The sequence below is a fragment of the Scytonema sp. UIC 10036 genome, from assembly GCF_009725235.1.
Map to the genome: position 1 here is coordinate 1 of NZ_WJFC01000053.1, position 57,671 is coordinate 57,671.

Here is a 57,671-nt window from a genome sequence, read left to right on the forward strand (position 1 = left end):
CACATATTTTAGTTTTATTGTATAATTCTTTATTGTACATTGCTAATTGCTAATTGCTAGTGGCTAATGGCTAATGGCTAATGGCTAATGGCTAATGGCTAATGGCTAATATCCGCATTCTCCACGTTAACTTAATAACATTGTTTGCTAGATAATTATAAGTACAATAAAAGTTATCGGTGGAGCAAGTACTGAATGCGTACCGTCAATTGGATACAAAAGTTACCTCTAGCTGTAGCTGGAGCTACATTGATGTCTTTGGTAAATCCTGGTATTGGTCAAGCCGCCATTTTAGTAACCAATAATGTGATGAAGCCTCCTGTAGATAAGGAGATTCCTGATGTGGGAATTTGTCCTCCTTGGTGCGGAAATGGCGTAACAATCGATTTGTTTACAGATTCTTCTCCTGTAACAGCTATTAACAACACACCATTTAACATAGTGGGTGTTATCGATATTATTCCCGATGATGAGGATGCTATATGGGATAGCGCAATTTCTGATATTTTCAGTAGCCTTGTGATATCCAGCGATCGCAAAAAGTTGTTCCAAAGTGGAGGCGTAATTCGTCCTGGTGAAACAGTTTATCCATTTAGGACAACTAATCCACCTGGTAGTCGGGTTAGGTTTACGGCACAACTCATATTTGCCAGTGTTCCTGAATCAAGTTCCATCTTCGGGTTATTGGTTTTTGCTTTACTGGGGGGTGCGGCAATTTTCAAGTGTAGAAAAAATTGATTCCTGCCACAACGTAAAAAAATTTACAAACTCAGTTAATTTTACCACGCAAATGGGAAAAATAAGTTTGTAAGAGCAAAAAACAATTGACTTTGCTAGAGGCAGCTGTGGTGAACTTGACTGGTTATCTCATTTCTCAACAAATATACTTGGGTCATAAAACTGTAGTCTATCAAGGTATAAGGGAACTAGACCGACAGCCCGTCATGATAAAAATGATGCGGAATGAGTATCCTAGCTTTAAAGAACTGATACAATTCCGCAATCAGTTCACCATCGCCAAAAATCTGCAGTTACAAGGTGTCATTAAAACGTATAGTTTGGAACTCTATGAGAACAGGTATGTTTTGGTGATGGAGGATTTTGGGGGAATATCCTTAAAGGATTATGTTTCTAACAACGTACAGACGAACTGTGCTAACAATGTAAAGACGTGCCATGGCGAGTCTCTACGTGAATTTCTGCAAATTGCTATTCAAATTGTTACTGCTTTAGAAGGCTTGTATCGCTATCGAATCATTCACAAAGATATCAAACCTGCCAACATCCTGATTAACCCTACTACCAAGCAAGTCAAACTTATTGATTTCAGTATCGCCTCTTTACTTCTCAGAGAAACTCAAACCCTGATGTGTCCCGATGTTTTAGAAGGCACTTTAGCATACTTATCTCCCGAACAAACCGGACGCATGAATCGAGGGATTGATTACCGCAGTGATTTTTACTCCTTGGGTGTTACTTTCTTTGAACTCCTGACAGGGCAATTACCTTTCACAAGCAACGATCCCATGGAGTTAATCCACTATCATATTGCTCAACAACCGCCACTTGTTCATTATATCGCTCCGGAAATTCCCCCGACTCTATCTGCTATCGTTAATAAATTGATGGCAAAAAACGCAGAAGATCGATATCAAAGTGCTTTTGGTCTTAGACATGATTTGGAAATATGTCTCCATAGCCTGGAACAAACAGGATATATCCATCCATTTGAATTAGCAAAACGGGATATTTGCGATCGCTTTCTCATTCCCGAAAAACTCTACGGACGGGTAAAGGAAGTCAACACATTGCTTGAGGCATTTGTGCGCGTAGCGTGTCCGGAGAGCCTACAAGTAGCAACAGACAAGCAAACAGATATCTCATCTATAATATCCGCTACCCATTCAATAGCAAAAATCATGATGGTAGCAGGTTTTTCTGGGATTGGGAAAACTGCTGTCGTTAATGAAATCCACAAACCAATTGCCAAACAGCAAGGCTACTTTATCAAAGGTAAATACGATCGGTACAAGCGCGACGTTCCTTTATTAGGATTTGTGCAAGCATTACAGGATTTAATGGCGCAACTCCTCGCAGAAAGTGATGCTCAATTACACCTTTGGAAACACGAAATCAATACAGTATTAGGTGAAAACGGGCAAGTTATTATTGATGTTATTCCAGAACTCGAACAGATTATTGGTAAGCAACCTCCCATATTAGAATTATCAGCAACTGCTGCACAAAACCGCTTTAACTTGCTGTTCCAACAATTTATCCAGGTTTTCGCAACCGTTGAACATCCTTTAGTCATATTTCTTGATGACTTGCAGTGGGCAGACTTAGCATCACTGAAGTTGATAAAGCTATTAATGACAGATACACGTTATCTGTTGATGATTGGAACATATCGAGATAATGAAATTTCTTCAGCACATCCATTGATGCTGACATTACAAGATGTTAATACTATTGTTAATACTATAACCTTAACACCCCTCAGTATAACCGACATCAACGATCTGATTGCCGATACGCTTAGGTGTTCTACTCAACTGGCTCAACCTTTAACAGAACTGGTTTACCAGAAAACTAAAGGCAACCCATTCTTTACCAATCAATTTCTTAAATCCCTATATGATGAAGGTTTAATTAGTTTTGATTTTCAAATAGGTTCTTGGCAATGCGACATTGCTAGGGTAAAGATGTTAGCACTGACTGAGGATATTGTAGAGTTTATGGCACGGCAATTGCAGAAATTGCCAATTACCACTCAATCGGTGTTGAAACTAGCAGCATGTATTGGTAACTCTTTTGATTTAGCAACTCTAGCGATTGTATACGAAAAATTGCAAGTTGAGACTGCAGCCGATTTGTGGAAAGCTTTACAGGAAGGATTGGTTATTCCCACAAGTGAAGTTTATAAGTTCTATCAAAATGGTGCTAATAGTCAATTGCTAATAGCTAATTGCTCTGAACAATTAGCCATGAGCCATGAGCCATTAGCTATTAACTACAAATTCCTTCACGATCGCGTACAGCAAGCAGCATATTCTTTAATTCCTGAGGGCAAAAAACAAGCCACTCACCTGAAAATTGGGCAACTGCTGTTAAGCAATACACCAAAATCTCAACAAGAAGAGAAAATTTTTGAAATTGTCAACCAATTAAATTCTGGTTTAGAATTAATTACTTTGCAATCCGAGCGAGACAATGTAGCGTCATTAAATTTAATAGCTGGGCGGAAAGCGAAAACTGCTACTGCTTACACAACCGCTTTAAAATACTTGACGACTGCAATACAACTTCTAGCAAGCGATCGTTGGGAGAAGAATTACGATCTAACCCTCGTCTTGTATCAAGAAGCAGCAGAGGCAGCATATTTAGCTGGCGACTTTGAACAAATGGCACAATTAGCATATGTTGTGTTTAACAAAGCTTCTTTACTGCTAGATAAAGTCAAAGTATATGAAGTAAAAATACTGGCTTTGGGAGCGCAAAATGAAGCTAGGGAAGCGGTTAACACCGCATTAATTGTTCTCAAAATGTTGGGACAAGAATTGCCATTAAATCCCAAGCAGTCTGACATTCAGCAAGCAATGTCAGAAACAACATTAAATCTTAAGGGAAGGTGTATTGAAGATGTAATTGCTCTACCAGAAATGACAGATGCCAATCTCTTAGCAGCTATGCGAATTTTGTCTCTTGTCATCACATTTTCCTATCAAGCTGCACCTGAACTGTTTCCACTTATTTTGTTTAAACAAGTCAATTTATCACTTCAATATGGCAATGCTCCTTTATCAGCTTTTGCATATGTTGCTTACGGATTAACACTTTGCGGTGTTATGGGAGATATTGAGCAAGGATATCAATTTGGCAAACTTGCTTTAAATTTATTAGTGAAGTTTAATGCAAAAGAGGTAAAAGCCAAGGTTATTCAAACATTTAATGCTCTCGTCAGACATTGGAAAGAGCATACTAAGGAAATAGTATCATCTTTATTAGAAGCCTATTCTGCTGCATTAGAAACAGGTGATTTAGAATTTGCAGCTCTTTCTCTTAAAGTTTATTCTTACGCTTCATACTTCATTGGCAAAGAACTCAGCCTACTAGAAACAGAAATGGCAACGTACAGTCATGCCATTAGTCAACTTAAACAAGAAATGCCATTGGCTTGGACTTCAATCTTTCGACAGATTGTCCTGAATTTACTTGGTAAGGTTGACAATCCATGTGAATTGATTGGTGAATCTTGTGATGAGGAAAAAATGCTGCCGCTTCTCCAAAAAGCTAACGATCGCGTTGGACTTTTATTTTTATTTTTCAGCAAACTTCATCTGTGTTATTTATTTGGAGAGTTCCAGCAAGCCGTAGAATATGCAACGTTAGCAGAAAATTATTTAGATGGCGGCATAGGACAAATAGTCACTGTACTCTTCTATTTTTATGCTTCATTGTCTCGGCTTGCAGTATATCCGCAATCCTCGCAACCAGAACAACAGAGTATTCTCGTAATGGTGCATAGCGATCGGGAAAAATTACAGAAATGGGCTAATCATGCTCCCATGAATTATCTACATAAATTCTATCTGGTTGAAGCAGAACTGCATCGAGTACTCAATCAAAAATCTGAAGCTATAGAAATGTACGATCGCGCTATCTCTTTAGCTAAAGAGAATGAGTACCTCAATGAAGAAGCACTAGCTCGGGAATTAGCTGCTAAGTTTTACCTAGAATGGGGCAAACAAAGAATTGCCCAAGACTATTTTACCAATGCCTACTACTGCTATGCTCGCTGGAGTGCAAAGGCAAAAGTTTATGATTTAGAAAAACGCTATCCTCATTTACTTAACCCCATTCTACAACAGGAAAAAATTCTTCTCAGTCCGGGCGATACAGTAACAGCTTCCGGTGGGGCTACATCACCTAGCACCAGTGTTTCAGAAATACTAGATTTGACAAGTGTTATCAAAGCGTCACAAACTCTTTCTAGCGAAATTGAACTGGACAAGTTACTTGATAAATTAATGCAAGTAGTGATGGAAAATGCAGGGGCAAAAAAATGTGTTCTGTTGTTACCTCAAGGGAACAAGTTGGTAGTAGAGGCGATCGCGACTATCTCAGAAACTCCTGCTATTCTACAATCGATTCCTGTAGAGTCTTCTTTAGAAGTTCCTCTTAACCTCATTTACTATGTCAAAAACACTTTAAAAACTTTAGTCATTGATGATGCTTTAGCTGAAACTTACTATGTTAATGATACCTACCTAAATCAATACAAACCAAAGAGTGTATTGTGTACGCCTATCCTCAATCAAGGGAAGTTAATTGGTATTTTATACTTAGAAAATTCTCTAACCACTGGAGCATTTACCAGTCATAGACTACAGGTGCTTAACCTTCTCATTTCTCAAGTAGCCATATCCTTAGAAAACGCTCGTCTCTATCAAAAATCGCAAGAACTCTACCAACAAACGCAAAGTTATGCCCAACAACTAGAACATTCTCTTACCAACCTCAAGCAGATGCAACTTCAACTTATACAAAACGAAAAAATGTCTGCTTTAGGTAATTTAGTCGCAGGTGTAGCCCATGAAATTAACAACCCTGTAGGATTTATTGTTAATAATTTACAACCAATACAAGAATACATCCGCGATTTATTTCACATAATCGACCTTTATCAGCAAAAATTTACCGAACCAGGTGCTGAGATTTTAGAAGAAATTGAAGCTATTGATTTGGAATATCTGCGAGATGATTTTCCCAAACTCATCAACTCTTTAAAACTAGGGACTGACCGAATTCGCCATATGAGTACTAGCTTGAGAATCTTCTCCCGTGCCGACACGGATGCAAAAGTACTCTTCAATATTCATGAAGGAATTGATTGTACCCTTCTGATTCTCAAGCATCGTTTAAAAGCTAATGAAAATCGCCCTGAAATTAATATAATCAAAGATTATGGTGACCTACCATTAGTCAAATGTTTTCCCGGACAACTCAATCAAGTCTTCATGAATATATTAGCAAATGCTATTGATGCGCTCGAAGAGTCCTTGGTAGGAAAAACAGGATTTATTTGGCTTCATACTAAACACAGTTCTGATAATAAGAGTATTATCATTCGTATTAAAGATAATGGTGTGGGAATACCGGATGACGTGAAATCCAAAATTTTCGACCATTTATTTACTACAAAAGCTGTAGGCAAAGGAACGGGATTGGGATTATCAATTGCCCATCAAATTGTTGTCGAGAAGCACCAGGGAGTTTTGGAAGTCAATTCAGTCCCACGACAAGGTTCGGAATTTATCATTACTCTTCCTAACTAATGTCAAATTCGCTTAATTATTCATCAAAAAATTGTGCGTCTTCCTTTGCGCCTTAGCGCCTTTGCGTGAGGCTCTAATAATAATTTAACCGGACATGACACACCATTATTTGGTATAATATATCGAATCATATTGTAATTTGTGTAAAAATGAAGGATAGGGATCGAGCAGGTCTCTTCCCAGGACCTGGTGAAATGAGAGCACTGATGCGTGCATTTGATTGGGCAAGTACACCTGTCGGTCCCATAGAAACATGGTCGCAGAGCCTAAAAAGTAATGTTAAGACCCTTCTGGCATCACGATATCCAATGGTGCTTATTTGGGGTTCCCATCTTATTCAATTCTACAATGACGCTTATTCCAAACTCATTGGCGACAAGCACCCATCTGCTTTAGGTACTGATATTAGAATTACACTAGCAGAAGCATGGGACACTCTCGGTCCGATGATTGACGAGGTAATGGCAACTGGCGTAGCAAACTGGGTGTCAGCACAAATGCTTGTTCTTGAACGGTCTGGTTACCGTGAAGAATCTTATTTTAGTCTATCTCACGCTCCTGCTGAGGACGATACCGAACAAATCGTTGGGATGTTCTGCGTTTGCAGTGAAGTCACTCAGCAGGTATTGGGTGAGCGGAGGTTACGGTTGCTGCGCGATCTTGCATCCAAAGCAGGGGAGACGCGAAGTGTGGAGACGACTTGTCGAGATGTGGCAGCAGCAATAGCCGAACACCCCCTTGATATACCGTTTGCAGCGATCTACCTTTGTGAAGGAGACGGGAAAACTCTCACTCGCTATGGGGAAGTGCAGTTACCTGAAGAAGGAATTCTTTTCCCAAGCTCTGTATATTTGACAGTATCGGAAGATAATAACACACAAGCTCTCAAAAAAGCAGCAGCTGGTGAAACAGTTCCGATCGAGGGAATAGACAGTTATAGCTTCATACCGGGGGGACCATGGAACGAACCAACCCGTACTGCGCTTGTTATGCCCATCGCTTCCTCAAGTCAAGCAGCACCTCTTGGCGTTTTGGTTGCTGGAGTCAGCCCCAACCGAGCACTTGACGAAGGCTACAGTTCATTCTACGAACTTCTAGCAGCACAGGTATCTATTGCCGTGCGTAACGCGCAGGCATATGAAGAAGAACGGCGCAGGGCTGAAATGCTTGCGGAACTTGACCGGGCAAAGACGACTTTCTTCTCAAATGTGAGTCATGAATTCCGCACTCCTCTCACCCTTATGCTGGGTCCTTTGGAAGATGTCTTGCAAGACCCCCAGCTTTCTACAAGCCAACGAGAAAGGATAACTGTCGCTCAGCGCAACAGTCTTAGGTTGCTGAAACTTGTCAACACGCTTCTTGACTTCTCACGGATTGAAGCGGGACGCATACAAGCGGTTTATGAACGTACAGATTTAGCAACACTTACGGCTAATCTTGCAAGCGTGTTTCGGTCAGCTATTGAGAAGGCAGGGTTACTGTTTGTCGTTGATTGCCCGCCTTTACCTGAGGATATCTATGTAGATCGGGATATGTGGGAGAAGATTGTCCTGAATTTACTCTCAAACGCTTTTAAATTCACGCAACACGGTCAAATCGCTGTTCGTCAGTATGCTCGCGCACAAAATATAGAGCTTTGTATTGAAGACACGGGCATTGGTATTCCTGAGTCCGAACTCTTAAATGTGTTTAAGCGGTTTCATCGGATTGAGGGAACCCAAGGACGAACTTATGAGGGAACTGGAATTGGTCTTGCACTGGTGCAGGAGTTGGTGAAACTTCACGGTGGTAGCGTTCGGGTACACAGTCTTTACGGATCGGGGAGTACTTTCACTGTCTCAATTCCACTTGGCAAGCAACATCTTCCGGCAGATAGGATTGGTAGCGATCGCAACATTACCCCTACAACCATTCAATATGATGCATTTGTTGAAGAAGCACTGAGGTGGTTGCCGGATGAAGAGAAAGGAGACAAAGAAGCTCTGGGGCATAATCTCACCATAACTTCTCCTCCTGCCCGTATTCTTCTGGCAGATGACAACGCTGATATGCGGGAGTATGTGCGAAAGCTTCTCAGTACAAAATACGAAGTGGTTGCTGTGGCTGACGGCGAAGCTGCGCTTGCTGCGGCTCAAGAGCAATTACCAGACTTGGTGCTAAGTGATGTCATGATGCCGAAACTCGATGGGTTCGGTCTTCTGAGGCGGCTGCGTGAAGATGAGCGTACTCGTTCTGTGCCAATTGTGCTTCTTTCAGCAAGAGCAGGTGAGGAATCACGCATTGAGGGACTTGATGCGGGGGCAGACAATTATTTGATAAAACCGTTTAGTGCCAGAGAACTCTTAGCACGGGTCAAGGCAACGTTAGAAATGTCTCGGTTGCGCCAGGAAGTAGCTCGTTCCAGGATTGAGGTGGAAGCAGCGAAGGAAAGAGCGATCGTTATCGAACGAGTCACAGATGCTTTTTATGGTCTCGATCGCCAGTGGCGCTTTACCTACGTGAATCGGCAATGTGAGAAGTACCTCAAGAAAACACGTGAAGAGTTGCTAGGGAAAGTTGTTTGGGATGTTTTTCCTGTAGCAAAAGGTACAGCTTTTGAGGAGCAATACTACAAAGCCATGCGCGAGCAGGTGGCAGTGCATTTTGAAGTCTTTTCCCCCTTTTCCGATTTGTGGGTGGAAGTACATGTTTATCCTTCTAAAGATGGTATTTCAGTAAACTTCCGTGATATTACTGAGCGAAAGGAGTTAGAGAAACGACAAGAAGCACTTTTAGAGAGCGAACGGGTTGCCCGTGCAGAAGCCGAGCGCATTGGACGCCTCAAGGATGAATTTTTGGCAACCCTTTCCCACGAGCTTAGGACACCGCTCAACGCAATTCTTGGTTGGTCACAGCTTTTGCGTAAAAACAATATCGGCTCTGCGGACTTGAAAAAAGGGCTTGAGACTATAGAGAGAAATGCGCGATCGCAAGCACAGATTATCGAAGATCTTCTTGATATGAGCCGAATCATTTCGGGCAAAGTTCGACTTGACATTCAGGAAATGAATCTTACCTCAGTGATTCAATCTGCCATTGAATCTCTCCTTCCCACCGTGCAAGCAAAGGAGATTCGACTGCAAACACTTTTTGATGTCCTTCCCCATCCCATGGCTGGAGATCCAAACAGGTTGCAACAAGTTGTCTGGAATCTCCTCTCCAATGCCATTAAATTTACTCCCAAAGGAGGAAGAGTACGCGTATCACTCGAGCAGGTAAACTCTCATGTCGAGCTAACTATCAGCGATACAGGTCAAGGCATAAAACCCGAGTTTCTACCATACGTTTTTGACCGCTTTCGGCAAGCAGATGGTTCTACCACACGGCAGTTTGGCGGTTTGGGTTTGGGGCTGTCCATTGTCAAGCAACTTGTGGAACTTCATGGAGGAACAGTACAAGCAGCAAGCCCTGGAGAAGGGCAAGGTGCTCAATTTACTGTGGTGCTTCCGCTTCCTCAGCGGAAAAGCGATGTGGATGTATGTATAGAACGATACCAAAGCACATCTCTAGATGATACCGATTTACAAAGTTTCACGACAATAGCAAATCAGCAAACCCATCTTAATAGTACAAGAGTTCTTGTAGTTGATGATGAAGTTGATGCTCAAGAATTGGTCAAAAGAATTTTGGAGGAGTGCGGGGCTGATGTCCTAACTGCATCATCAGCAGATGAAGCGCTTGAGTTTGTACAAACCCATAAACCTCACGTAGTTCTTAGCGATATTAGTATGCCAGGAAAAGATGGGTATGAACTTATACGCCAACTACGAGGGCTACCCTCAGAAATGGGAGGTGATATTCCAGCAGCAGCAGTCACTGCTTTTGCTCGTTTTGAAGATCGAATTCGTGCCCTACGCTTGGGATACCAAACGCACATTGCTAAGCCGATTGAGGCAGCAGAACTGATTGCGGTAGTGGTGTCTCTTGCAGGACGATGCGATCGCGCTTAACTTAAAATATAAAATTAGGAGTTTTGCAGTCTGGTTTGCAAACAACAGAACATCAAGCTTTTGTAGAACGATTGAGTCAATAATTAGTTTGTAGTTGCGATGTATGCGCTGAAGCGCAACTACAAGCCAAATCAGGAAATTCTACCTTTTTTCCCTGGTTAATCTTTCCTTTTTTAAAGCAGCTAGAGGTTCGCTCACAGAAGTTACTGCTTCCGGGCGAAATTGTAGTGCCGGATCTTGTACCACTTTCAAAGCTTTTTCCAAGTTTGAGATAATTGTGTCTAAGTCTTTTGTCGGTAACTGCTCGATATCTTGTTGCCATTTTGAAGTGATGGTACCCAAAGCATAAGCTGCACTATGACGGACTGTGATATCTGTATCTTGCAAGCGAGTTACCAAGATCGGTATTGCAGGTGTAGAAGCTGTGCCAATGCTACCCAAAGTAGAAGCTGCACTGACTCGCATCCAATGATCTTCTTCGTCCTGTAACTTTCTGATTAAGGCAGGTACAGCTGGTGCAGCGTCTTTCCCCATAGCGCGTAAACCATGAGATGCATTGTAGCGTTCCCATGACTTTGTGCTATCTAAACCAGCAATTAAGTGAGGAACATAGGCTTGTTTGCCAATTTTTTGTATGGCTTGAACTGCAGATGAACGAACAGCTGGATCTTTATCGCCTATTGCTTGCAATATGGCAGGTGCGGCTTCACCAGCATTTGGTCCCATTTGACCGAGAATTATGGCTGCACTGGCACGTACTTGAGGATCTCTGTCCTGTAATGCTGTTATTAAAGCGGGAATAGCAGGTTTGCCAACAGTGACTAAATCATCTATTGCCGCAGAACGTTGTTGGGGATTTTTTAACTGTTCGATATAAGAGCTAATTTGTGTATCATTTTGTGACTGTGCCCAAATGATATTAATATTTAATAAAGGTGCTACCAAACAAACTATTGCGATCGCACAGTCTCTAATTGTCAATTGACTCAACATTTGTGGAAAAAGCATATATCACTAGGTCTGCTATTTTTTTAATCTTCTGCTGAATAAGAGAATCTACTAATTTGCTCATGTATCAGAGTTCCACAAACATTTTGTCTTATCAGCCATAAAAGAAATAACTAAATTTATGACTTCCTCTACAGACTTGAACTCTAGCTTACTATATTTTTTCTTCACAAATTTTGAAGTCGCTGCAATAATCCAAGTTGGAATATAAACAGAACATAATCCCTCCGATTCTTCTTCCAAAGCAGTTAGTTTTTGCATATAATCATAAGCTGGAAAGCTATAAATAGATTCTTGCCGAGTTAATTCTGTTAATGCGAGACTATTGAAAGCATTTTCTACAACACGTTGAGTACTTGAAGTCCCAAAAACAAGTTTGAGAACTTCAAGAATTTTAGTATCAAGCTTTTTTTCATCAAAAGAAATTCGGATTTTTTTGCCTAAATCTTTTTGGATATTTTGATTGAATCCATAAATTAATTTTCTAGTTTCCATTAAATTACTTTATACCTATTTCAAATATAGTAGTCCTAAATGATTTACAAACACCTCTCCCTTGTCTCCCTTGTCTCCCTTGTCTTCCTTGTCTTCCTTGTCTCCCTTGTCTTCCTTGTCCTCCTTGTCTCCTCTGTCTTCCTTGTCTCCCTTGTTTGGATCTTAAATAGGATTGCTATAGTACATTAGAAAGTAGCTAAACAAGAAGCGGTGGCTCTAGCCTAATTCCATGCTACGTTAAAACCAAATTATCCCGATGCACTACAGTTTCCGCTCCGACATAACCTAAAATAGTAGGAATTTCACTAGAACGACGCCCGCAAATCTTTTGCAGTTCCCCACTAGTATAGTTAACAAGCCCTCTAGCAATTTCATGACCGTTTTTATCGCATAACAGCACTGCTTCTTGAGCGTCAAACTCTCCTTCTACTGCCAAAATTCCTGCGGCTAATAATGACTTTCCAGAAGCAGAAATTGCGATCGCAGCGCCTTCATCTAGGTACAATTTTCCTACAGGAACCAAACCATATGCTATCCAGCGTTTGCGAGCAGAAGTTGGTTCGGGGTGTGCTTCAAAGTGAGTTCCAAAAGGTTCACCTTGTAAAATTTTTTCTATATTCCGAGGTTGTCGCCCTTCTGTAATCACGGTACGAACACCAGCTGCGGTGGCAATTCTTGCTGCTGATATTTTTGTCACCATACCACCTGTTCCCCATTGAGAACCTTGTCCACCTGTTTGCACTTGTAATTCTGCTAATTCCTTTATATTACTCACTAAAGATATCGGCTGTGCATCTGGTACAGAACGGGGGTCTGCCGAATAAAGCCTATCTACATCAGTCAGCAAAAAGAGCCAATCAGCTTTTACCAAGCTTGCAACTAAAGCGGAAAGCGTATCATTATCACCAAATTTTAGCTCTTCGACTGCGACGGTGTCATTTTCATTAACCACTGGAATGACACCCAGTTCTAGTAATTCTTTAAATGTATTGTAAACGTTAAGATACCGACTGCGCTGCACCAAATCACTCCGGGTAAGCAAAACTTGAGCAATTGGTTGCTGCAAGGTTGTAAATAAATCGTCGTACACCCGTATTAACCTACCTTGTCCTACAGCTGCTACTGCTTGTTTTAGAGCAATTGCTTTGGGACGTTCAGTTAAACCCAACCGCGCACAACCCACTCCTACAGCACCAGAAGATACTAAAATCACGCGATGGTTTTGCCTTCGCAGGTGTGAGAGGGTTTCTGCTAGGGTGGCTATTGTGGAAAGTGCTAGTTGTCCGGTTTCTGGTTGCGTCAGGCTAGAAGTGCCTATTTTAACAACAATTGTTTGGGGCATTGAATTTTGGATTTTGGATTTTGGATTTTGGATTGGTTACTCATCTTTAATTACAAATGACAAATGACAACGGACAAATAACAAATGACAAATGACTAAATTATAAAGCGCCAGTCCTTCTATATGTGAAGGCTGACGCTCTATACTTTATACGTAGGTTATTATACTTGAGGTCTTTGTTTTGCTGACCCCATTGTTATATATACTTATATTCTCCGATCTCTAAATAAAACCAAGAGTTGTTAACTATTTCTTTAGATTTAGTTTCCTGTCTATTTGTCACGATTTTTAAACCTTCTTTTCTTAGGAGTAATTGAGGCTCCTAATATTTCTGATACCCAAACTTCAAAGTTTCGTACCGGATGCGATCGCAAAGCAGCATCTGAATGTATTATGGGATCGACTAATATGGTAAACATTCCCAATCGATTACCTGCTATTACGTCAGTGAATAAGCGATCGCCTACCATTCCTACTTGATTGACTGGTAAGTCCATTGCCTTGAGTGCTTCTCTAATCTTGCGGCGTGAAGGTTTAGCAGCACTTGTAAAGTAAGGTAAATCCAGAGAGCGGGCAATTCCACCTATACGAGCATCACTAATGTTGTTGCTCACCAACCATAATTTTGCACAAGCACGAATTTCCTCTACCCACTGTTGCAATTCTGGGGAAGCTGACGCCACTCTTATCGGTACTAACGTTTCATCTACATCTAACACCAGCCCTTTGAGATCGTATTTCCTAATGATATCTGGTGTGAGGTTTAACACTGACCCCTCTACAATCAAATCGGGCTGCAAGAAATTGTTCCACCGCATAATTTTCCCAAGTCAGCGATTACCCACTCTACCATCTTCTACCTTGCAAAACGCAAAGCCATAGCTTTAAAGGCAGCTGAGTCAAAACAGGTAACCGCTGCCTATCTTTCTATCAATGTTTTCTACGTACCATGATAGTCTAAAATCCTTATTAAAAATTAAAATTTCTTTTAATTTCTAATTTTGGCTTTTTAGATTTCATTCAACTTCATTGAACAAGTGTTCTTCCAACAGGGGCTGGACTTTGCGGAACTCTTCTGGAGACAATAGCTCGGGATTGCCATTTTTGGCTATGCGTGCAAAAAACAGCAAGGGATCTAAGGGAGTATAAATTGCGTACTCTTGCTCTTCATGATAGAAATTAGCAAGAAGTTGTAACTGCTCTGGCTCTAGATCTGTTCCTTCATCTTCAATTTCCAGAGTAAAGAGTTCTGACTCCTCAACGGGTGGCAACTCACCGGAAACTGTTAAAGCATACGCAGTATTTTTCAATGCTAGGTTCTGTTCTGCGAGAACAACTTGGGCAGTTTCAAAAATTTCGTCAATTCTTGCTTCATCTTCAACTAGAACCGCTTCTTCTTCCTCATCGTCACCTTCCCAAGAAAAAATTTCTACTGGTGAGTCAACAGGAAGAAGCAAGACGTATTCTTGCCCATCTACTTCTAAGGAGTGCTCGATATAACAATCGAGGGTTCGTCCTTTTTCGTCGGTTAGAGTGATGGAACCGGCATGAACATTATCTTCTTCAGAAAATGGCGAGGAAAACATAGCCTGATAGGTGATTTATATTGTAAACGGACTTTCTTATCTTTATTCTTTTAACTGATATTATCAATCAAATAATTATTGGGATAAATAATCAGTCTTGTAAAGATGAGCTTACATAATTGTATCAATCAACGGAAACCCCCCGCTCTTTGGAGCTAGATCGCCTTGCATCAAGCCATTGCTGCAGGATAATAGCTGCTGCTTTGCGATCGATGGAGCTTTTATTCCGAGAAGGCGAGCGATTTTCTGAAATCAGCATCTGTTCTGCTTGAAAGGATGTCAGCCTTTCATCTATATATTCCACAGGAAGGTTGAGAGCTTTGGCAAGTCTTTTCGCAAATTTTTGTACTTGACGTGCCTGAAACCCCAAAGATCCATCCATGGAATAAGGCAATCCTACAACCAAAACTTGTACTTCGCGATCGCTTGTAATTTGGCGGAGCTTTTCTACGTCTTTCTCAAAGGAGGTACGCTCAACTGTGACTAACCCAGTGGCAATCAATCCCGTGCGATCGCATCCTGCTACGCCAATTCTCTTACTGCCTACATCTAATCCTAGTGCATATACGTACTTTTGGGGAGCGGGAGAATTGGGGAGACTTCCCTGTGTCCCCAATTCTTCCGCTCCCGGTGTGTGTCGATCCCCAAGTTCTTCCAAACTCACTCCTCTACTCCTGCTGTGAAGAATCTGTAGTTTCTGGCTGACAAGAAGCTTCCACGCTGTTGTTGCATGAAAAAGCGACATTGTCTTGGGGGGGATTGGGTTGTACTCTTTCTGGTGCTGGTTGCCTTTTTTGCTTTGGTGGTGTCCACGACATACCACCCGGTATTGGTTTGTGTGCTGGTTGCAAACCCTGTAGCATTTCCGGTAATTGAATTCCCTCTAAGGACACAAACTTCGATTCTCGTTGCTTGTGCCATACCGAACGAGACATCATGAGGGTATGCTCTGTACGAGTTGCCCCAATTCGTTCGAGATATTCTTCCCTTTCAGGATGGTAGTCTGCCGATGTCAACTGTAAAGATTGGGGGGGAAAATCTTGAGCGATTCGTGCTAATTGAGACAGTAGTTCTGGGTACAACCAGGTGTATGCTGGGTTTACGGTTAAAGTACCTACGTGGGGCTGTTGCCCTTTGCGATCGAGTCTTACTTGAAAGTAACCTATAGCCGCTTTGCGTTGGGGTTCAAATACATACCCACTCACCACTTCTGTTTTTGTCAACCATTGCTTCACTGCTTCTGTCAAAGCACCTGATAGACTGGTTTTAAAATCATCAGCATTGCGATCGAATACCTGCCGGACAATAGGTGGCATAGATGCCGTATCCAATTGATACAGCAGTTGTGCGTCGGCATTGCTTACAGGTAAGAGGTTAGGTAAGTCTGGTTCTGCTTGTGCCAATTCTTGAAGCAATTCCGGTTCAATTTCCCAGTAAGTCATTTCTGCTAACCGTTGAAATCCGTTGCGCCGATAAAGCGCCAAAGCATCTTTGTCATTGACGTTGACTTCTAAAATCCAAGTGCGAGCCTCTAATATTGACTCAAAGCAATGGCGCAGAAGTTGTGAGCCTATTCCTAGCTTGTCGGTAGCACGCTCTAAAACCACGCGTTCGACCCGCCACGTACTGTGTGTACGGTTAAAAGGTGATACTTGGATCATACCCAACAGCGTCCGTCCCTGTTCTGCGACATAAGCACAAAGACCATACTGTAGGGGGTTTGGGAACCAACTCAAGAACTTCAATAACCCATACCAACGGCGAAGCGATTGCATTTGCCGCATAGCATCACAAGATCCTTTAGGAGTTTGAGCGGCAAATGACTCTTGAGTTAGGCGAGCTATACCCTCCAGATCCCGATGCTGGACAGGTCGGATAATAACGCTGAGATTTCGAGGAAGCAATGAAGTCATTTTCATTCGAGCCGCCATTCAGCTTTTAGTCACTGAAGAAAAGGAACTGCTGCAATAATCTTAGCGGCTTTCCACTTATTTCGAGTGAACCAAAAGTGTGATTTTACTACAAAAATACTTAAAAACCAGACTTTGCTCGGAACGATCTAGCTTCACTCCAAGAAAATCTGCTTCTATCTTATTTTATTTTTACTCTCATTTGGTAACCTCTCGTTCCCAGGCTCTGCCTGGGAATGCAAACTGAGAGGCTCTGCCTCGCTTTACAGATTGCTATAGGAGGCAGAGCCTCCCTTCAGGCATTCCCAGCCAGAGCCTGGGAACGAGGTGAGCTTCTGGCTGGGAACGAGGTGAGCTTCTGGCTGGGAACGAGGTGAGGCAGCATCCGCAGGAGTTGTCGGGAATCTAAACCAAATAGTTGAAACTTCGGCTGGTTGTACTAGCTTTGCCGAGAAACAAGCTTTTCAAAATTTGCTTGAGTTTGATGGAGGAATTGCTCCCGGCTATCTTCCATAGTCTGCTTCAGAGATGGAACCAGATTGCGAGCTTGCAGAGTCATATGAAGCTGTAGGTGGGCAACGTATTCACTAAAATCTTCACGTGTACGTGCTGCCTTCGCGCCCTCAAGAAAATTTGATTCCATTGCCACTCTGTTCTCCTTACATTGTTATGTAATCGGTGTGTTTACATTACTAATACCTATCACGTTGCTTTGCCTTAACTTCGTACTTCGCAATGAACTTTAATGAATGACACATTAATTGTGAAGAAATATGAAGATTGAGAAAAGTTTGGCAGCCCTGTATACAAAAGAGCGGAAGATTTCCGAAATGTTCCTGATTTGATAAAAATAATTCGGAAATCCGTGAGTAAGCTCTGATAAAACTCGACTTTTGGCTTTTTGTTAGTTTTGTCTTATGCCTACAGAACTGCCTTCTGTTTTATCAAAAATCGCAGACAAACAGGGTGTGTAAAGTTTTTACAGTATAATTAACTACACTTAAGCTATAACATAGACAAGCAACAGACATTAAGGGGAAAGCCACTTACTCTCTTCCCGTCAAAAATTACTTATGGCATGGGGTGGGCATTGCCTCGCCTACAAAAATCAGTAATTTTAGAGCGGAAAGAAAGTAAAAATTGCCACAAGCAAGTTTTGTGTCGGAAACCAAAGAAAATGTAACAAATGTTGCTGATTTATCTTTAAAAAAATGTCAACTCACAACTTCTCTAAAGAAACCATCAGCCGACAAGTTAAATCAGAAATTGCGGTGCGAGGCGTGAAGTTGCAAGCTAGCTATTCCAAACTAGCTTTAAGCCAGAGAATCGTTATGCCATTTCTTCTGGTATTCTTCAGCATCATGGTGCTCGCGATGATTAACTTTGCTTACTGGTTCAGCAGTAGTCTGGAGCAGCAAATAACCAGCCATCTTGAGACCACTAGTTTAGCAGTTTTGCAATCAATACACAAAGAAAAACAATTTTTACATTCTTGGACAAGGCTGATAGCTGAACGAGAAGATGTACGTACCGCGATTCAGCAAGCGGATACGCAAGCACTTCTGAAGATATTAGTGTCACAAAAAACAACTTTAAAATTAGATTTACTGAAAGTCGTTAACCAAAATGGTGTAGCTCTGTTAAATTTGAAACAGCCTGCATTGGATGAGTCATTCTTGGAAGATCGAAAAAGTATTTCCCTCGCACTGAGCGGCTTATCTCCTTCCGATGTTGTTCGTGTTTCTCAGCAAGAAGGTCAAATAAAATTGGTATTAGTTGGGTTAGCGCCCATTATAGACGGAGAAGAAATTATTGGTGCTATTGAACTCGGTACTGTTATCAAGCCAGAATTATTTCAATATGCCGATCCCATTCAAGGAGAACACGTAGTTGCTTTTAATGCAACAAAATCATCAGTAACCGACAAAGCATCTACGGCGTGTGTCTATGTTTCTACAATACCAGCTGCTTGCAAAACGCTTTGGCAACCACCTCCCGTTACTGATGCACCCCATCGTTCTGCAATCGCAGGAGAACATTACTTAGCAAAAAGTTTTGCGATCGCGGACTTGAGCAATACTTCTTTAACAGTCACAGTATTAAAATCCCTGACTCCCTTAAACAAAACTCTACAGTTTTTATGGTTGAGGCTATGGGGTTTTTTTGTATTGGGTGCATTAATAACAATTTTTGTAGGTAAAAGCATTGCAAGAAAAATTGCCGATCCCTTAGTCGTTGTCACTCAAGTGGCGCAAAAAGTCACAAAAGAATCCAACTTTGAGCTACAAGCCCCCGTTACCAGTCAAGATGAAGTCGGGATACTAGCAGTTTCTCTGAACAGCCTGATTCGTAAAGTAGCAGAATATACTCAACAACTAGAACAAGCAAGATTAACTTTAGAAAGACGAGTGCAAGAACGGACGCAACAACTTTTACACAAAAATCAGGAATTAAATTTAGCTTACGATCAACTGAGTGAAGCGTTAAATGAACTTCAGCAAACTCAAGCACAATTAATTCAAACAGAAAAAATGTCTTCTCTCGGCAATATGGTAGCGGGAGTTGCCCATGAAATCAACAATCCCATCAACTTTATCTATGGCAATATAGCCTATGCTAAAGACTATACAGAAGAATTACTGAGATTACTCTTGCTGTATCAACAAGAATATCCTCAACCAACTCCAGCAATTCAAAATCTTCTAGAAGAAATTGATTTTCATTTTATCACTGAGGATTTAACCAAATTAATGTCCTCAATGAAAATAGGTGCTCAGCGCATTCGCGACATTGTTTTATCCTTGAGAAATTTCTCGCGTTTAGATGAAGCAGAAATGAAAATTGTGGACATTCATGAAGGAATTGAAAGCACTTTATTATTGGTCAATCATCAAGTGAAGGACGAAATTGAAGTTATTAAAAACTATGGAGATCTCCCATCCATTGAATGCTACCCCGCACAACTTAATCAAGTTTTTATAAACATCTTAAGCAATGCCATTGATGCTTTAAAGGAATTATTTGTTATTAAAAATTCATACCTTTTAAAGCAAGAACAGAGGAGAAGCCGTCAAATAGAAATATGCACTGAAAATGTGAGTATTAATAACTCTGTTGAAGGGATTTGTATCAAAATCAAAGATAATGGTTCGGGTATAGAACCAAAGTTACAAGATAAAATTTTCGAGCCTTTTTTTACAACAAAAGAAGTAGGGAAAGGAAGTGGATTGGGATTGTGGATTTCCTATCAAATTATTCAGAAGCACAAAGGGAAAATCGAAGTGAATTCTGCTTGTGGTGAAGGAACAACATTTATTATTACTTTACCGCTTGTACAATCTAAAAATAGGTTAGTGGTTAGTGGTTAGTGGTTGGTGGTTAGTGGTTAGTGGTTGGTGGTTGGTGGTTGGTTGCTCATCTATCGTTGGTATATTTTTAGTAAATAGTTGGTAATCCACTGTTCCACTAACAACTAACAACTAACAACTAACAACTAACAACTAACAACTAACCACTAACAACTCTTGGAAATCTTCGTTAACGTAGGCGCATATCACCCTTGAAACCCTTATGCTAATGGTGGTCGAGTCACTGGACTGTTAGCCGTTAGTCATTGACCTTTTGACAAATGACAAATGACAAATGACAAATGACCAATGACAAATGACAAATGACAAAGGATCGAGAACAAATGTTTGACACTGCCATTGATGCTATATTTGCTCGCGAAATTCTTGATTCTCGCGGCAGACCAACGGTTGAAGCACAGGTGTTTTTGGTAAATGGTGCTACAGGATTGGCGCAGGTTCCGAGTGGTGCGTCTACTGGCACTTTTGAAGCACACGAACTGCGGGATAACGACAAAAGCCGTTATGGGGGTAAAGGTGTACTTAAGGCGGTGCAAAATGTGAATGAGGTGCTGGCTCCCAAGCTAGTAGAAATGAATGTCCTCAACCAGGAACTGATTGACCGCACCATGCTTGAACTGGATGGTTCCCCCAACAAATCCCATCTGGGTGCTAATGCGATTCTAGCGGTTTCTCTGGCAGCAGCTAAGGCGGGTGCTGAATCTTCGGGCATGCCTCTCTATCGATATTTAGGTGGTCCTTTAGCAAATCTGTTACCCGTACCGTTAATGAACGTGATTAACGGTGGTGCTCATGCAGCTAACAACGTGGATTTTCAAGAGTTTATGATTGTTCCCGTTGGCGCACCTTCTTTCCGAGAAGCGCTGCGTTGGGGTGCAGAAGTGTTTGCGACTCTCAGCAAAGTGTTAGATGACAAAGGTTTGCTGACTGGTGTGGGCGATGAAGGTGGTTTTGCCCCCAACTTGGAGTCAAACCAAGTGGCGTTGGAATTGCTTGTTGCAGCTATTGAGAAAGCTGGCTACAAACCAGGAGAACAAGTGGCGTTAGCACTGGATGTTGCTGCTAGTGAGTTTTACAAAAACGGGCAGTATGTCTATGATGGCAAACCTCATTCTGGTGCTGAGTTTATTGATTACCTCGGCAAACTTGTTGACCAATATCCGATCGTGTCCATTGAGGATGGCTTGCACGAGGAAGATTGGCAAAATTGGCAGTTACTGACTCAAAAGTTAGGTTCTCGCGTGCAGTTGGTGGGTGATGATTTGTTTGTCACCAACACCCAGCGCTTGCAAAAAGGTATTGAACTCAAAGCAGGGAATGCCATTTTGATTAAACTCAATCAAATTGGTTCCCTCACAGAAACTTTGGAAACAATTGACTTGGCAACCCGTAATGGTTTCCGATCCGTTATCAGCCATCGTTCTGGAGAAACCGAAGACACCACCATTGCTGATTTAGCCGTTGCAACCCGTGCCGGTCAAATTAAAACTGGTTCTTTATGTCGTAGCGAACGAGTTGCAAAATATAACCGCTTGCTGCGAATCGAAGATGAACTGAGCGATCGCGCCGTGTATGCTGGTGCTGTTGGATTAGGACCAAAATAGAAAATTGTTAGTTGTTAGTAGTTAGTTGTTAGTTGTTAGTTGGAAAAGTAACCACTAACCATCAACCACTAACTACTAACTACTAACCACTAACTACTAACCACTAACAATTATGGATAAAACCCCAACTTTGGTAACCCCAGTGTTTCATCCCAGTCCATCATGATATTGAGACACTGAATTGCTTGCCCTGCTTGTCCTTTGATTAAATTATCAATGACTGACATGACAATAGCGCGACCAGTTCGCGTGTCAACTTCTATACCAATATAGCAAAGATTGCTACCGCAAGCCCACTTAGTTTGCGGATAAATGCCCGGATCGCAAATTTTTATCCAAGGGGAGTTACGGTAAAAAGCTCGATATATTGTAATGAGATCGTCTCGCACTAAACCGGGGTCGCGGAGTGTGGCGTAAACTGTTGCCAGGATGCCGCGTACCATGGGAATTAAGTGTGGTGTAAATTGAATTGTGACTTCATGCCCTGCTAAATCGCTGCAAATTTGCTCAATTTCTGGGGTGTGATGGTGACGGGAAACACTATAGGCGGCTAAGGAATTGTCTGCTTCTGCCAACAACATATTGATTTTTGCTTGACGCCCACCACCAGATGTACCTGACTTGGCATCGATAATAGCAGTTTCAGGGACGATTAACCCTTGCTTGAGGAGTGGGGAAAGTGCGAGCAAACTGGCTGTGGGATAGCAACCGGGACAACCAACAATCTGTGCTTCAGAGATGCGATCGCGATAAAGTTCTGGTAAGCCGTATACAGCAACAGCAGCAGTCGAGCGATCGGTTCGCTCCTTACTATACCAAGCGGTGTAAGTTGCTAAATGACTAAATCGATAATCTGCACTTAAATCGAGTATTCTACACCCTTTCTCTAAAAGTTGCGGTGCAATTTCGCAAGCCTGACCGTTGGGTAGACAGAGAAACACTGCTTCACATCGCTGAGCAATAACTTCAGGATCGACAGCCTCGATTTTTTGGTTAACAATGTGAGCCAATTGAGGATAAAGATCTGCAAATGGTTTTCCGACACTGCTCTGGTTGCCTAAATAAACGAGTTCGACTTGTGGATGATCCATTAAGAGCCGCACTAACTGCACTCCGCCGTAGTCTGACGCGCCAACAACTCCCACCGGAACGCGCCCAAAATTGCCCATAGAGGTTAAATCCTTATCTGCTCTTAGTTAATTTGCCATTCAACTATCGGCAACACAGCCTGAGTTGACTGCCAATAGCTAACGGTTTATTGCTACTTTGCTTATTGCTGCACTGAAGCACCATCAAGAACCAATTTTAAGGCAGTCCTTGATATGTTAACTAATCTTACTGGCAGTACTTCCGAAGTAATCCAAAAGAGCTACAATCAAAGACAAGCATTTGTTAAAAAAATTTACGTTTGCTAGCTGGGGATCGCCTGTGTCGCAGCATATCACCTCTTCAACTCAAAGTTTTAAATTTGATTCGATTGATACCGCCCTGGCAGATTTAAAAGCCGGTCGCCCAATCGTCGTAGTAGATGACGAGAACAGAGAAAATGAGGGCGACTTGATTTGCGCTGCTCAATTTGCCACCCCGGATATCATTAATTTTATGGCAGTGGAAGCACGGGGTCTTATTTGTTTGGCAATGATGGGCGATCGCTTGGACGAGCTCGACCTCCCATTGATGGTAACAAATATTACAGATACCAACCAAACTGCCTTCACCGTCAGTATTGATGCCGGACCGGAGTTAGGAGTTTCTACTGGTATTTCAGCAGAAGATCGTGCTCGTACCATCCAAGTGGCTATCAATCCAGCCACAAAACCCACAGATTTACGCCGTCCCGGTCATATTTTCCCCATTCGTGCAAGAGTTGGAGGTGTGCTCAAACGGGCAGGGCATACGGAAGCAGCGGTTGACCTATCCCGATTAGCTGGATTATATCCTGCAGGGGTTATTTGTGAAATTCAAAACCCCGATGGTTCCATGGCACGTTTGCCTGAGTTATTTGAGTATGCCACTCAGCACCGTCTAAAAATCATTAGCATAGCCGATTTAATCAGTTACCGCCTCGAACACGATCGCTTAATCAAGCGGGAAACCGTTGCCGATTTACCAACCCAATTCGGTCACTTCAAAATTTACGCATACCGACACACTTTAGACAATACAGAACACGTTGCTATTGTCAAGGGTAATCCTGCGGAATTTGATGACAATCCAGTCATGGTGCGGATGCACTCAGAATGTTTGACTGGAGATGCTTTGGGTTCCTTACGCTGTGACTGTAGGATGCAATTGCAAGCAGCCCTAAAAATGCTGGAAAATGCAGGTCAAGGCGTTGTCGTTTACCTGCGACAAGAAGGGCGGGGAATAGGATTGGTTAACAAATTAAAAGCATACTCCTTGCAGGACATGGGATTAGATACCGTAGAAGCAAATCAACGGTTGGGATTCGCCGCCGATTTGCGAGACTACGGAATGGGAGCACAAATGCTCATGGACTTAGGCGTACATAAGATACGCTTAATTACAAACAATCCCCGTAAAATAGCAGGGTTAAAAGGCTATGGTTTAGAAGTTGTCGATCGCGTGCCTCTGTTAATTGAAGCAAACGACTACAATACCTACTACTTAACTACAAAAGCGAAAAAGCTAGGTCATATGCTGTTACAAACTTATTTAGTAACAGTAGCGATTCACTGGCAAGACGATCCAAAAGCCATCACGGAACGTTACGAACGCTTAGAAAAATTGCGGCATCTGGCAAAAAGTTACGACTTATTGTTACAAGAAGAAGCACGTCCCGTAGCCCTAGCGCTGTTTGACGAACCATCCCTAATTGTACATTTAGGTTTTGACCAAGCCAACATTGCAACCAGCGATTGGTACAAGCAGAAAGGACATCCTTACGCACAAGCAATTTCTCAAATTTTAGACAATTTGGTAAATTTACCTTACATCCAAAAGCTAGAATTTCTGATTTCTCCGGGCATTGACCCCATGAGTAATTTGCAAGTGCAATTGGATCGGCAAACATTCCCCATCGGTACACTGCCTTCCTCAATTTGTTGCGAACAGCTAGGAACTCAGAAGATTTACAGTTTTAGTCTGTGTTGAAGTTCAAAATTCCCGACTTTTTTAAAAAGTCGGGAATTTGACTAAATATGTAAAAATACTTAATGTGAAAACATGGAAATTATAGCGATTATTATGTATTAATCAATCTTTCATGTATTCTAATATCCATGCACGTTATTTCTCGAAAAAAACTGCTGGAATTTTCTCAGATTCATGCAGATGCTTCTGTTCCTCTTGATAACTGGTATAGAATTACTAAGGCAGCAAAATGGAAAAATTTAGACGAAGTTAGACAAGATTTTTCCAGTGCTGAAGCCGTTGGTAATTTTACAGTTTTTAATATTAAAGGTAATAATTATAGATTAATTGTTGATATTTCCTATTCCACTCAAAGAATTTATGTCAAATACGTTCTGACTCACGCTGAATATGACAAGGACAGATGGAAAAATGACCCGTATTATTGATAGAACCACTTATGGCGCTCTACTAGCAGAATATCAGCCTAAGGTAATTGAAACTGAAGAAGAAAACGAGGCAGCGATCGTGCTAGCTGAAGCCTTAGAACATCGGGAACGAACACCAGAAGAGGACTTGTTTTTACAACTACTGATAATGTTGATTGAAAAATTCGAGGATGAACACTATCAGATTGGAGAGGCAACTCCTCAATCTATTCTCTTACACTTAATGGAAGCAAGGGGTATCAAACAGGAAGATTTAGTTGGGATAATTGGTTCTCTAGAAGTTGTTTCGGAAGTGGTAAATGGCAAGAGGAATATTAGTAAATCTCAAGCTAAAGCCCTAGCAGAGTTTTTTCATGTTTCGTTAGAATTGTTTCTGTAAAGGTAGCGAGATCGTCTTCAAACCATCTTTGTTTTAAGAAAATAATTCCAAGGTGAGGTTTGATGATTATTGTAGCCTTTTTTCCAACGTAGCAGCAAGTACAAAAGACAGATCGTAGGTTGGGTTGAGGAACGAAACCCAACCTACATCTTTGTTCTAAATATAGTAAGTTTTATCCGAAGGAAGAGAGAAGAGGGAAGAAGATCGATGTGAATTCCCTCAAACCTCTGACAATAGGGGTTCAAAACCCCAACGCCTATGCGGGGCTTCTGTTTTCAGGTGGGTTGCTACTCCGATCTGAAAACCAAACTTCAACATCTCTTTCTTCTTCCTTCATTAAATTCCAGTATTATTACCAATTTACTTGTAATAAAAAAACTTGATAATCTTTAAATCATTTACAATTGTTGATTGAGTATTTCCATAAGCATAAAAAAATAGTGCTGGCTCAAGATAACAATACGACTTGGATTAAAGTCAGGGGAAATTTACCATTCATATCAAGTTCGGGTGATGACTGATAATAAAATTTATCAACGCTCGTTGGGTTGAGGCGATAGCGTTACCCAATCTATTGGGCAAAAATGTTGGGTTGAGGAACGAAACCCAACCTACAAATATGATAAGCGATCGCTCATTGTAGGAATCGATCCGATTACTGGAAAAATGTTGGGTTGAGGAACGAAACCCAACCTACAAATATGATAAGCGATCGCACTCATTGCAGGAATCGATCCGATTACTGGAAAAATGAATAGCGGGCATCATAGAACTCGTACATGAAAACCCAACACTCATGACAACATCAAAATTAAAACACAACTCCAACACAAAAAATGCAATACTGTAGAGTCAAAGTAGACGGAGGGACATACTTTTTTACTGTAGTGACTAACAACCGACGCCAGTTTTTATGTGAACCAAATAATCTCTCCCTGTTAAGAAATGCTTTTCGATACGTGCTACAGCAACATCCTTTTAAAATTGAAGCGATCGTTGTATTACCCGAGCACATACACTCTATTTGGACACTACCTGAAGGAGATTGTAACTTTTCTACACGTTGGCGTTTAATCAAAAGTTATTTTAGTCATCGCTGTGAAAGTATTGATCGCGGTGAAATATCCACATCTAGAAAAAAGAAACGGGAGCAGGCGATTTGGCAACGTCGCTTTTGGGAACATCAAATACGTGATGAAAAAGACTTTATTTATCACCTAGAGTACATTCATTATAATCCTGTGAAGCATGGATTAGTGGTAGCACCCAAGGATTGGGAATATTCTAGTTTTCACCGTTATGTTCAGCAGGGAATTTATACTATGGACTGGGGAGCAAACAGAAGTGGAGGCGATGAGCGCTTGTACTCCCAATACGACTCGGATAAGCCATAAATTCCAAACCATGTATGTTGGGTTCCGTTCCTCAACCCAACTTTTCTAAGGCTGTGTTGGGTTTCGTTCCTCAACCCAACCTACATGCAATTTGTTTATCAATTTTTATACCTCGCAATCGGTTGTGGTGCTTCCTGCCCTTTAAGCAAAGGCTCATTCACTAACTCTGGATCTAAACCGACACCCTCTGCTGTTAACAATGTTTCCCAATCGGCTTTTAATTGTGCATCGTGGGGACGGGAGAAACGCAACTGAGCCAAAGTCGCAAGGCTATCTTGCCAAATTCCAGCTTGTGCATAAAGAGCTACACGCTCTTGCGAAGTTGCATTCTTTATCTTTGCCATCAATTGAGGTTCGGGTTGAATGCGTTTGATTGCTCCTCTGACAACCTTATCAGAAGAACGTTTTTCGCGATCGCAAATGACTGATAAGAACCAACGATATTCCTTGCCTACCTCTAGAGAGGTTGCAGTCAGGGGAAGATCTACGAATCCTGCTTTGCCACTTGGTTTGTAAGTTTGCTTGAAGAATCTTTTATTTTCATCCTGCACCACTAGCTCTAATGTGGCATTAGAAGTTTGAGGTGGAATATAGAAAAAGAATACAGGTTTCGCTACTGTTGTCAACCCTATGTTGGATTGGGGAACTATAGCTGTCAATTTCTTGTTTCCTGATAAACAACTGTTATTCTCTCGCGAGCCGGCTGGTACGCGTCTGCCGGGTACTCCTATATTAGTCGGTGCATTGAATCTTATCCGAGCTTCTGCAGCTGTAAAAGGAATCAGGAATGACAAGCCGAAAACAGCAGCCAAGGATTTTGTTAGAAGTCTGCGTTGTAAAAACGTATTCATGATAACACCCATATGGCAAAAATCCGGTTCAATCAATACTGGTTGAAAGAAAGCTTACCCAGCATATTTTGCTAACTATATTCATTCACTTTATATTATATGGGAAAAATCTTGGACTGTGTGTGCAAATTTTTTACTTTTATGCACCTTGGGTTTACACTACCATTACCCTCTTGGTCTGTATATTACAGTCTTTAACAAAAATTCACAATATTTTTCAGTAACTATGAGGAAAATCTATATTTAAACGTGAATCATAACTAGATACTTGAGATCCATTTCAGTTTTGACTAGTAATATCAACTTTTTATACCTTCCGGTCTGATAAATTTGGAGTGCTCTACCAAAACAATGATTAGTCAAGTTTCCGAAAAAAAAATGCATTTGGTCAGGTGGCTACTGGCAGTCGGCTGGCTAACGTTAATCTTCTCCTTATTTTACGATCCAATTTCACCTTGGTTTACAGACCCCAGTAATTCCATCAGCCCTTTTCGTCTCGCTCGTTTGGAGTCCCTTGACTCAATAAATTGCGTCAAGCTACAAGGAGTGTGTCTCACGCAACAGCCATATAGTCTTGGCAATCGCATTTTTTGGGCAATGTTTGTCCCCATCGCGATCGCAATTTTACTGGTGTTCGGTCATGAATTTTGGCGGCGGATTTGTCCATTGTATTTCTTCTCCCAAATCCCTCGGGCTTTGGGAATCCAACGCAAACGCAAAATAGTTAACCCAGATACAAATAGCATTCGTTACGAATTGACAGGTGTAGAGAAAGAGTCTTGGCTGGGACGCAATTATCTATTTCTGCAATTTGGTTTGTTTTACTTGGGCTTGAATATCCGCATTTTGTTTGTTAATAGCGATCGCACCGCATTAGGGTTGTTCCTGCTATTAACTATCGCCTCAGCCATTACTGTAGGTTTTCTTTTCAATGGAAGAAGTTGGTGTCAGTACTTTTGCCCAATGGCACCCGTCCAAATGTTTTACACAGGTCCACGGGGCTTGCTAGGGAGTGATGCTCACCTCAAGCCGCCACAAAGTATCACCCAATCTACCTGTAGAACGGTTGATAGTTCTGGTCAAGAAAAAAGTGCTTGTGTGAGTTGTCAATCTCCTTGTATCGACATCGACGCGGAACGTTCTTACTGGGAGGGAATTACCAGATCCGACCAAAAGCTAGTCTTCTATGGTTATTTTGGTTTGATGCTGGGGTTCTATGTCTTCTACTTCTTGTACTCTGGCAACTGGGAATACTATTATTCTGGAGTGTGGACTCATGAAGAAGGGCAGTTACGCACACTCTTAGCCCCAGGATTTTACATCTTCGATCGCCCAATTGCCATCCCCAAGCTCATTGCAGCTCCGCTCACTCTCGCTGTTTTTTGCGCGGCTAGCTATTTTACCTGTCTATCTTTAGAAAAAGCCTATAAAGCTTATCTGAAACGGAAAAACAAATACCATAATGAGGAACAATTACTGCACGTCTGTTTTGTCTTGTGTACCTTTGTTTCCTTCAACGTCTTCTTTATATTCGGCGGTCGCCCCAATTTGAACTTACTACCAGATTGGGCAATTATAGCATTCAACATGTTTATCGTGCTAGTCAGCAGTCTATGGCTGCAGCGCAGCTTGGGGCGTAGCAAAGAGCGTTATTCCCGTGAAAGTTTAGCTAATAGATTGCGCCGACAGTTGGACAAGCTAGCTGTGGACTGGTCAAAGTTGCTGGAAGGACGTTCATTGCAAGACCTGATTCCAGAAGAAGTCTATGTTCTTGCCAAGGTGCTGCCCAGTTTCAATCGTGCAGAACGAGGGCGAGTTTATAAAGAAGTTTTGCGTGAAGCTTTAGAAGATGGAAACGTTAGTTCGGCGGAAAGTTCGGCAGCCCTTAAAGAGCTACGCAAACAATTGAATGTAACTGATGAAGAGCACTATAATACTATAGCAGAACTTGGGGTAGAAAATCCAAGCTTACTCGATCCTCAAAAGCGACTCAGTCGCGAAAACAAATTGCGGATCGAAAGCTATAGGTATGCATTAGATTTGCTGATTCAGGATCTGATGGCAAGCGGCACACCATTGCAAGAGGCGATCGAGCGCCAGCAAAAGCAAATCCTTGCCTTGAGACAAGAGTATGCTATCACGGCAGATGAACAGGAACAAGTCTTGGCTGAGATGTTTAATCAAGATGGTTTACTTCTGGGAACAGCCGAAACCCTGTTGGCTGGGCTGCAAGAACTGGCTGTACGCGATCAAATACTGTGCAACTCAGTCCCAAATCCGCAAGCGTCTGTTTATGTTTTGTTGCGAAAAGCCGTGCAGGAGAGGAAAAAACTGATGACAACTCAGTTACTCTGCATTTTAGAATTGTTGGGAGACTCTCCTGAAGCTTTCAACATTGCTCGTTCAACAGGCATATTGGCGGCTAATGTCATAGCAGAAATTCTGCAGTCTAACGATGAGCAGTTAAGCTGGCAAAAGCGTTTAACCCCAAGGGTTATGAGTTCATTAAAACAACAAGACAAGCTCAGTCAGCCTCTCCCATTATCAACACAACTCGGCATTGCTGCCACCAACACTCAAAAACTGCAAACAAAACCTTATCTGTTAGAAGTTACCACGCCATTCACCAAGCAGCAAACATTTCGTCCAGAAGCAATTCATAATGTCTTGCTCGAACTCTTACAAGACTTAGACCCCCTAGTGCAAGCAGCCAGTCTTTATGCCGTTACATAAGACTTACCCAAAGTTACCCAAGGCTAGACATTCTTCGTCAGGTTGTCGTAGCTGAACTTTGATGCTCACTTCCTGCTTCACTCTGGCGGTGTCGGCACCAACCAGTCCACAGGCTCACTCCACCTAACTGGCGGTGATGGACGAATAGTTTTTCAGGTTGATGGCAGCATTCAGGTCTCGGTTAACGCTGAGACCACACTCACAATTAAAAGTTCTTTCTTTCAATGAAAGTTCTTTCTTAAGTGTTCCGCAATTGGAACAAGTTTTAGAACTAGGAAACCACCTATCAGCAATGACAAGTTTAGTACCATAGAACTCGCACTTGTAGGTTAATTGTCTCCGGAATTCAAAGAATCCCATGTCAGCAATAGAAGCGGCTAGTTTGTGATTAGCCATCATGCCAGATACATTTAAGTCTTCTATAGCTACTACGCCGTGGTTTTTGGCTAATAGTGTAGTCAACTTGTGCAATGTATCTTTTCGGATGTTGGCAATCTTTTTGTGCAACTTAGCTATCTGCATCTGGGCTGAGTTCCAATTAGCTGAACCTATGACTTTATGACGATTCAACCATTGCATTCTCGAAAGCTTATCCTTGAACTTTTTGTAGGATTTAGCACCTTCTATTATTTCTCCGGTAGACAATGTTGCCAGATTTAAAATACCTAAATCAACACCTACAGTCGGAAAAAACCAAGTTTCTTCTAATTTCAAATCTTCTGGAGATTGGTCAAATCTAAAACTAATAAACCATCTATCAGCCTCCCGACTAATTGTGCAAGTTTTGATTTCATCTTCTTGGGGGAGTTTTTCATAAGTTTTCAATACACCGATAACAGGAACTTGAATTTTTTTAACTCCTTTGATTTTGATTGAGCCTTCTAAAGTGAAAGAATCCTGTCTTCCTTTTTTCTGAAATTTGGGGACTCCTTTTTTCTTTTCAAAAAAATCTTTCCAAGCTACTCGTAATGCTCTTAATGCCATTTGAGGAGTAGATTTAGAACACTCGTAATACCATGGACATTCAGGCTTTACCAATGCTACCAACCATTTATGCAAATCAATTGCTGTCGGGAACTTTATCTTTTCAGTGGGGTTTGCTTTGTTCCAATCTAGAATCTGTTTGGTAAGTCCCAATCCCCAATTCCAAGCATGACGTGCTACACCACAATGTTTCGCTAGGTTGGTACGTTGCTGATTATTTAGTTTTAGTTCTGTTTTAAATCCGAGTAGCATGGTAATCCTTTAATCCATTCTCTAAATGCTTGAGACATATTCCAACCTTGGTGTTCAGCATAAGCTTGTAATTTATCCAACTCTTGTTGAGTTAGTAAAACTTTGAACCATCTATCTCGTTGCGGCATAAACTTTATTGGACTGTATGGTCTAAATATAACCAAAATAAGACCAATCACTAAGTAGAGAAAACCGTACATAAACCGAACAAATATATAATAGTTACCCAAAAATGACTATTAATGGGTAACTATGTCCAACAATTAAGTTACAGTTACAATCCCTACATCAGATTCATCCTGCGGTTGGTATCCAGCAGGCTCATCAAATACTGAATGCCAAGCAAAATAAAGATTGGCTTCTACAGGAAACAGCCCAAAGCATTCTCTCTCACGAGCAGTCCCAGAATGAACCTGCCAATGTAGCGACTCTCATTGCTCAGGTTAGAGCAATGGGACGCACAGAAACCCGGATTTTCCAACAGCCGACGATTCGAGTCGGACGGGGACACGAGAACGATATCGTTATTTTAGATAAACGTGTTTCCCGACAGCACGCTATATTTTATCTAAGTGACAAAGGAGTCAGTGTTAAAGATTTGGGAAGCGGCAATGGTCTACGCATTGGAAAGGAACATATTTACAACCAGCAAAAGCAACTGAACCAGGGAGATTTTGTTCGCTTTAGCAGCACAGATGAGTTAGTCCTCCTTCTACAATGGGAAATGCGAGCTCCCCAAGAAGATCCCATCGCTCAATCAAAAGGAACCTTAGAAAAGCTGTTATGGCTTTATGACAGTAGTTTCTTCCAAGGGCTGAAGGCAAATACTTTGATTGAATTGGCTCGCAATGCAAGCGTGCGAGTTTACCATCCGCAACAAGAAATCTGCAAAATAGGAGCACCTGCTGTTGAACTTATAGTCCTGATTGATGGCGAAGCAATGGTACTTGCAAACGATACACAGAGCAATCTAACTATCTTGCCGGGGCAAACTATTGGTGAACTAGAAGTATTAACCCACAGCTATTACACGGCAACAGTAGTGACAGAAGGAGTACAGTGTCGGGCTTTAGCTGTCAAGGCAAAAGACTTTGAGGCAGCGCTTTCACATAATCCAGTATTGGCAATGAATGTCTTAGAGATGGTAAGTGCTCGCCTCCAACAAAGTTTAGGGCAGGTAGCAGCTATGACTCAAGTATAGACAGCATTATATCATGAAAGGGGTATGATTAAAATCAAAGTCATCGATCCAAAGAAGCCAGACCAGCTGCAATTGGTAGACTTAAAACCAGAAACAAAGCCCAATCAGGAGTGCTTTATTGGTCGCTTTTTGAACTGCGATTTATTTCTAGACAGTGCTGAAGTCAGCAGGTTGCACGGTAAAGTTTTTCAGAAACATGGAAACTATTATTTTGCTGACTTGGGTAGCAGGGGTGGTTCCCGGATTAATGGCGAAAGTACTTTAATCAATCAGGATTATCTTCTGCATCCTGGTGACACCATTCAAATCGGTAGATTTATTCTGATGATTTCACAAATTAGGTCAGAGGAAGACAAAACGCTTATAGAATCACAAAAAAACTTACAAGAAATCGTCGTTACTCAGCCCAACGAGCGCGTAATATCAACAGTCCCCCCTGTCTCTCCTCTTGAAGATATGCCAGTGGCGATGGTAGAATCGTCTGGGTTGCAACGCTCGGTGAAGGAATTAACGGTTCGCTGCATAGGTGTTATTGATGAAACACATGATGTGAAAACCTTTCGCTTTGTGGCAGATCCTCCAGTGTTGTTCGCTTATAAACCAGGTCAGTCTGTTGTGCTCGAACTGGAAATTAATAACGAACTGATTTGGCATTCTTACTCCATTTCATCAAGTCCCTCGCGTCCCCATACCTTAGAAATCACCGTCAAACGTTTCCCCTCTGTCCCTGGTTCTGAAGTTGAGGAACAGCAGGCATTGGTTTCTAACTGGTTGCACAAAAATGTGACAACTGGAAGTATACTTAAGCTGAATGAACCGTCGGGGAATTTTACCTGCTTCGCCAACCCCAAGCAAAAACTGTTGCTGATATCGGCAGGCAGTGGTATCACGCCTATGATGTCTATGTCTCGTTGGCTGTGTGACACTGGCGCTAGTTGCGATATAGTTTTATTCCACTGCGCCCGCACTCCTCGTGACATCATTTTTCGTCAGGAACTAGAGATGATGTCAGCGCGGTATCCGAATTTTCATCTGGCAATTTCTACCACTCGCAGAGAACCCGGACAGAGTTGGTTTGGTCTTACAGGCAGGCTTGATGCAGCCATGCTACAAGTTATTGCACCTGATTTTCGCGATCGCACTGTATACGTTTGTGGACCTCATGACTTCATGGAATGCGTCAACCAGATGCTAAAAAGCCTTGACTTCCCCATGCAGAACTACTATGAAGAAAGGTTTGAAACCCCACGGAAAAAGTCTACGGCGGTGTCCGAACAACAAGCTGTTGCTGGCAGCCCAGCTTTGGGATTAAAACAGACGGTTGTGACTGTGCCCACAGAAACTTTTTGGGAGTCAAGAGGGGGTAACAATACTGGTAAGGGGACACCAACTGTCATACAGACTTCTACCTTGCCAGAGACAACGTCCTCCAGTCAAAATGCTGTAGTTTTCTTGAAATCGGGGAAAGAAGTCAAGAGTGATGGCGAACAACCTATCCTTAACTTAGCTGAACAGGAAGGGGTAAAAATTCTTAGTAGTTGTCGTTCTGGAATTTGCGGTAGATGCAAGAAGCGGAAGTTACAAGGAGAAGTCTGGACTGAAGGCGAACCAAAAGCTTTGGACGAAAGCCAATGTCAGGAGGGCTACATTCTGACCTGCATCTCTTACCCGATTGGGCTGGTTTTGATCGATGCATAAAATATATATACCGTACTTATTAGCTATTTATATTAAAATTATGTTAAGATAGCCGGGGTTTTATGTTTAATAAGTTACAAAATATACTAACCCAGCCTGTGGTTGTTGCTAGTGTCATGGCGGGTCTGTTGGTGGTTGGATTTCAACGGTTGGGAGTGCTAGAGTCTATAGAACTCAAGGCTTTTGACTACATGATGCAAAGGCGTGCTGCTCAGAGTCCAGACCCCCGACTCTTAATTGTGGCATTTACCGAAAATGACATTCAAAAATTAAAACAGTCTTCACCCAATGGTAATGTTTTAGACACAGTTTTGAGCAAACTAGAGCGCTATCAAGCAAAAGTCATTGGTTTAGACTTCTTTCGCGATCAGCCAGTGGAACCCGGTCATCAAAAGCTACTGGCAAGCCTAAAACAAAGTTCGCGCATTGTTCCGATCTGCAAACTAGGAGATGTTCGGGAGCCTGCAGTACCACCACCATCAGGTATAGAATCTGAAATCGCAGGATTTGCGGATGTCGTGGAAGACAGAGATGGGGTGATTCGGCGAAATTTAGTAGTCGCCGCCCCTGACCCCAAGTCAAGTTGTGCAGCCCAAGCTTCCTTAGGATTGCAACTGGCGCTCCAATATCTAAATATTCAACCACAATTTACGCCAAAAGGAATGGAACTGGGTAATACCGTTTTTAAACCCATAGAAGCTGATTCGGGAGGTTATCAGAATATTGATGCTCAAGGTTTTCAAATACTGCTGAACTACCGTTCTGAAAGTAAAGTTGCTCAACAAGTCAGTTTTACGGATGTACTGGGCGATCGCTTCAATCCAAGTTGGGTGAAAAACCGCATTGTCTTGATTGGCTCAACGGCACCCAGTTCTCAGGACATTCGCGATACACCCTATAGCGATGGCAAACAGGACAATTCTGGCAAAATGCCTGGAATTGTGATTCACGCTCATATAGTGAGTCAGATTCTGGATGCAGTTTCCAACGAACGATCTTTGTTTTGGTTTTGGTCCGAGTCGGAAGAAATTCTTTGGACATGGGGCTGGACTTTGGTAGGTGGAGTTTTGGCGTGGCGCATTCAGCACCCACTTCGTTTGGGGCTTTTAACCTGCACCGCCTTAGGAATACTACTTCTAAGCTGTTTTGTCATCTTTATTCATGCTGGGTGGGTACCGCTAGCACCTCCAGCTTTAGGGTTTCTTATAGCAGAAGCAGGTGTTGTCACGTATACAGCATTCCAGAACAAGCAACATAAAGAAAAGATAGCACTCCAGATTCAAGAGCAAAAAGAAACCATTTCGCTATTACAAGCGCTGTTAAGAGAAAGTGGAAGTCAGGCAACACAGGCACCTACGGGAATTTACTATAACCCAATACACACCAAACTACTCAACAACCGCTACAAAATCACTCAAGTGCTTGGTTCTGGAGGATTTAGTTATACTTATGTAGCAGAAGATACTCATCGTCCTGGAAACCCTGTGTGTGTAGTTAAGCACTTACAACCAGCTCGAAAAGATGATGTCTTTTTAGAAGTTTCCAGACGTTTATTTAAAAGTGAAGCAGAATTTTTAGAGGTTTTGGGTAAGCACGATCGCATCCCGCAATTGATGGCTTATTTTGAAGACAATCAGCAATTTTACCTCGTGCAAGAGTATATCGAAGGGCATTCTCTACACGAAGAACTGACCCCAGGGAAGCGCTTTCATGATGCTCAAGTGGTCAATTTTCTTAAAGATACTTTGTCGGTACTGACATTTGTTCACGCTCACGGTGTCATTCATCGAGATATAAAACCCAGCAACTTAATGCGGCGGCGAAAAGATGAACGAATCGTTTTAATTGACTTTGGCGCTGTTAAACAAATTCAGCCCCACCAGGAACAGGAGAACCACACAGTAGCCGTGGGTACCGTGGGTTATGCACCTCCAGAACAGTTCATGGGACAGCCAAGGCTAAACAGCGATATTTACGCTCTGGGAATGATTGCTATCCAAGCCTTAACCGGGACACCAGCCAAACACCTCGAACGGGATTCAACAACAGCACTGGTTTGGCGACATCTTGCACAAACCACAGAAGAATTGGCTGCAATCTTAGACAAAATGGTGTCCTTTGACTTCCACAAGCGACAACAGTCTACTGAGGAAGTTTTATACAGTCTGCAAAAGTTGTAAGCATCATGAGTAGGTTGGGTTGAGGCTTTGCGAAACCCAACACTTATTGTCCTTGTGTAACCACTTTGGGTGTGAAGTTGGAGATTTGTTTGTAATGAGGGAAGGAGTGCGATAAGCTTCAAGCCCTCGGCTCTGAACTGTTACGAAGACGCTCAAGAAACTCAGGATAATTTTCCAAATCCTCTAGGGATTGCAAAGGTGGCATCTCAACCCAGTGAGCTTCAGCGTGTAGCTTATCAATGTAGGCATAAAACGCTTCTTGATCATCTCGGTGAGTCAGGAAGTAGGCTTGTAGCTCTTTCCGGCTCATTGCCTCAAAGTTAGGTTGGCTCATTCCACATACCTCCATCTACCATTAGGATATATCTCAATAATATTCTCCTCACCTGCCAAGAAGAATACATTTCCCGTGCGCTTATCTATGCGAACTACATTTATGGGCAAGTAGAGTTTAGTAAACCAATAGCACAAATTGAAGCATTGCGTCTTCTGTTCTGATGTAGGAATAGACTTTACTCCTCAGTGTAGTTAGTTGAAGAAAGTATAAAATTAGTCACACCAATTCTATAATCTCCTCTCCTAATGCGATAATAGTGAGACTTCCACCTCGTCTTGACACCCAAGAGCTTCTAATTTTTGAGCTACCTCAAGATACTTCATCGGGCTATTACCACAGTTGCGCGATCGGTGTCATCTACTGTCATATTTGCTGGTAAAGCTCGTCCCAAATCCTCATAAATCTCAATTAGAGCAGCTAGAGCATCTCGAACATTTGCTAAAGCCTGCTCAACCGTATTTCCTTCAGTGACTAGTTCTGGTAGTAGCGGTGATGTCACAGTAAATCCGCCTTCAGGTTGTGGTGAGAGTAGTAATGGAACTTTATAGAGCATTACGTGCTTGTCCTTTGTTCACACTTAGAGTTCTTCCAAGATAACTAATAAATTTGCGCTTATTTCCTTGCATTACCAATACAATAAATACTTATCCTCAAACAGACATTGGGTCTGGTCTACCAATTCCTAGTTCTTGGAGCTTGACTTTGACATCCTCCCACTCTCGTCCACAGTAGTAGTATTTTTGGTCTTTGATATCCGCAATGTAAAAACCTTGTTTGCCACCATTAATTCGTCTAAGCTCATTAGCAGCTTGTTTCATAGATATGCCAAAAGCAGCAAATAAATCTTCTTGAGAAAGCCAAGGTGCGTTAAACAAGTTGACAAAAGGCTCTCCTTTTGTAAAATACCAAGTGTTGTCGCGACGTTCAATGATTCGATAATAAACTGGGTAAACAATTGTGTCTAACTTTGACATAATGTTTTATCCTATATTTAGGGCGAAAAGCCCCTAGGGCGATTCTAGGGGCTATAGGGTTAGTTAGTTACGGTCATGTTCGGGTTGTTCCAAGTCCTCATCACTCATGTCATCCAAGTTGTCTTTGACAGCATCGGAGTTTATGAGGTACGTTTCATCTTTGACCAGATCGCGTTTTTCCCACTGCTCTAGCAACAGACGGAGAAAAACTCTCACAGGGTTGAAGAACCTTCGATGACCGTTACCATTTTTACTCAGTTAGTTCACCTCCTTGAATTATCTGAGTTCAACATGGGGGTTTTACATCCCCCATCTTTTACATTATCACTTCCGCTATTAGTATTAATAATACGGCTAATAAATACTTTACTTCCGCTTTAGCCTTGCAAATGGTGCAAGCGGTAGTGCAATTGTGATACGCATCAGCGTAAAATGAAATGTCGGTTAGCATCATTAATTGATGAATGGAATTTAAAGCTCAGTTTAATTACCGCTTTACAATAAATTAACTAGCAATAATAAATTAACAACTATAGCAATCCTATCTGATTTGTGAAAAAATCTCAGTACTGTAGGTAGGGCTAAAGCCCGCCAGTACTATCATGTGTACGGCATAGCCCTACCTATATGTATTTCAAAAATCAAATAGGAGTCCTATATATATCGGTATTGATAACGTAGAAGTTAATATCGATCGCGTAGCTCAAAGAGTATTAGAAGGCGGACATAACGTTCCAATTGAAGATATCAAACGCAGGTACGAACGCAGTCTAGAAAATCTACCAATAGCATTGCGACTAGCAGATAATACTTCAATCTATGACAATTCAAGCCCCGAAGGTCCTCAAAATCTACTAACAATTGAAAATGGAAGAATCAACCAACAAGTGTCAGAACTTCCTCAATGGTTAACAAAAGTACTACCTCAGAATTTATGACATTTTAGAATGCTCAAGGAATGCGTGAGGAGAGTTTACTGATTAAGATGCGATCGCGGAGCGTGCGCCGAAGCGCAATTGCATAATTTGACGCACAACACAAGATAGGAGAATGGGACAACAAGTAAAAGATGACAAAGCTAACAACTGTAAGTTAGCAAACATCTAGGCTGTAATGCCTATTGTGAGCGTTGATATTCTTAGATAGATGCGCCTCAGTGACAACGATAATTTGTCTACAAGTACCAATGACAACCATAAGTTGTTCACATTCACCAGCTAAAAATTACTGTGGTACATAACAGATACATGACAATCATATGTTGACAATCAGCACTCAATACTGCAAGGGCTGAGAATTTCAGCTTTGTTGGGTTGAGCACGAGCGTTACCCAACAAATGCTTCTAGATGTTGGGTTTCGTTCCTCAACCCAACCTACGTGTTTTCGTACTTTTTAGGCTTAACCGACAAGTATTGAATCAGCACTGACAACGATAAGTTGACAATTTTGCCAACTTATCGTTGTTGTCCCAGAAGCGGTTAGAGCCAGTTACCTACTAGAATAAAAGGTGCCCAGTAGTACGGATGCTCGTAGAAACGATCCCGATTCTTTAACAACTTCAATTGAGCATTCTTAAAGGCTTCTGCTTTAGAAATATTCGGTTGGTTTAACTGCTGGTAAAACTCACCCATAATGAGAGCAGTCGCCTCATCTTCTACAACCCAAAGCGATGCTAATGTACTGCGTGCTCCAGCTTGGACAGCGACTCCAGCAATTCCTAATGCTGCTCGTTTGTCTCCTGCCGCTGTTGAGCAAGCACTAAGGACAAGTAGCTCGATCGCACCCTGTTGGTTGGTTTCTCTGGTTTTGAGTAAGTTACTCAGCTCGTTGATATTGACTTTACCATCATAAGTTAAAAAGAAGGTATCTTCTGCCCTAGAACTAAACTGACCGTGAGTTGCTAGGTGAACCACAGGTGCATCCAAGGACTTAACAGCGTTTTCAATAGCATTTCTAGTAAATTCCTCATTCAGCAGGACTTGACTTTGGCGAACTGTTGACTTGATTTCATCCAGTTCGTCTTTGACAGCAGGTAATGGCGGAAAGTCTCCACTACCTTCAGAAAGTCCACCAGCAATAGTTCGTAGTTGGGTGCGTGCTAAAGGTTGAGGGTTCAATAATTGTAAACCCGGTGTAGTAGCAACGTTATATTTCTCAATAAGATACTTCTGTTTGTCGTGCAGAGCCGCCATTGGGATACTTCGCAGTACACCATCTAAAACAAAGACTAAGTTTTTGACTTGGCGTTTTTCCAATTCAGGCGCGAGCGGTTGAATTATCCATTCATACACTTGTTGAGATAGAGGCTTAAACTCTTCAGTTGTACGGATTTCTAATGTTTGCCGCAATTGATCGATAGTGTCTTCAATTTGCGCTTGGCGTAGAGGAACTGTGTAACGGCGTAGAATTTGCTGCGATTTCTGGTTGGTTGAGGAGGAAGGAAGGGAAAGGATAACTTCTAAGCGATCGCTCAAAATGACTGGATAAATTACTGCCGCTGTCCGATCTACTTCGTCAATTTGAACGGGTTTTGCATCTATACAGGCCCTGCGGAAGAAGTTGTCCAATTCTGCAAGTTGTAATGACTCTAGCACATTTCTAGCCGTGGCGAGAGCGTCTTGACTGGGGTTATTGTCTTGTGACTGCAATAGCAAACTGACGAGTTCGCGAAAGACTGGCTCGACTTGCTCTTGAAATGAAAATTGCACATCGCGATTCATGGCAGCTAAATCGCTGCGTAAAGACTTGAGGTTAGCAACAGCTTTGGTATATGCTGCGATCGCACCTTTCTCATTTTTTCTAGCTTTCAGTATACGACCCAACTGCCATTGCCAACGATAACCAATATCCTGTGCTGAAATACCTTCAGCTAGCACCACAGCTTGCTGAGTCAGAGTTTGTGCGTTGCTCCACTGCTGAGTTTGCTCGTATAACCCTCCTAGAGTACCTAAAGCATAAGCTTCGGCACGAGTATCTTTCAAACTCCTGGCTTGCTCAACAGCCGTTACCAATATCTGAGCGATCGCAGCCCATTCCGGAGTTCCGTTAGTTGTTGTAGCTTGTACCTTTGTTTGTTGCTGGGGGCAAAACAAATTGACTGCCGTTCCTCTAGCCTCAGTTCCTTGTTTGAGACAAGCCAAACTTTGGGCAAGATGAATTTTAGCATAAACCGTCTTCCGACTGGGCGGTAATGTGTCAAGCTGAGATTGAATTTCAGGTAATATTTGTGCTATTTTAGTATACTGAGCTTCTTGTACAGACAGACGTAGTTGATTCATTTGCGCGCTCAGCCGAGTCATGGGCGAGACAGAAGATGCAGCAGCTTGTTGGTAATACTGCATTGCTTCATCCGTTTTTTGCAATGCTTGAGCCGTGTTTCCCAAACTCAGGTAGATTTCAGCAACCAGTTCCGGAGAATTGAGTTGAGAAGCCACTGCCAAACTTTGCTGTAGTGCCTGCAGGGAACCAAGGTTTTCTATGGAATTGGCTTGTGAGTTTTTTTGGTCTAAAACTCCCACGACTCGTAGAGCATTACCCAAGCTTAACAATCCATTCGCCTTCAGCAGAGAGTTAGGTTGCTGTTGCAGCAGTTGATTTACGTCTTTTAAGGTTATAAGAGCGCGACGGTAAAGCCCCAATACTTGTAGTGCTTGAGCTTGGTTAAGCTGACTACCAATCTCGCCCTCCGAGTCCCGGTTTTTTACGTAGAGGGCTGTCGCCTCTTCCCAACTCGCAAGAGCTCCTTCAGGTTTTCCTTGGGCTATTTGTATTTGACCTTGAGTGTTAAGAGCCTGGGCGCGAACTGATATGTATTCTTTGGAATTTATACCATTTTTTAGTAGTAGATTTAAACTATTTGTGATGGTTGTGCTTGCTTGGGGTAACTGTCCGAGCTTTTGATATGCCAATGCGACATAATTTAATGCTAAAGCTTGATTCAGAATATCACCTTGAGATTGAAATTGAAGAGCAGCTTGTTCTAAAACCTGCACAGCTTGAGAGAACTGTTCTTGTTGGTAGAGTTGCAAACCTTGCTGCAATTGTCCCGTATTCCCCTGCACAACCTGAGTCCGCTGACTTTGTTCGGTTTTTGGATAATTTGCTGCATCAGCTACGACAGCAAATGAGCTTGTGACGGTGGCAACGGCTACACCTAGAAGATAGAATTTTAACATATTATAATCTACTAATTAACTAACGACTACTCCCTTCGCGCTGTCAGATTACCTATATTCTCTGCGTTTCTCTACTCTGCGTCCTCTGCGCCTCTGCGGTTTTTTAATTAAAAATACTTAAAACGGTTGGGTATAAACGATAGAAAAATACAGACCCTTTTCTTGTAAACTGTCTTCATCAAGTGAATCCACAGAAACTAAAGGAATACCATAGTCAAACCTGGCACTTAACCTATTGCTTTGCCACAGCAACCCCAATCCTATAGAGGCAAGATTGCTAGGATCGGGATCGGCATTACCAGAGCTATTCCAAACAGTCCCATAGTCAACAAACGGAGTTATTTGTAACACACCTCCTACCTGAGGTACGCGCAAAATTGGATACCTCAACTCAGCAGAAGCCGAAAAGGCATTATCAGTTAACAGTAAGTCTTGGCGGTAACCCCGTACTGTACGTTGTCCCCCTAAACCAAACTGCTCTAATGGTACCAACGCCCTGTCAGCTAATTGAGCATCTGCACTGATTAACAGTAGGGTATCTGGAGCGAGACGCCGCACCCACTGCGCCTGTCCTCGCCAGGAAAAAAAGCGAGCATCCGGTGCATCCTCGTTAGTGGTAGCATTGAACACATCTAAACCAAAACTAAACTGCGATCGCACGGCAAATACTTGTCGGCTACTACGCTTGGTCCAATCTTGAAAAAACCGCAGTATGGATAGGCGAGTATTTCCGTCATCAGACCCTGGTACGGGAAATCCCACCCGTCTCGCAGTCAAAGGGGGACCCAAAAAGTCAACTTCACTTTCCCGACGTGATGCTGTGAGTCCCAGAGCAAATTCTTCGTTGGGGGTTTGCACGATTGGTTGACGGAGTGTCAAAGAAAAGTCTTGTGAGGTTCCCTCAATATCAAATCTGTCAAAAGGGTCTTCAATAACATTACTATTTGTGTAACTATAGCCAAATTCCAGCGTCCCATTATAGGGATTGATGGGTAAGGTATAGCGAGCATCGACATCGTTACTACCTTCGGTGTTGGTGTAGGAGACACTTAAACCATCTCCCAATCCCAGTAAGTTAGCTTGGTTGAGTTGGATTCGCCTTTGAAAGCTACCAACACTAGGGGAACGATTGTTGTCTAAGGAAATTTGGGCTGAGAGTGTCTTTGCTTCTGTCACCCTGACATCTAGGACGTTAGTACCAGAGGTTGACCCCGCTGCAAGTTCCGCAGAAATATTTCTAATGAGCGGATTCAGTTGGAGCAGTTGCAGTGCTCTGAGCAATCGATTGACGTTGAGGGGTTTGTCAGTGGCGATTTGTATCCGACTGCGGATATAGTTGGGGTTTAACCGCCTCAAACCTCGCACTTGTATATTTTCTAACTGACCTTCCAAAACCTGAATTGTGACAACACCTCCTTTCTTTTTGAAAGTTTGATTGGCTGGGATGACAGCTCCGGAAGTAATGTAACCTTCATCGCGGTAGAGTTGGCTAATTGCTTCAGCAGCTAGTTGTAGTTCAGCAACGGAGGTAATCGGTCTATTAGTAAATTCTTTAACTGTAGCAGCTAAGCGATCGCTACTGAATACAGTACTGCCAATCACCTCAAAGCGTTCTACTATGATGGTTTCGGGAAAGACGTTGGGAACTGTTTCAGGAGTGTCTGGTGTTGGGCTGGGAGTTGGAAATAACTTTTCTGGGGGTGGGATGACAGGGGGTGTTTCCGGTGCGATGGGAGGATTTTCTTCTTCAGGACGGCGGAATATATCTGCAGGAGGTTGGGTTTGGGTAATTCTGTTCTCTGGCTGGAGGAGTTGAGGTGTCTGTGCAAACAACGGCTTTTGGTGCAAGCTACTGAATAGCAGGAGGGTGGGTGTGAGTAAGCTGGGTAAACCTCTTTGGTAATAGAAACTCAAAAACCTTTTATACAGCATAATCAGTAGATGCAGCAGAGTTGGGATAAGGATGCCTAACCAATCTCTCTGGGAACCGAGAATAATAACACTTAGAGTATACTATGAACTTTATTTGTAGAAATTGAAAAAACCTTATGTAAGGATTTTTCTCTGTGTAGAGACGCGATCGCCCTTACAAATGTTCTTTTTTATACAGAAGCGAATTTTCGTCTTTCTACAAAGTCTGTATTCTCAAGGTCATTTTTCATATATAAACCTTATCACTCTTTCAATAAATCTTAAAAAATTATAATCATTATTGCATTTTATGAGTTTTTATTGTAAACAATACAGTATAATTTATTACTTGTTGTGCAGAAATATAGTTAAGTATGTAAAAAACATACAAAAAAATATAATTTTTTCATGAAGTGAATCAGCTCGTTGTTGGAATCTCCGTAGTAAACCACGTAGTATTTTTCGGAGAAGTAAGTGTGTAGGTATTAACCTCACATAAGCAAAATGTCTACCGCAAAAATTGTTACAGCAACAGGCTTGTACCAAGCTGTCGCTCAAGAATGCAATGTAAGGAAAACTTCAATGAGTTTAAATAAATTGAGAAACAACCTCACAAAGACTACAGCCGTTGCTGCAGTTATCGGGATTGCAACTTGTCTATTTCCTGCGATCGCTCAAGCTCAACTAGGATCGCGGCTCCCCCAAACACCGCCAACCCCAGTTTCTGCGAATCCGAATGAAGAGGCAAATGTTCGTCTTATTCAGTTTTCTTTGGATACGTCTGTCGAGGATATCAACTTAGCTCCAGACTTAGGAGAGTTCCCTGGAGCTATTCAAAACTTTAGAGTTGATAGTGAAGTGGACGACGTTCCCGACCTGTTTATTCCGTCTGGAACTTTGAGGACATTTAGATTGACGTTTAATGCTAATAATGAAGTAGATCCCATAATAGTAGACTACTCGAACCCGGACAACATTGACAACATTACGCTTTTCGACCTCTCCCGAGATGGTACTTCTAATGAGTGGTTGAGGTACGATGTTACATTTCCCGACAGCCCTGCAACATTAACTTTGTTCCTTCCATCCAATGATCCTGATGATACTAATCTGATTGATTCGCTATCCGGTTTCAATAATTTTTCAAGCTCAAATCCAATACAAGCAGTGGTAAGTCGTCCCGATGTTGGTAGAGTACAAAGTAGAACAGCAAAAATTGTGGAAAGCAACCCTGACCTTGAGAGACAAAGCTTAACCTTTGCCACTGTCCCCGAACCTACTGCTACAGCTAGTCTGCTTGGCGTAGGAGCTTTGGGTGCAGTAACACTGCTGAAGCGCAATAAGCGTTTGCAGAAGCCTCTTTAACTAGGTATGAGTTGATAGCAAAAGCGGGAAACCTGAAAAGCTTTACCCAAACCTCATCCCCCAGCTTCTAGCTAGAGGATGAGGTTTTGCAAAAGAATTAATATTAATAAAACTCAATAAAAAATGATTTCAAAACCTGATAAATTTTGGGATATGTTTCAAATATTAAATTTTAATTACTCATCGTACATTGGTTTCCCAAAGTTGTTAAAGAGATAACGTCTAAAGCGCCCACCCAAAAATGATTATTTTATCTTGCCGTTGGTGATGGCAGGTATAAAAAATTACGCAAGAACACCAAGAAATTCTTCGCGCCTTTGAGTCTTTGCGCGAGATAGAAAATGGCAAGCGACTGACTCAAAATGCTCTGCCCAAAGATTGCAAGTTTTGCGCTTACAATTCAAAGGAGAGTGACTCTTGTTAAAACAAGTTGAGTCGTGTTTCCTCCACCAAATAGGATTTGGTGGAGGAAACACTCCCAGGAGATTTTAGATGAGGAATTTGTTCAAGTAACTGAACAATATTAGGTTTTGAGAATGGTGAAAATCCAACTTATGAGAATCTGCCCATCCCGGTTCTGGACGTTTAGTGGAAATGTCTTGTTTTGGCTGTTAGCCTCATACCCCGTAACAGCACAAATTACCCCAGATACAACGCTTCCTGTCAATTCCACCGTTACACCTGAGGGGAACATTAGAGTCATTGAGGGAGGTACTCAACGGGGTGGCAATTTGTTCCATAGTTTTCGGGAGTTTTCGTTTTCCGTTCAAACTAGTGGTACTACTGGAGACACTGCCTTTTTCAATAATGACTCGGCAGTGACAAATATCATTACGCGGGTAACAGGTGAGTCAACTTCTAACATAGATGGCATTATCCGAGCTAACGGCAGCACTACCAATTTGTTTTTTATCAACCCCAATGGCATCATTTTTGGACCAAATGCCCGTTTAGATATTAGGGGTTCGTTTGTAGCTAGTACAGCCGATAGTCTGAGGTTTGCTGATGGCACGGAATTTAGCGCGACCAATCCTCAAGCTACCCCGGTGTTAACAGTCAGTGTTCCTCTAGGGCTGCAATTTGGTTCAAATAGTGGAGAGATTGTTAATCGATCAACTCCTCCTGGTCTGGAAGTTGCTAGCGGAAAAACCTTGGCGCTGGTAGGTGGTAATGTGTCTTTACAGGGCGGCAATTTAACAGCAAGTGGAAGAATTGAGTTAGGTAGCGTTGGGACGGGTTTGGTTAATCTGACTGAGGTTCCACAAGGTTACGATTTGGGATATTCGGGCGAGCAGAACTTTCTGGATATCGATCTCTCTGGTGGCGCACAGGTTAATGCTAACGGTGCGAGCGGCGGCAGTATTCAAGTACGGGGTAGGAACATTAATCTTACGGGAGGTTCCGCAATTTTTTCTGGCACCTTAGGTGCAGGCACAGGAGGAACTCTGACAGTAAACGCGGCTGAGTTTGTCAACTTGAGAGATGGCACTGAATTATCTACTTACACTGAAGGTACTGGGTCTGCTGGCAACTTAACACTCACAACTGAGAAGCTAACAGTTGAAAGTGGTGCTAGAATTGCTTCTGCCACCTTAGGTGCAGGCACAGGAGGAACTCTGACAGTAAACGCGGCTGCTGAGTCTGTCAACTTGAGTGGAGACGGCACTCTATTAACTACTTACACTGAAGGTACTGGGTCTGCTGGCGACTTGACAATCAAAACTCGGACGCTAACAGTTAAAGATGGTGCATCTATACAAACTTTTACTCAGGGTTTGGGTCAAGCAGGAGATTTGCTGGTAACAGCAACCGATGCTGTAGAACTGTCAGGAACAACAACCGATGGTAGACCCAGCGGCTTGTTTGCTCAGGTCAGACCACAAGCAACAGGCAATGGTGGAAACCTAACGGTTGAAACTGGACGACTAACAATCCGAGATGGAGCAAATATAAATGCTTCAACTTTTGGGGCGGGTCGAGCCGGGGATGTACTAGTGAAAGCAAGTGATATAGAACTACAGGAGGTGGGGACAACACCTTCTAACGGACGATTTTCTAGTAGTGGCATTTATACTCAAGTCGAACCGCAAGCCACAGGCAATGCAGGCACAGGAAATCTAACCATTGAAACCCAACGGCTAACTGTCGAGGGCGGAGCAAAGATATCCACGGCTACCTTTTCAAGGGGAAATGGCGGGGAATTGACCATAAACGCCACAGCTTCGATTATATTAAGCGGCGCTTCAGAACGTGCTACAGCCTCCCCTTTGGATACTAATCGCAGTGGCATTTTTGTTTCTGCTGAAGAAGGCGCTACGGGTAATGTGGGAAAATTGACTATAAACACTGGACAGTTGACTGTTGAAAATGGAGCCAAAATATCAGCGGATAATATAGGTTCAAGTCAAGAAACTACCCAGTCCGCTATAAATGTTAGGCAGTTATTTATTCGCGACGGAGGGCAGATCAGGTCAGGCTCATTTGCTTCTGGTGCAGGCGGAACGTTAAGTGTAAACGCTACCGAGTCTGTTTCTGTTATCGGTACAACAACCATTGATTCCACACAAGTTCCTAGTACCTTGTCTGCCGCAGCTACAGCTTCTGGAAAAGCTGGCAACTTAAATATTACAACCAGAAGATTGAATGTCCAAAATAGAGCAGAAGTGAGTGTGAGCGGCACAGGAACGGGATCGTCGGCTGGCAACTTGACTATTACGGCTAACGACATTCGCCTTAACGGAGGAAGACTCAGTGCGACAACCAACACCGGAGAAGAGGCGGCAAATATCAGGCTACAAAACGTAGATCTATTGTTGTTGCAAAATGGAAGTCTGATTTCTGCTACAGCTTCTGATGATGCCAACGGGGGGAACATCAATATTAATGCTGCCAACGGTGTTGTTGTTGCCGTTCCTGGGGAAAACAATGATATCATTGCTCGTGCCTCTCAAGGTCGGGGTGGCGAAATTAACATCACCGCCTCTGGTATCTTCGGCATTGAGGAGCGAGAGCCAACATCACCCCGTACCAATGACATTAATGCTAGCTCAGATTTTGGCTTACCAGGTACAGTGATTATCAACAGACCGGAGGTGGAACCAAACGAAGGGTTGCTGGAACTGCCCACAACCGTAGTAGATGCCTCCGGGCTAGTAGACACTGGCTGTGCTGCCTTGGCTGGTGCAGAGGGTAGTACCTTTTTCGTCACCGGACGCGGTGGATTGCCACCCAGCCCTGACGAACCCCTAAGTACTGATGTTCTGTGGTCAGATACTCGCATGGACAAGACTACAGCACAGCGATCGCAAACTGTCACCACTGCGCCTGCTGCTAAGACTAATACACGTGCGATCGTACCTGCGACTGGTTGGGTATTTAACGGTAAAGGAGAAGTTACTCTCATTTCCCATGCCTCAGGTACCACTAGTTCGGCGTCTACTTCTGCTACCTGTTATCAACAGTAAAAAACAAGCTTACGGACAGTGTTTATGCAAATCATTCGAGCGATCGTTGTTTCGCGCAACTAACAGAAGCCATTCCTACACTATTAGATGCATCAGAAATGAGAGTGACATTTCCTTGATTATCAAATACCCAACCCGTCGCGGGATTGATTTTGATAACATCTGATTGAGGCTGTAGTTGAGTCACTGGTTTTTTCAGACTCTGCTGTTGTGATGTCACGGCAGCTAAGCGAGTATCAGACCAGACAACATCAGTACTGAGGGGTTCGTCAGGACTCATTGGTAAACCACCGCGTCCGGTAATAGTAAACTCACTCACGTTTTCATTAGCAAAGGCAGCACAGCCAGTGTCTACTAGCCCTGAGACATCAACTACAGCTGTAGGCAGTTCCAGCAAGCCTTGGGCTGGTTCAACCTCTGGTCTGTTGATAATTACTGTACCAGGGAAGCCAAATTCTGAACTGGCATTGATTTCACTGATATATTGATATTGATTTCTCCAGCATTCCCTGTATTACTTGTACCACTAATTATGCCCGCGCCTTCAATCTGAAAAGAATTTGCGGAAATATTGATTGTGCCAGCGTTCCCCATGCCAAATGTTTGAAAATTTAGCAAAGCTCCATTTTGGAATTTAAAAGAGTCTGAAACATTGATATTAATTGTGCCAGCATTCCCTGTATTAGTCGTGAAGCTATTGACTTGAGAACTATCAATCAGCAAAGAGTTTGCACGAATGCTGATGTTTCCACCATTGCTGGCTCCAAATGTATTAGTGTTTATACCTGATTCATTTAAAAGTTCCAAAGAACCTTCAACGTTAATTTTGATTTCCCCTGGTGAATTGTCGTTAAAAATACGACTCAGTATACCACCTTTGCTTTCCATCCTTAGAGAATTTGCACGAATGTCTATTGTCCCGGCCTTCCCTTTTTCACTCTTTGCGTCAGTTTGTATACCAAAAGACTTCATTATCATTGGGCCTGCAACGTTAATATCGATCTCTCCAGCATCTCCTGTGCTTCCAAAGTCTGCTTGACTACCCATCCCTCCATTTTCTAACTGCAAAGAATTTGCTACTATGTTGATTCTACCTGCGTTCCCTTGACTATAAGTATTCGTATTCAGACCCGCTCTGAATGTCAAAGAGTCTGCATTAATTTGGATAACTCCTGCATTCCCCGTGCTCTGTTCGTTTGCAGTGCTTACCCCACTGTTATTCTCAACCGTCATATTTTTGGCGTTTAGTCTAATGATTCCGCCATTCCCTGCACCATAGGTATTAGAGCTGATATTAGATTGATTGATAACTAAAGAGTCGCCTTTTATACTGATTCCTCCCCCATCTCTGTTGCCCTGGTTATCAGCTAGCACAAGCGATCGCTCAGCCAGACTGATGTTCCTACCTGCGATCGCAATCTCCCCACCACCATCTCCTGTCGTACTTACAAACGATTTTCCTGAAACCTGAATGTCGCCAAAACTAGTGATATTTTCATCACTCAACTTCCAAGGTTGTTGAAAGTTTACAGACCGATCGCTGCTAAACTTTGCCCGGATTTGACAAACAATCCCTCTCTGAGGGTGTCAACTCTGCCACGGGGTAGCTTAGTAATCTCTTCAATATCATGTCCCACTCCCTTGAGTGTAATGGTTCCTGGATTGGAACCAAATTGCAACCCGGTTGGAACGCTGACTGTTAACAGGGGAGTTGCAACAGAAGACGTTGCACTAAATACCGTGCCATCTTCAAATCTGAGACTGTTAGCAGTGCTTGCAATAACCGAACCACCTATATTTAATCGGGCATTATTACCAAAAACAATTCCATTGGGATTGATTAAAAATAAGTTCGCTGTGCCGTTGGCTCGAATCAATCCATCTATATTAGAGAGCGATCCACCTGTGACCCTGCTAATAATGTTTTGAATGTCAACAGTATTATTAAATCTTGCTTCGTTACCAATAGGAACGGAAAACTCTTGGAAACTGTGGAAGAGATTATTGCCTGCTTGTGTTCCGCCTGTAATATTGATAGTGCTCCCATCTGGTGTGACGATAGAATTATTAGGCAAAGTACTATCAGGAGTGATTTGAGCAACAGCGCTCGTTGCCCATAAAGCACCGCTTACCACCATCCTCAATACACAACCAAAACGCACGCTCGCCATAGCAACCCCCAACGCCTGCTCGCAGTACAGCCACTATTCAGTAAACCATAACTGACGGCGGTTGCTTATGTCCTATGTGTTTCTTAGTTTTGGTTGACACTCAGCGTCTTCCCGATGTTGCCTGCGATTGAAAAGAGTGATACATAGTATCTTCTGGAGCAAGACGAATAGCTGTGTTATAATCTGCCATTGCTTTTAATCTCTCCCCGACTTCGTAGTAAAGTTGACTGCGCCAAAGGTAGAAAAGGGCGTTGTCAGGAAGGAGATTAATCGCTTGGGTATAATCCTCAAGCGCTCCATATTTATCTCCTAAATGGCTGCGACGAAAGTTAGCCCGTTTAGTGTAAAGGTAAGCATCTTGGGGATGAATGCGAATAGCATTATTCAATTGAGCCAGCGTTTGGTCATCTTTTTGTTTAATTTCAAGGTATGTAGCAGAACCAATCTGTGCATTACCCGATATGGTGGAGTCTTCCCTAGCCTTGGGCAAATCTTCTTTTCTATACTGAGAACCTGTAGTGCTTGAAGAAGGTTTGCCTGAGTTGAGAGCTTTACACACTACACAAACAGTTGAGCTAAGGGCGAAGATAACTCCAGCGGCAACAAGTATTCCCGCGAGATCGTACCCGATACTTTTATCAGAGTGGTAAAAGTAATTTGCACCTTTACCGAGAGAATTTTCTACAACTTGAGTGGATTGTGCAGACTGGAGAGCACTTGTAGCTGCTAGCCCTGGTACATTCAGCACTAGTCCTGTAGCAAGGATTGTTTTCTTCATGATTTGGTTGACTCCACTCCAATGCACAGATTTTTCTTATGGTAAATTATTGGTAACATAAATAAAAGTAATAATTTTGATGGAAAAATTGTTTAACTATACTACCTAAGTATACTGACTTCTCCTTGGCGGCGAAGCACTTTGTGTACTTTTAGATTGCGTTCATATTTCCTTATACATTCCCACCTTGGAGAATTACAGAATCGGGCATTTCCTGCGTCTGACGCTGCTGATAACCCCATTTCATCCAGTCAGTAAAAGCTTTGATTGCAGCAGCTAAAGCATCTCGAACGTTTGCTAGAGCCTAATAAACCGTATTTCCCTCAATAACTAGTTCTGGTAGTAGGGGATCGCCGCAGGCGGGAGCATTGCAAGACTTGGGTGGAAAAATGTTATCCGAGCAGTATTTTCACGAGACTCATAACATTCTGCTATATTATACAGAAAGTATAAATTTAGTATATTATCTATATAATGTCAATCTACTTCGAGTTTGACATTTTAGCTAATAGGTGAATATTGGAATAAATCGGAATAATCGCTATATAATAGATAAAGAACGATTATTCGGAAATTATGCCATATATTACACCTCAAGAGGCATCAAGAATTACTGGGTTTCATACAAAAACTTTAGCTAATTGGGCAGAAGAAGGTAAGATAACTTATATTAAATCTGCATCTGGACATAGACGTTACGATCTAACTACTCTCAAGAAAATGATTGGGGAAGATGAGAGAGCAGTTGTCCTGTATGCTAGAGTCTCTACTCATTCTCAAAAAGCTGATTTACAGACTCAAATTGACTTTCTCAGAATGAATTGCGGCGAGAGCGAAGTCATTTCAGAAATTGGTTCAGGATGAAATTTTAAACGACGTAAATTACTCTCCATCCTAGAGCGAGTAATCAAAGGGGAAGTTAAGGAAATAGTAGTAGCTTATCATGACAGACTTAGCCGTTTTGGATTTGATTTGATTGTTTGGCTATGCGCTCAATTTGATTGTAAAGTTACCGTACTGAATGAGTCTAAATTATCTCCACAGCAGGAATTAGTCCAAGATATCTTGACAATCCTACACTCATTCAGTGCTAAGCTGTATTTTCTCCGTAAATACGAGAAAAGCATTCGTAAGACTGCTGTCAAGGAGTCTACTCAAGATGAAGATTCTGTAAAGCTGGCTGATATTTCTGAAAAGGACAACTAGAGATGGTATACTATTGATAGTTGCTAATAAAAGGAGGTGATGACGAGAATGGCAAATAAGAAAACTCGGAGAAAAAAGGGACATATTGAGTCTCAAAAAACAATTAAGCTATGGGTAGTAGATGATGTGTCATACAAAGACAATATTGCCAATTACATTATCTCTACTCACAAGAAGTACGCAGAAGTTACTAATTTTTATGCAGACATTCTGCTCGCCGATCTCTCCTTACTCGAAACCAGATCCGATGACTTATATGTCGTTCTAGAAGGACTAACAATTAGAAACAAGAATCGAGCAGAAGTTCAATTTCCCATGCTTGATGATGTTCCATCTGATATGCGTCGGGCTTGCATAAAGAAAGCATTTGGAGTTGTTAAGTCTTGGTATTCTAATTACAAAAAGTGGGAAATTAAGAAAGAGAAGAAACTAGCGCTAGGCAAGAAGTTTACCGATAGACCCCCAGTTCCGCCTAGAGATTATAGTCAAATGCATCCTGTCCTTTATTCTGGGATGTACAAAGACTTCGATGGCACATCCATTGTTCTAAAGTTATGGACTGGTACATCGTGGGCATGGATTAAGCAACCTATTAACTTGAGCGGACAATCTTTACCTAATGGTTGGAATTGGGGTTCACCAACTTTAGTTTTAAAAGATAAACTTCACTTGCACTTTCCCATTATCAAACAAATACCAAGTCCAGGAAAGATTAAAGAGCAAGCACAAAACCCAGATGGAATCACTATTTGTTCAGTTGATTTAAATCTTGATGGTACTGTAGCAGTAGCAAGCATTCTAAGTTCCGACGGTACGGGCAACGTTGAAGAGTTAGCCACTCTGTTTGTGAATGGAAACGACGCCATCCAACATCGTAGGAAGCGCGAACTCGGACGTATTGCTAAAGCTTACTCACGTACTAACAAAGGTTTTGGTAGTACTAAAGAAGGTGATTGTTCTCAACGGTTCAAAAAAATAAAGAATCGAGATAATTACGAATCACATCGTATTAGTAAACGGTTAGTGCAGTTTGCACATAAGCATGGAGCGACAGTTATAGTATTTGAATGCTTGACAAATTTAAAACCAAGCAAAGCAAAATATAGCCGTCGTAGCAACCAAAAACGTGCTTATTGGCTCAAGTCAAAAATCGTTAGCAGAACTAAATACAAAGCTTTCCAAATGTATGGAATTCTTACCTCTTTAGTTAGTCCTAAAAATACCAGTAGAGAGTGTGCATACTGTCAGAGTAAAGTTTCTAGGCATCAGTTGCAGTTAACTAACTCCTCTGCCTTTCTGCTTAATCAAGTCATACTTCAAGTAAATCTTGGGGAAGTTATTTATTTGAATGGTGCGCCGCATTACCTATGTCTTAAAAATGCCAATCATCAAGGGAATGCCGACTTGAATGCATCCAGAAATGTTGGGTTAAAGTTCCTACGCAGGTACTTGAAAAACCCAAAGATAATGACGAAAAGCCCCGTGAATGGTGCATTCCATAAGGGAACCATTCCATTGGTCGTCTGAAAAGGCGGGGTTAGGTTAAAATCCATCGTTGCTCGGCGGCTCCTTGCTTTGATTTTAACTTAGGGTCAGTGGCGCTACCCATCTGGTTCTAAAGACTTGAAACTTTTATAAGGGCTGAGAGCAAGCCTCTCAAATGCTGAGTTTAAGCGGATTCAAAGAGCCAGAGAAAGAGTTGGAAATTTTGATTTAAGCCGTTATTTCGGAATTATCCCAATTTCCCGTGTCACGATAGCAAAAGTCAGTCAAACAAAGAAAAGCACGGCATTGATTTCATTGAAGCGCAGGTGTTATGGAACGATACGAACAGAATCGAGATTCCTGCCAGAACGCAAGACGAACCAAGGTTCTTGGTCATAGGCATAATCGAAGAAAAGACATGGTCAGCGGTGATTACCTACCGTGAAGAACGAATACGAATCATTTCGGTAAGGCGTGCTCGAAAAGAAGAGGCGGAGATTTATGAAGGCAGAAGAATTTGATGAGAAGTTCGATAGGAATGAAGACGTGACCGAGTTTCTAAATCTGTCCGAAGCAAGGCGTCCGGGACACGAGCAGAAACGGGTTAATGTCGATTTTCCGCTATGGATGATCGAGGCATTGGATCGCGAAGCCAGCAGACTCGGCGTTACTCGTCAATCCATCATAAAGGTGTGGCTCGCAGAGCGGCTTGAGCGTAGTGTACACTACCTTTCTTAATTTATTGCAAATAGTTGGGAACGCAGAAAATTTATAGTTTTAGTCGGTCATGAAGTTCAAGATTCCCGTCTTTCTAAAAAGACGGGAATCTGACCAAAGAAGTAAAAAAAAGTTAATGTAAAAGCCTCCAAACCATAGTACTTATTATGTATTAATCAATATTTTATGTATTTTAATATCCATGCATGTTATTAGGACTTACGCACTGTACAAATTGACCATCATATGCGTCTATGAATAATGGTCGTTTCAGACTTGTAGGGGCGCAAGGCATTGCGCCCCTACGCTAGGTGATGATGGTTCGCGTTCGTTTTACGATTTGTACCATCCTGGGCGTGTTTGGCCACAACAAACTCTCTTAGAGTGGTTAACGCAAACTGGGTTTACGAGTATTCGCACACACAAGGATGGTTGAACAGTGTTTGTATCCGCTCAAAAACTGTAATTTAATATGAATAAATTCAATTATTACGATCGCATTGCACAAATTTACGACCAAACACGTTGGTTAACAGAATCAGTGGCGGAAGAAGTAGCAGACTTTATTCTCGATCTGACTTGTGCAACACTTGAGGCATCTTTTCTAGAACCGGGAGTTGGTACAGGTTTAAATGTTCTTCCTCTTGTCAAACGTGGTTATTCAGTAACAGGAATAGATATCTCTGAAGAAATGCTGGAGCAGTTCCGTCAAAAAATCAATGGCACTCCTTCCAATTTAAAATTGCTCCAGAAAGATGCCTCACAATTACCTTTTCCAGACAACAGTTTTGATGTTATATTAACTGTTCACATGATTCATACTGTCTCCGATTCGAGAGCATTTTTAGATGATATCGATCGCGTGCTGAAACGTGAAGGCTTTTATCTCAACTGTCAATGGATAACTCCACCAAAGCGGAAAGAGTTTGAAGGTTATTTTCGAGCAATATTGTCCAAGTATGAAGGTGACAAGCAAGAATCAAAATATGTAAATCCAATCATCCAAGAAATAGACGTGGATAACTATCTCAACAGCAAAGGATATATATCAAATTATTTTATTGCAAAGCAATGGGCTGTTAATAACACTGTTGAGGAGCTATTAAATTTCTTCAAATTACGGGCATATGGCTTTTGTTGGCAAGTATCAGATGAGATATTTCACCGGAGTCTAAATGAGTTTGAAGAGTTTTGTGTTGAACATTATGGTTCTCTGGAAACGGTTCTCTCTTCTGATGCTAAATTTGAAATCTGGGCTTATAAAATGAGGTGAAATTAGCAAAAAGACAAGGGACTTTGTATCACCTCGTTCCTGGGCTGCTGCCTGGGAATGCCTCACCAGGAGGCGGAGCCTCCTTCGTGTATGGCGAGGCAGTTGAGGCGCAAGCGAAAGCCAACAAAGCGGACAAAATGTTGGGTTTCGTTCCTCAACCCAACCTACACATTACAGAAGTCGAATTTACCCCCCTTAATCCCCCCTTAGAAAGGGGGGAAGCCAGATTTCCTGTTCCCTCCCCTTTCCAAGGGGAGGGCTAGGGTGGGGTAAAACATCAGCTCAAACCTTCATACTTTATATTTCATCATTTACACTTGTATCTAATCAGGAATGGGTAGGAAAGGCGACATGGCAGTAGAACAATTACGCCGATACAAAGAATATGGGGAATCTGTACTTCAGAGTTTAGATTTAGTATCGCAAAACCCACCTCCCAGGGATAACTGGGTACCAACAACCATTCACGAGAGCATTCAGCGCCTTCAGCAATCGGCTAAGAGGGTAGTAGAACTTGCTTCTTCTCCCGTTAAAATCGGTATTATGGGAGAATTCAGCAGTGGAAAAACATTGCTTTTGGGCAGTCTCATTGGTTATGCTGATGCTTTACCCGTAAGTGAAACCCCCACAACGGGGAATGTCACTGCAATCCACCTCGTTCAACAACCAGACTTACAAACTACGAAAATCAGTCAGTTTGCAGTTGAATATCTTTCTCACGAAGGTGTGAGAGAGTGCCTGTGTTATATGCTAGAAGAAGCAGAACAACGGTCAAAAGCTGCCAATTTACCAGCATCAGAACTTGCTCTTTTAAAAGGTTTGTACCCCACATCTCAGGTTGACAGTCACGGGATTTTAAGATGGTGCGAGCAAGCGTGGAGAATTCAAAGTTTGGAATTAAGATCTCTCTTACGAGAACTCGTGCTTTTCGCTCGTACCTATAGCGTACTTGGAGAAGAT

44 protein-coding genes and 2 pseudogenes (1 of these 46 running past the window's edge) are annotated in these 57,671 nt (G+C 42.1%); 23 read left to right on the top strand and 23 right to left on the bottom strand.

Features of this window, described 5'->3' with window-relative positions; translation table 11 throughout:
• Nucleotides 1–195 precede the first annotated feature (195 nt).
• From F7734_RS24145 to F7734_RS24155, 3 genes are all read left to right on the top strand, one after another.
• Nucleotides 196–738: a PEP-CTERM sorting domain-containing protein gene (locus F7734_RS24145; RefSeq protein ID WP_155747029.1), complete on the top strand. Its 543-nt coding sequence runs from the start codon at nucleotides 196–198 to the stop codon at nucleotides 736–738.
• A gap of 86 nt (nucleotides 739–824) precedes the next feature.
• The gene (locus F7734_RS24150) at nucleotides 825–6,338 is read left to right on the top strand and encodes an ATP-binding sensor histidine kinase (RefSeq protein WP_207714193.1); all 5,514 of its coding nucleotides are present in this window, start codon (nucleotides 825–827) and stop codon (nucleotides 6,336–6,338) included.
• A gap of 194 nt (nucleotides 6,339–6,532) precedes the next feature.
• On the top strand, nucleotides 6,533–10,327 hold the full coding sequence (locus tag F7734_RS24155) for an ATP-binding protein (protein WP_243147048.1): 3,795 nt from the start codon (nucleotides 6,533–6,535) through the stop codon (nucleotides 10,325–10,327).
• A gap of 141 nt (nucleotides 10,328–10,468) precedes the next feature.
• On the opposite strand, the gene F7734_RS24160 is transcribed toward F7734_RS24155, so the two are convergent.
• The 8 genes from F7734_RS24160 to F7734_RS24195 form a co-directional block, all read right to left on the bottom strand.
• The gene (locus F7734_RS24160) at nucleotides 10,469–11,335 is read right to left on the bottom strand and encodes a HEAT repeat domain-containing protein (protein ID WP_243147049.1); all 867 of its coding nucleotides are present in this window, start codon (nucleotides 11,333–11,335) and stop codon (nucleotides 10,469–10,471) included.
• Between the two features lie 60 nt (nucleotides 11,336–11,395).
• The gene (locus tag F7734_RS24165) at nucleotides 11,396–11,830 is read right to left on the bottom strand and encodes a hypothetical protein (protein WP_155747031.1); all 435 of its coding nucleotides are present in this window, start codon (nucleotides 11,828–11,830) and stop codon (nucleotides 11,396–11,398) included.
• 232 nt (nucleotides 11,831–12,062) lie between these two features.
• The gene (gene proB, locus F7734_RS24170) at nucleotides 12,063–13,172 is read right to left on the bottom strand and encodes a glutamate 5-kinase (RefSeq protein ID WP_155747032.1); all 1,110 of its coding nucleotides are present in this window, start codon (nucleotides 13,170–13,172) and stop codon (nucleotides 12,063–12,065) included.
• A 272-nt stretch (nucleotides 13,173–13,444) separates the two neighbouring features.
• Nucleotides 13,445–13,990 carry a YqeG family HAD IIIA-type phosphatase gene (locus F7734_RS24175; protein ID WP_155747033.1) on the bottom strand — a complete coding sequence of 182 codons (546 nt, stop codon included), beginning with the start codon at nucleotides 13,988–13,990 and terminating at the stop codon, nucleotides 13,445–13,447.
• Nucleotides 13,991–14,188: 198 nt separating this feature from the next.
• Nucleotides 14,189–14,758, bottom strand: coding sequence for a DUF3727 domain-containing protein (locus F7734_RS24180; protein WP_155747034.1), 570 nt, complete (start codon nucleotides 14,756–14,758; stop codon nucleotides 14,189–14,191).
• Nucleotides 14,759–14,882: 124 nt separating this feature from the next.
• The gene (gene ruvX / locus F7734_RS24185; RefSeq protein WP_347566272.1) at nucleotides 14,883–15,422 is read right to left on the bottom strand and encodes a Holliday junction resolvase RuvX; all 540 of its coding nucleotides are present in this window, start codon (nucleotides 15,420–15,422) and stop codon (nucleotides 14,883–14,885) included.
• 4 nt (nucleotides 15,423–15,426) lie between these two features.
• Nucleotides 15,427–16,689 carry a GNAT family N-acetyltransferase gene (locus F7734_RS24190; protein WP_155747036.1) on the bottom strand — a complete coding sequence of 421 codons (1,263 nt, stop codon included), beginning with the start codon at nucleotides 16,687–16,689 and terminating at the stop codon, nucleotides 15,427–15,429.
• Nucleotides 16,690–17,107: 418 nt separating this feature from the next.
• Nucleotides 17,108–17,311 (bottom strand): hypothetical protein, encoded by a 204-nt coding sequence (locus tag F7734_RS24195; protein WP_155747108.1) that lies wholly within the window; start codon nucleotides 17,309–17,311, stop codon nucleotides 17,108–17,110.
• A 568-nt stretch (nucleotides 17,312–17,879) separates the two neighbouring features.
• On the opposite strand from F7734_RS24195, the gene F7734_RS24200 reads away from it, so the two are divergent.
• Nucleotides 17,880–20,036, top strand: a complete 2,157-nt coding sequence (locus tag F7734_RS24200) for an ATP-binding protein (RefSeq protein ID WP_155747038.1) — start codon at nucleotides 17,880–17,882, stop codon at nucleotides 20,034–20,036.
• Nucleotides 20,037–20,359: 323 nt separating this feature from the next.
• On the top strand, nucleotides 20,360–21,640 hold the full coding sequence (gene eno / locus F7734_RS24205; RefSeq protein WP_155747110.1) for a phosphopyruvate hydratase: 1,281 nt from the start codon (nucleotides 20,360–20,362) through the stop codon (nucleotides 21,638–21,640).
• Between the two features lie 110 nt (nucleotides 21,641–21,750).
• Here the strand turns inward: eno and argC are convergent, their stop codons facing one another.
• Nucleotides 21,751–22,809: an N-acetyl-gamma-glutamyl-phosphate reductase gene (gene argC / locus F7734_RS24210; RefSeq protein WP_155747040.1), complete on the bottom strand. Its 1,059-nt coding sequence runs from the start codon at nucleotides 22,807–22,809 to the stop codon at nucleotides 21,751–21,753.
• 259 nt (nucleotides 22,810–23,068) lie between these two features.
• Here argC and ribBA point away from each other — a divergent pair, with 259 nt between their 5' ends.
• From ribBA to F7734_RS24230, 4 genes are all read left to right on the top strand, one after another.
• A complete protein-coding gene (ribBA, locus tag F7734_RS24215; protein ID WP_166482116.1) occupies nucleotides 23,069–24,754 on the top strand; it encodes a bifunctional 3,4-dihydroxy-2-butanone-4-phosphate synthase/GTP cyclohydrolase II in 1,686 nt (561 codons plus the stop codon).
• 128 nt (nucleotides 24,755–24,882) lie between these two features.
• The gene (locus F7734_RS24220) at nucleotides 24,883–25,182 is read left to right on the top strand and encodes a type II toxin-antitoxin system HigB family toxin (RefSeq protein ID WP_155747044.1); all 300 of its coding nucleotides are present in this window, start codon (nucleotides 24,883–24,885) and stop codon (nucleotides 25,180–25,182) included.
• Nucleotides 25,166–25,561, top strand: coding sequence for a helix-turn-helix domain-containing protein (locus tag F7734_RS24225; protein WP_155747046.1), 396 nt, complete (start codon nucleotides 25,166–25,168; stop codon nucleotides 25,559–25,561). Before F7734_RS24220 ends, F7734_RS24225 begins: the two co-directional genes overlap by 17 nt.
• An 836-nt stretch (nucleotides 25,562–26,397) precedes the next feature.
• Nucleotides 26,398–26,955, top strand: a complete 558-nt coding sequence (locus F7734_RS24230) for a transposase (RefSeq protein ID WP_155747048.1) — start codon at nucleotides 26,398–26,400, stop codon at nucleotides 26,953–26,955.
• A gap of 98 nt (nucleotides 26,956–27,053) precedes the next feature.
• Here the strand turns inward: F7734_RS24230 and F7734_RS24235 are convergent, their stop codons facing one another.
• The gene (locus tag F7734_RS24235; protein ID WP_155747049.1) at nucleotides 27,054–27,806 is read right to left on the bottom strand and encodes a DUF928 domain-containing protein; all 753 of its coding nucleotides are present in this window, start codon (nucleotides 27,804–27,806) and stop codon (nucleotides 27,054–27,056) included.
• Nucleotides 27,807–28,157: 351 nt separating this feature from the next.
• Here F7734_RS24235 and F7734_RS24240 point away from each other — a divergent pair, with 351 nt between their 5' ends.
• On the top strand, nucleotides 28,158–30,539 hold the full coding sequence (locus tag F7734_RS24240; protein ID WP_155747051.1) for a hypothetical protein: 2,382 nt from the start codon (nucleotides 28,158–28,160) through the stop codon (nucleotides 30,537–30,539).
• Nucleotides 30,540–30,662: 123 nt separating this feature from the next.
• Here F7734_RS24240 and F7734_RS24245 read toward each other — a convergent pair whose 3' ends face one another.
• Both F7734_RS24245 and F7734_RS24250 read right to left on the bottom strand, forming a co-directional pair.
• Nucleotides 30,663–31,775 (bottom strand): RNA-guided endonuclease TnpB family protein, encoded by a 1,113-nt coding sequence (locus tag F7734_RS24245; protein WP_155747052.1) that lies wholly within the window; start codon nucleotides 31,773–31,775, stop codon nucleotides 30,663–30,665.
• Complete coding sequence (locus F7734_RS24250; RefSeq protein WP_155747054.1) at nucleotides 31,748–31,903, bottom strand: DNA-binding protein; 156 nt, start codon at nucleotides 31,901–31,903, stop codon at nucleotides 31,748–31,750. The genes F7734_RS24245 and F7734_RS24250 overlap by 28 nt, the downstream gene beginning before the upstream one ends.
• 323 nt (nucleotides 31,904–32,226) lie before the next feature.
• On the opposite strand from F7734_RS24250, the gene F7734_RS24255 reads away from it, so the two are divergent.
• From F7734_RS24255 to F7734_RS24265, 3 genes are all read left to right on the top strand, one after another.
• Nucleotides 32,227–32,976 carry an FHA domain-containing protein gene (locus tag F7734_RS24255; protein ID WP_155747056.1) on the top strand — a complete coding sequence of 250 codons (750 nt, stop codon included), beginning with the start codon at nucleotides 32,227–32,229 and terminating at the stop codon, nucleotides 32,974–32,976.
• Between the two features lie 24 nt (nucleotides 32,977–33,000).
• The gene (locus tag F7734_RS24260) at nucleotides 33,001–34,674 is read left to right on the top strand and encodes an FHA domain-containing protein (RefSeq protein WP_155747058.1); all 1,674 of its coding nucleotides are present in this window, start codon (nucleotides 33,001–33,003) and stop codon (nucleotides 34,672–34,674) included.
• Between the two features lie 62 nt (nucleotides 34,675–34,736).
• Complete coding sequence (locus F7734_RS24265) at nucleotides 34,737–36,854, top strand: CHASE2 domain-containing serine/threonine-protein kinase (RefSeq protein WP_155747060.1); 2,118 nt, start codon at nucleotides 34,737–34,739, stop codon at nucleotides 36,852–36,854.
• A 118-nt stretch (nucleotides 36,855–36,972) separates the two neighbouring features.
• Here the strand turns inward: F7734_RS24265 and F7734_RS24270 are convergent, their stop codons facing one another.
• The 7 genes from F7734_RS24270 to F7734_RS24295 form a co-directional block, all read right to left on the bottom strand.
• The gene (locus tag F7734_RS24270; RefSeq protein ID WP_155747062.1) at nucleotides 36,973–37,188 is read right to left on the bottom strand and encodes a hypothetical protein; all 216 of its coding nucleotides are present in this window, start codon (nucleotides 37,186–37,188) and stop codon (nucleotides 36,973–36,975) included.
• A gap of 322 nt (nucleotides 37,189–37,510) precedes the next feature.
• Entirely contained in the window at nucleotides 37,511–37,744 is a 234-nt protein-coding gene (locus tag F7734_RS24275) for a type II toxin-antitoxin system HicB family antitoxin (RefSeq protein WP_155747064.1), read from the bottom strand.
• 97 nt (nucleotides 37,745–37,841) lie between these two features.
• Nucleotides 37,842–38,165 (bottom strand): hypothetical protein, encoded by a 324-nt coding sequence (locus tag F7734_RS24280; RefSeq protein WP_155747066.1) that lies wholly within the window; start codon nucleotides 38,163–38,165, stop codon nucleotides 37,842–37,844.
• A 63-nt stretch (nucleotides 38,166–38,228) separates the two neighbouring features.
• Nucleotides 38,229–38,381 carry a hypothetical protein gene (locus tag F7734_RS24285; protein ID WP_347566273.1) on the bottom strand — a complete coding sequence of 51 codons (153 nt, stop codon included), beginning with the start codon at nucleotides 38,379–38,381 and terminating at the stop codon, nucleotides 38,229–38,231.
• Between the two features lie 764 nt (nucleotides 38,382–39,145).
• A complete protein-coding gene (locus F7734_RS65480) occupies nucleotides 39,146–39,268 on the bottom strand; it encodes a hypothetical protein (RefSeq protein ID WP_279239755.1) in 123 nt (40 codons plus the stop codon).
• Between the two features lie 376 nt (nucleotides 39,269–39,644).
• Nucleotides 39,645–42,341 carry a CHAT domain-containing protein gene (locus F7734_RS24290; RefSeq protein ID WP_155747070.1) on the bottom strand — a complete coding sequence of 899 codons (2,697 nt, stop codon included), beginning with the start codon at nucleotides 42,339–42,341 and terminating at the stop codon, nucleotides 39,645–39,647.
• A gap of 117 nt (nucleotides 42,342–42,458) precedes the next feature.
• Nucleotides 42,459–44,273: a ShlB/FhaC/HecB family hemolysin secretion/activation protein gene (locus F7734_RS24295; protein ID WP_155747071.1), complete on the bottom strand. Its 1,815-nt coding sequence runs from the start codon at nucleotides 44,271–44,273 to the stop codon at nucleotides 42,459–42,461.
• Between the two features lie 483 nt (nucleotides 44,274–44,756).
• Here F7734_RS24295 and F7734_RS24300 point away from each other — a divergent pair, with 483 nt between their 5' ends.
• Nucleotides 44,757–45,617, top strand: a complete 861-nt coding sequence (locus F7734_RS24300) for a PEP-CTERM sorting domain-containing protein (protein ID WP_155747073.1) — start codon at nucleotides 44,757–44,759, stop codon at nucleotides 45,615–45,617.
• Nucleotides 45,618–46,153: 536 nt separating this feature from the next.
• Complete coding sequence (locus F7734_RS24305) at nucleotides 46,154–49,081, top strand: filamentous hemagglutinin N-terminal domain-containing protein (protein ID WP_155747075.1); 2,928 nt, start codon at nucleotides 46,154–46,156, stop codon at nucleotides 49,079–49,081.
• A gap of 31 nt (nucleotides 49,082–49,112) precedes the next feature.
• On the opposite strand, the gene F7734_RS24310 is transcribed toward F7734_RS24305, so the two are convergent.
• From F7734_RS24310 to F7734_RS24325, 4 genes are all read right to left on the bottom strand, one after another.
• On the bottom strand, nucleotides 49,113–49,478 hold the full coding sequence (locus F7734_RS24310) for an S-layer family protein (protein WP_155747077.1): 366 nt from the start codon (nucleotides 49,476–49,478) through the stop codon (nucleotides 49,113–49,115).
• 35 nt (nucleotides 49,479–49,513) lie between these two features.
• The gene (locus tag F7734_RS24315; protein WP_155747079.1) at nucleotides 49,514–50,587 is read right to left on the bottom strand and encodes a hypothetical protein; all 1,074 of its coding nucleotides are present in this window, start codon (nucleotides 50,585–50,587) and stop codon (nucleotides 49,514–49,516) included.
• Between the two features lie 20 nt (nucleotides 50,588–50,607).
• Complete coding sequence (locus F7734_RS24320; RefSeq protein ID WP_155747081.1) at nucleotides 50,608–51,252, bottom strand: filamentous hemagglutinin N-terminal domain-containing protein; 645 nt, start codon at nucleotides 51,250–51,252, stop codon at nucleotides 50,608–50,610.
• A gap of 100 nt (nucleotides 51,253–51,352) precedes the next feature.
• Entirely contained in the window at nucleotides 51,353–52,030 is a 678-nt protein-coding gene (locus tag F7734_RS24325) for a hypothetical protein (RefSeq protein ID WP_155747083.1), read from the bottom strand.
• Nucleotides 52,031–52,606: 576 nt separating this feature from the next.
• On the opposite strand from F7734_RS24325, the gene F7734_RS62200 reads away from it, so the two are divergent.
• From F7734_RS62200 to F7734_RS24360, 8 genes and pseudogenes are all read left to right on the top strand, one after another.
• Nucleotides 52,607–52,894, top strand: a complete 288-nt coding sequence (locus F7734_RS62200) for a MerR family DNA-binding transcriptional regulator (RefSeq protein WP_207714194.1) — start codon at nucleotides 52,607–52,609, stop codon at nucleotides 52,892–52,894.
• 18 nt (nucleotides 52,895–52,912) lie between these two features.
• Nucleotides 52,913–53,236 (top strand): annotated as a pseudogene (locus F7734_RS62205) (recombinase family protein); the annotation flags it as partial.
• Between the two features lie 48 nt (nucleotides 53,237–53,284).
• Nucleotides 53,285–54,763, top strand: coding sequence for an IS200/IS605 family accessory protein TnpB-related protein (locus F7734_RS24335; RefSeq protein WP_166482114.1), 1,479 nt, complete (start codon nucleotides 53,285–53,287; stop codon nucleotides 54,761–54,763).
• Nucleotides 54,764–55,002: 239 nt separating this feature from the next.
• Nucleotides 55,003–55,242 (top strand): annotated as a pseudogene (locus F7734_RS24340) (BrnT family toxin); the annotation flags it as partial.
• Entirely contained in the window at nucleotides 55,223–55,459 is a 237-nt protein-coding gene (locus tag F7734_RS24345) for a CopG family antitoxin (RefSeq protein ID WP_155747086.1), read from the top strand. The pseudogene F7734_RS24340 and the gene F7734_RS24345, both read left to right, overlap by 20 nt.
• Before the next feature lie 451 nt (nucleotides 55,460–55,910).
• Nucleotides 55,911–56,711: a class I SAM-dependent methyltransferase gene (locus F7734_RS24350; RefSeq protein ID WP_155747088.1), complete on the top strand. Its 801-nt coding sequence runs from the start codon at nucleotides 55,911–55,913 to the stop codon at nucleotides 56,709–56,711.
• Entirely contained in the window at nucleotides 56,708–56,974 is a 267-nt protein-coding gene (locus F7734_RS24355; protein ID WP_155747090.1) for a hypothetical protein, read from the top strand. Before F7734_RS24350 ends, F7734_RS24355 begins: the two co-directional genes overlap by 4 nt.
• A gap of 88 nt (nucleotides 56,975–57,062) precedes the next feature.
• Nucleotides 57,063–57,671 carry the beginning of a dynamin family protein gene (locus F7734_RS24360; protein ID WP_207714195.1) on the top strand. The gene runs 1,944 nt beyond the window's last position, so 609 of the gene's 2,553 nt are visible here — the first part of the coding sequence; its start codon is at nucleotides 57,063–57,065; its stop codon lies off the right edge, out of view.

Bases quoted from the DNA above. Each gene is read 5' to 3' on its own strand.
- F7734_RS24335 (WP_166482114.1), top strand. From the start codon at position 53,285: ATGGCAAATAAGAAAACTCGGAGAAAAAAGGGACATATTGAGTCTCAA.
- F7734_RS24190 (WP_155747036.1), bottom strand. From the start codon at position 16,689: ATGGCGGCTCGAATGAAAATGACTTCATTGCTTCCTCGAAATCTCAGC.
- F7734_RS24270 (WP_155747062.1), bottom strand. From the start codon at position 37,188: ATGAGCCAACCTAACTTTGAGGCAATGAGCCGGAAAGAGCTACAAGCC.
- F7734_RS24295 (WP_155747071.1), bottom strand. From the start codon at position 44,273: ATGCTGTATAAAAGGTTTTTGAGTTTCTATTACCAAAGAGGTTTACCC.
- F7734_RS24245 (WP_155747052.1), bottom strand. From the start codon at position 31,775: ATGCTACTCGGATTTAAAACAGAACTAAAACTAAATAATCAGCAACGT.
- F7734_RS24200 (WP_155747038.1), top strand. From the start codon at position 17,880: ATGTCAACTCACAACTTCTCTAAAGAAACCATCAGCCGACAAGTTAAA.
- F7734_RS24180 (WP_155747034.1), bottom strand. From the start codon at position 14,758: ATGTTTTCCTCGCCATTTTCTGAAGAAGATAATGTTCATGCCGGTTCC.
- argC (WP_155747040.1), bottom strand. From the start codon at position 22,809: ATGGGCAATTTTGGGCGCGTTCCGGTGGGAGTTGTTGGCGCGTCAGAC.
- F7734_RS24225 (WP_155747046.1), top strand. From the start codon at position 25,166: ATGACCCGTATTATTGATAGAACCACTTATGGCGCTCTACTAGCAGAA.
- F7734_RS24260 (WP_155747058.1), top strand. From the start codon at position 33,001: ATGATTAAAATCAAAGTCATCGATCCAAAGAAGCCAGACCAGCTGCAA.
- F7734_RS24345 (WP_155747086.1), top strand. From the start codon at position 55,223: ATGAAGGCAGAAGAATTTGATGAGAAGTTCGATAGGAATGAAGACGTG.
- F7734_RS24160 (WP_243147049.1), bottom strand. From the start codon at position 11,335: ATGCTTTTTCCACAAATGTTGAGTCAATTGACAATTAGAGACTGTGCG.
- F7734_RS24265 (WP_155747060.1), top strand. From the start codon at position 34,737: ATGTTTAATAAGTTACAAAATATACTAACCCAGCCTGTGGTTGTTGCT.
- F7734_RS24290 (WP_155747070.1), bottom strand. From the start codon at position 42,341: ATGTTAAAATTCTATCTTCTAGGTGTAGCCGTTGCCACCGTCACAAGC.
- F7734_RS24325 (WP_155747083.1), bottom strand. From the start codon at position 52,030: ATGAAGAAAACAATCCTTGCTACAGGACTAGTGCTGAATGTACCAGGG.
- F7734_RS24230 (WP_155747048.1), top strand. From the start codon at position 26,398: ATGCAATACTGTAGAGTCAAAGTAGACGGAGGGACATACTTTTTTACT.
- F7734_RS24145 (WP_155747029.1), top strand. From the start codon at position 196: ATGCGTACCGTCAATTGGATACAAAAGTTACCTCTAGCTGTAGCTGGA.
- eno (WP_155747110.1), top strand. From the start codon at position 20,360: ATGTTTGACACTGCCATTGATGCTATATTTGCTCGCGAAATTCTTGAT.
- F7734_RS24305 (WP_155747075.1), top strand. From the start codon at position 46,154: ATGGTGAAAATCCAACTTATGAGAATCTGCCCATCCCGGTTCTGGACG.
- F7734_RS24155 (WP_243147048.1), top strand. From the start codon at position 6,533: ATGAGAGCACTGATGCGTGCATTTGATTGGGCAAGTACACCTGTCGGT.
- F7734_RS24320 (WP_155747081.1), bottom strand. From the start codon at position 51,252: ATGGCGAGCGTGCGTTTTGGTTGTGTATTGAGGATGGTGGTAAGCGGT.
- F7734_RS65480 (WP_279239755.1), bottom strand. From the start codon at position 39,268: ATGTTTGCTAACTTACAGTTGTTAGCTTTGTCATCTTTTACTTGTTGT.
- F7734_RS24350 (WP_155747088.1), top strand. From the start codon at position 55,911: ATGAATAAATTCAATTATTACGATCGCATTGCACAAATTTACGACCAA.
- F7734_RS24220 (WP_155747044.1), top strand. From the start codon at position 24,883: ATGCACGTTATTTCTCGAAAAAAACTGCTGGAATTTTCTCAGATTCAT.
- F7734_RS24195 (WP_155747108.1), bottom strand. From the start codon at position 17,311: ATGGAATCAAATTTTCTTGAGGGCGCGAAGGCAGCACGTACACGTGAA.
- F7734_RS24250 (WP_155747054.1), bottom strand. From the start codon at position 31,903: ATGCCGCAACGAGATAGATGGTTCAAAGTTTTACTAACTCAACAAGAG.
- F7734_RS24235 (WP_155747049.1), bottom strand. From the start codon at position 27,806: ATGAATACGTTTTTACAACGCAGACTTCTAACAAAATCCTTGGCTGCT.
- F7734_RS24175 (WP_155747033.1), bottom strand. From the start codon at position 13,990: ATGCGGTGGAACAATTTCTTGCAGCCCGATTTGATTGTAGAGGGGTCA.
- F7734_RS24165 (WP_155747031.1), bottom strand. From the start codon at position 11,830: ATGGAAACTAGAAAATTAATTTATGGATTCAATCAAAATATCCAAAAA.
- proB (WP_155747032.1), bottom strand. From the start codon at position 13,172: ATGCCCCAAACAATTGTTGTTAAAATAGGCACTTCTAGCCTGACGCAA.
- F7734_RS62200 (WP_207714194.1), top strand. From the start codon at position 52,607: ATGCCATATATTACACCTCAAGAGGCATCAAGAATTACTGGGTTTCAT.
- F7734_RS24280 (WP_155747066.1), bottom strand. From the start codon at position 38,165: ATGTCAAAGTTAGACACAATTGTTTACCCAGTTTATTATCGAATCATT.
- F7734_RS24255 (WP_155747056.1), top strand. From the start codon at position 32,227: ATGGGACGCACAGAAACCCGGATTTTCCAACAGCCGACGATTCGAGTC.
- F7734_RS24275 (WP_155747064.1), bottom strand. From the start codon at position 37,744: ATGCTCTATAAAGTTCCATTACTACTCTCACCACAACCTGAAGGCGGA.
- F7734_RS24300 (WP_155747073.1), top strand. From the start codon at position 44,757: ATGTCTACCGCAAAAATTGTTACAGCAACAGGCTTGTACCAAGCTGTC.
- F7734_RS24240 (WP_155747051.1), top strand. From the start codon at position 28,158: ATGATTAGTCAAGTTTCCGAAAAAAAAATGCATTTGGTCAGGTGGCTA.